The 57,671-nt window shown below is 46.9% G+C and carries 55 protein-coding genes, 1 other RNA gene and 3 pseudogenes (1 of these 59 running past the window's edge); 28 read left to right on the top strand and 31 right to left on the bottom strand.

The genetic code is table 11. The features are described from left to right. A protein-coding gene (gene rfaE1 / locus JEU20_RS11420; RefSeq protein ID WP_198246215.1) for a D-glycero-beta-D-manno-heptose-7-phosphate kinase crosses the window boundary here: on the bottom strand, positions 1-685 show its 5' end (the start). 746 nt of this gene lie to the left of the window's left edge; the window shows 685 of its 1,431 coding nt (coding positions 1-685); it begins with the start codon at positions 683-685; its stop codon lies off the left edge, out of view. Further along, positions 672-1,682 (bottom strand): ADP-glyceromanno-heptose 6-epimerase, encoded by a 1,011-nt coding sequence (gene rfaD, locus JEU20_RS11415; protein WP_198246708.1) that lies wholly within the window; start codon positions 1,680-1,682, stop codon positions 672-674. The genes rfaE1 and rfaD overlap by 14 nt, the downstream gene beginning before the upstream one ends. 177 nt (positions 1,683-1,859) lie before the next feature. On the opposite strand from rfaD, the gene gmhB reads away from it, so the two are divergent. The 8 genes from gmhB (at position 1,860) to JEU20_RS11375 (ending at position 9,528) form a co-directional block, all read left to right on the top strand. Beyond that, positions 1,860-2,459: a D-glycero-beta-D-manno-heptose 1,7-bisphosphate 7-phosphatase gene (gene gmhB / locus JEU20_RS11410; protein WP_198246213.1), complete on the top strand. Its 600-nt coding sequence runs from the start codon at positions 1,860-1,862 to the stop codon at positions 2,457-2,459. Positions 2,460-2,568: 109 nt separating this feature from the next. Further along, positions 2,569-2,826 carry a DUF3306 domain-containing protein gene (locus JEU20_RS11405; RefSeq protein ID WP_198246212.1) on the top strand — a complete coding sequence of 86 codons (258 nt, stop codon included), beginning with the start codon at positions 2,569-2,571 and terminating at the stop codon, positions 2,824-2,826. Position 2,827: 1 nt separating this feature from the next. Continuing rightward, entirely contained in the window at positions 2,828-4,279 is a 1,452-nt protein-coding gene (locus tag JEU20_RS11400; protein ID WP_198246210.1) for a 4Fe-4S dicluster domain-containing protein, read from the top strand. Then, positions 4,276-4,857, top strand: a complete 582-nt coding sequence (locus JEU20_RS11395; RefSeq protein WP_198246208.1) for a TorD/DmsD family molecular chaperone — start codon at positions 4,276-4,278, stop codon at positions 4,855-4,857. The genes JEU20_RS11400 and JEU20_RS11395 overlap by 4 nt, the downstream gene beginning before the upstream one ends. Continuing rightward, the gene (locus tag JEU20_RS11390) at positions 4,847-5,035 is read left to right on the top strand and encodes a formate dehydrogenase (RefSeq protein WP_198246207.1); all 189 of its coding nucleotides are present in this window, start codon (positions 4,847-4,849) and stop codon (positions 5,033-5,035) included. Before JEU20_RS11395 ends, JEU20_RS11390 begins: the two co-directional genes overlap by 11 nt. Before the next feature lie 29 nt (positions 5,036-5,064). Further along, a complete protein-coding gene (locus tag JEU20_RS11385) occupies positions 5,065-7,932 on the top strand; it encodes a formate dehydrogenase subunit alpha (RefSeq protein ID WP_198246205.1) in 2,868 nt (955 codons plus the stop codon). Positions 7,933-7,942: 10 nt separating this feature from the next. Continuing rightward, on the top strand, positions 7,943-8,557 hold the full coding sequence (gene fdh3B, locus JEU20_RS11380) for a formate dehydrogenase FDH3 subunit beta (protein ID WP_198246204.1): 615 nt from the start codon (positions 7,943-7,945) through the stop codon (positions 8,555-8,557). A 2-nt stretch (positions 8,558-8,559) separates the two neighbouring features. Further along, positions 8,560-9,528 (top strand): formate dehydrogenase subunit gamma, encoded by a 969-nt coding sequence (locus JEU20_RS11375; RefSeq protein WP_198246202.1) that lies wholly within the window; start codon positions 8,560-8,562, stop codon positions 9,526-9,528. A gap of 391 nt (positions 9,529-9,919) precedes the next feature. Here JEU20_RS11375 and JEU20_RS11370 read toward each other — a convergent pair whose 3' ends face one another. Continuing rightward, complete coding sequence (locus tag JEU20_RS11370) at positions 9,920-10,477, bottom strand: c-type cytochrome (RefSeq protein ID WP_198246200.1); 558 nt, start codon at positions 10,475-10,477, stop codon at positions 9,920-9,922. A gap of 141 nt (positions 10,478-10,618) precedes the next feature. On the opposite strand from JEU20_RS11370, the gene JEU20_RS11365 reads away from it, so the two are divergent. After that, positions 10,619-11,722 (top strand): HPF/RaiA family ribosome-associated protein, encoded by a 1,104-nt coding sequence (locus JEU20_RS11365; RefSeq protein WP_198246198.1) that lies wholly within the window; start codon positions 10,619-10,621, stop codon positions 11,720-11,722. A 59-nt stretch (positions 11,723-11,781) separates the two neighbouring features. Here JEU20_RS11365 and lpxC read toward each other — a convergent pair whose 3' ends face one another. From lpxC to rsmI, 22 genes and pseudogenes are all read right to left on the bottom strand, one after another. Next, positions 11,782-12,708, bottom strand: a complete 927-nt coding sequence (gene lpxC / locus JEU20_RS11360) for a UDP-3-O-acyl-N-acetylglucosamine deacetylase (RefSeq protein WP_198246196.1) — start codon at positions 12,706-12,708, stop codon at positions 11,782-11,784. A gap of 108 nt (positions 12,709-12,816) precedes the next feature. Then, positions 12,817-13,974 carry a cell division protein FtsZ gene (ftsZ, locus tag JEU20_RS11355; protein ID WP_198246194.1) on the bottom strand — a complete coding sequence of 386 codons (1,158 nt, stop codon included), beginning with the start codon at positions 13,972-13,974 and terminating at the stop codon, positions 12,817-12,819. A 24-nt stretch (positions 13,975-13,998) separates the two neighbouring features. Continuing rightward, positions 13,999-15,225 carry a cell division protein FtsA gene (gene ftsA / locus JEU20_RS11350; protein ID WP_198246191.1) on the bottom strand — a complete coding sequence of 409 codons (1,227 nt, stop codon included), beginning with the start codon at positions 15,223-15,225 and terminating at the stop codon, positions 13,999-14,001. 18 nt (positions 15,226-15,243) lie between these two features. After that, positions 15,244-15,987 (bottom strand): cell division protein FtsQ/DivIB, encoded by a 744-nt coding sequence (locus JEU20_RS11345; protein ID WP_198246189.1) that lies wholly within the window; start codon positions 15,985-15,987, stop codon positions 15,244-15,246. After that, positions 15,984-16,931 carry a D-alanine--D-alanine ligase gene (locus JEU20_RS11340; protein WP_198246707.1) on the bottom strand — a complete coding sequence of 316 codons (948 nt, stop codon included), beginning with the start codon at positions 16,929-16,931 and terminating at the stop codon, positions 15,984-15,986. Before JEU20_RS11340 ends, JEU20_RS11345 begins: the two co-directional genes overlap by 4 nt. Next, entirely contained in the window at positions 16,931-17,815 is an 885-nt protein-coding gene (gene murB, locus JEU20_RS11335; protein ID WP_198246187.1) for a UDP-N-acetylmuramate dehydrogenase, read from the bottom strand. Before murB ends, JEU20_RS11340 begins: the two co-directional genes overlap by 1 nt. Continuing rightward, positions 17,812-19,242 carry a UDP-N-acetylmuramate--L-alanine ligase gene (murC, locus tag JEU20_RS11330; protein WP_198246185.1) on the bottom strand — a complete coding sequence of 477 codons (1,431 nt, stop codon included), beginning with the start codon at positions 19,240-19,242 and terminating at the stop codon, positions 17,812-17,814. The genes murB and murC overlap by 4 nt, the downstream gene beginning before the upstream one ends. Next, positions 19,239-20,300, bottom strand: a complete 1,062-nt coding sequence (gene murG / locus JEU20_RS11325) for an undecaprenyldiphospho-muramoylpentapeptide beta-N-acetylglucosaminyltransferase (RefSeq protein WP_198246183.1) — start codon at positions 20,298-20,300, stop codon at positions 19,239-19,241. The genes murC and murG overlap by 4 nt, the downstream gene beginning before the upstream one ends. Next, entirely contained in the window at positions 20,285-21,463 is a 1,179-nt protein-coding gene (ftsW, locus tag JEU20_RS11320; protein ID WP_198246181.1) for a putative lipid II flippase FtsW, read from the bottom strand. The genes murG and ftsW overlap by 16 nt, the downstream gene beginning before the upstream one ends. Continuing rightward, positions 21,460-22,836 carry a UDP-N-acetylmuramoyl-L-alanine--D-glutamate ligase gene (murD, locus tag JEU20_RS11315; protein ID WP_198246179.1) on the bottom strand — a complete coding sequence of 459 codons (1,377 nt, stop codon included), beginning with the start codon at positions 22,834-22,836 and terminating at the stop codon, positions 21,460-21,462. The genes ftsW and murD overlap by 4 nt, the downstream gene beginning before the upstream one ends. A gap of 2 nt (positions 22,837-22,838) precedes the next feature. After that, complete coding sequence (gene mraY / locus JEU20_RS11310) at positions 22,839-23,921, bottom strand: phospho-N-acetylmuramoyl-pentapeptide-transferase (RefSeq protein WP_198246178.1); 1,083 nt, start codon at positions 23,919-23,921, stop codon at positions 22,839-22,841. A gap of 2 nt (positions 23,922-23,923) precedes the next feature. After that, the gene (locus tag JEU20_RS11305; protein ID WP_198246176.1) at positions 23,924-25,285 is read right to left on the bottom strand and encodes a UDP-N-acetylmuramoyl-tripeptide--D-alanyl-D-alanine ligase; all 1,362 of its coding nucleotides are present in this window, start codon (positions 25,283-25,285) and stop codon (positions 23,924-23,926) included. 2 nt (positions 25,286-25,287) lie between these two features. Next, positions 25,288-26,745 (bottom strand): UDP-N-acetylmuramoyl-L-alanyl-D-glutamate--2,6-diaminopimelate ligase, encoded by a 1,458-nt coding sequence (locus JEU20_RS11300; RefSeq protein WP_198246173.1) that lies wholly within the window; start codon positions 26,743-26,745, stop codon positions 25,288-25,290. Then, positions 26,732-28,447 (bottom strand): peptidoglycan D,D-transpeptidase FtsI family protein, encoded by a 1,716-nt coding sequence (locus tag JEU20_RS11295; protein ID WP_245395235.1) that lies wholly within the window; start codon positions 28,445-28,447, stop codon positions 26,732-26,734. Before JEU20_RS11295 ends, JEU20_RS11300 begins: the two co-directional genes overlap by 14 nt. Continuing rightward, positions 28,447-28,719, bottom strand: coding sequence for a cell division protein FtsL (gene ftsL / locus JEU20_RS11290; protein ID WP_198246171.1), 273 nt, complete (start codon positions 28,717-28,719; stop codon positions 28,447-28,449). Before ftsL ends, JEU20_RS11295 begins: the two co-directional genes overlap by 1 nt. After that, the gene (gene rsmH, locus JEU20_RS11285) at positions 28,716-29,642 is read right to left on the bottom strand and encodes a 16S rRNA (cytosine(1402)-N(4))-methyltransferase RsmH (protein ID WP_198246169.1); all 927 of its coding nucleotides are present in this window, start codon (positions 29,640-29,642) and stop codon (positions 28,716-28,718) included. Before rsmH ends, ftsL begins: the two co-directional genes overlap by 4 nt. Positions 29,643-29,651: 9 nt before the next feature. After that, complete coding sequence (gene mraZ, locus JEU20_RS11280; protein WP_198246167.1) at positions 29,652-30,119, bottom strand: division/cell wall cluster transcriptional repressor MraZ; 468 nt, start codon at positions 30,117-30,119, stop codon at positions 29,652-29,654. Positions 30,120-30,584: 465 nt separating this feature from the next. After that, positions 30,585-31,324: pseudogene (gene istB, locus JEU20_RS11275) on the bottom strand (IS21-like element helper ATPase IstB). Beyond that, positions 31,311-32,856 (bottom strand): annotated as a pseudogene (istA, locus tag JEU20_RS11270) (IS21 family transposase). Before istA ends, istB begins: the two co-directional pseudogenes overlap by 14 nt. 527 nt (positions 32,857-33,383) lie before the next feature. Further along, positions 33,384-33,750, bottom strand: an RNA gene (gene rnpB, locus JEU20_RS11265) — RNase P RNA component class A. 55 nt (positions 33,751-33,805) lie between these two features. After that, positions 33,806-34,111 (bottom strand): hypothetical protein, encoded by a 306-nt coding sequence (locus JEU20_RS15630; protein WP_342590510.1) that lies wholly within the window; start codon positions 34,109-34,111, stop codon positions 33,806-33,808. 11 nt (positions 34,112-34,122) lie between these two features. Then, entirely contained in the window at positions 34,123-34,647 is a 525-nt protein-coding gene (rsmI, locus tag JEU20_RS15625; RefSeq protein ID WP_342590509.1) for a 16S rRNA (cytidine(1402)-2'-O)-methyltransferase, read from the bottom strand. 86 nt (positions 34,648-34,733) lie between these two features. On the opposite strand from rsmI, the pseudogene JEU20_RS11255 reads away from it, so the two are divergent. From JEU20_RS11255 to JEU20_RS11230, 6 genes and pseudogenes are all read left to right on the top strand, one after another. Continuing rightward, a pseudogene (locus JEU20_RS11255) lies at positions 34,734-35,666 on the top strand (IS5 family transposase); the annotation flags it as partial. 149 nt (positions 35,667-35,815) lie between these two features. After that, positions 35,816-37,675: a penicillin-binding protein activator gene (locus JEU20_RS11250; protein WP_198246164.1), complete on the top strand. Its 1,860-nt coding sequence runs from the start codon at positions 35,816-35,818 to the stop codon at positions 37,673-37,675. Then, complete coding sequence (locus tag JEU20_RS11245; protein WP_198246162.1) at positions 37,665-38,033, top strand: YraN family protein; 369 nt, start codon at positions 37,665-37,667, stop codon at positions 38,031-38,033. Before JEU20_RS11250 ends, JEU20_RS11245 begins: the two co-directional genes overlap by 11 nt. Beyond that, positions 38,030-38,617, top strand: a complete 588-nt coding sequence (locus JEU20_RS11240) for an SIS domain-containing protein (RefSeq protein ID WP_198246160.1) — start codon at positions 38,030-38,032, stop codon at positions 38,615-38,617. Before JEU20_RS11245 ends, JEU20_RS11240 begins: the two co-directional genes overlap by 4 nt. 61 nt (positions 38,618-38,678) lie before the next feature. After that, entirely contained in the window at positions 38,679-39,377 is a 699-nt protein-coding gene (locus JEU20_RS11235; protein WP_198246158.1) for a BON domain-containing protein, read from the top strand. 68 nt (positions 39,378-39,445) lie between these two features. Further along, positions 39,446-40,318 (top strand): sulfite exporter TauE/SafE family protein, encoded by an 873-nt coding sequence (locus JEU20_RS11230; protein ID WP_198246157.1) that lies wholly within the window; start codon positions 39,446-39,448, stop codon positions 40,316-40,318. On the opposite strand, the gene JEU20_RS11225 is transcribed toward JEU20_RS11230, so the two are convergent. Next, entirely contained in the window at positions 40,251-40,934 is a 684-nt protein-coding gene (locus JEU20_RS11225) for a YggS family pyridoxal phosphate-dependent enzyme (protein WP_198246705.1), read from the bottom strand. The two genes, JEU20_RS11230 and JEU20_RS11225, sit on opposite strands and share 68 nt — an antisense overlap. A gap of 92 nt (positions 40,935-41,026) precedes the next feature. Here JEU20_RS11225 and JEU20_RS11220 point away from each other — a divergent pair, with 92 nt between their 5' ends. The 11 genes from JEU20_RS11220 to ispH all read left to right on the top strand — a co-directional run bounded on the left by JEU20_RS11220 (position 41,027) and on the right by ispH (position 52,617). Continuing rightward, the gene (locus JEU20_RS11220; protein ID WP_198246155.1) at positions 41,027-42,064 is read left to right on the top strand and encodes a type IV pilus twitching motility protein PilT; all 1,038 of its coding nucleotides are present in this window, start codon (positions 41,027-41,029) and stop codon (positions 42,062-42,064) included. A gap of 9 nt (positions 42,065-42,073) precedes the next feature. Next, the gene (locus tag JEU20_RS11215; RefSeq protein ID WP_198246153.1) at positions 42,074-43,207 is read left to right on the top strand and encodes a PilT/PilU family type 4a pilus ATPase; all 1,134 of its coding nucleotides are present in this window, start codon (positions 42,074-42,076) and stop codon (positions 43,205-43,207) included. 133 nt (positions 43,208-43,340) lie between these two features. After that, the gene (locus JEU20_RS11210; protein ID WP_198246151.1) at positions 43,341-43,928 is read left to right on the top strand and encodes a hypothetical protein; all 588 of its coding nucleotides are present in this window, start codon (positions 43,341-43,343) and stop codon (positions 43,926-43,928) included. A gap of 111 nt (positions 43,929-44,039) precedes the next feature. After that, the gene (locus JEU20_RS11205) at positions 44,040-45,212 is read left to right on the top strand and encodes a phosphoglycerate kinase (protein ID WP_198246149.1); all 1,173 of its coding nucleotides are present in this window, start codon (positions 44,040-44,042) and stop codon (positions 45,210-45,212) included. Positions 45,213-45,330: 118 nt separating this feature from the next. Continuing rightward, positions 45,331-45,573 (top strand): DNA-directed RNA polymerase subunit omega, encoded by a 243-nt coding sequence (gene rpoZ / locus JEU20_RS11200; RefSeq protein WP_198246147.1) that lies wholly within the window; start codon positions 45,331-45,333, stop codon positions 45,571-45,573. Further along, positions 45,573-47,750 (top strand): RelA/SpoT family protein, encoded by a 2,178-nt coding sequence (locus JEU20_RS11195; protein WP_198246145.1) that lies wholly within the window; start codon positions 45,573-45,575, stop codon positions 47,748-47,750. The genes rpoZ and JEU20_RS11195 overlap by 1 nt, the downstream gene beginning before the upstream one ends. A gap of 3 nt (positions 47,751-47,753) precedes the next feature. After that, positions 47,754-48,152, top strand: a complete 399-nt coding sequence (locus JEU20_RS11190; protein WP_198246142.1) for a RidA family protein — start codon at positions 47,754-47,756, stop codon at positions 48,150-48,152. Further along, positions 48,086-50,236 carry an ATP-dependent DNA helicase RecG gene (gene recG, locus JEU20_RS11185; RefSeq protein WP_281066860.1) on the top strand — a complete coding sequence of 717 codons (2,151 nt, stop codon included), beginning with the start codon at positions 48,086-48,088 and terminating at the stop codon, positions 50,234-50,236. The genes JEU20_RS11190 and recG overlap by 67 nt, the downstream gene beginning before the upstream one ends. A gap of 7 nt (positions 50,237-50,243) precedes the next feature. Continuing rightward, entirely contained in the window at positions 50,244-50,846 is a 603-nt protein-coding gene (locus JEU20_RS11180; RefSeq protein WP_245395233.1) for a chorismate--pyruvate lyase family protein, read from the top strand. A gap of 294 nt (positions 50,847-51,140) precedes the next feature. Next, complete coding sequence (gene rraA, locus JEU20_RS11175; RefSeq protein ID WP_198246135.1) at positions 51,141-51,629, top strand: ribonuclease E activity regulator RraA; 489 nt, start codon at positions 51,141-51,143, stop codon at positions 51,627-51,629. 37 nt (positions 51,630-51,666) lie between these two features. After that, positions 51,667-52,617: a 4-hydroxy-3-methylbut-2-enyl diphosphate reductase gene (ispH, locus tag JEU20_RS11170; protein ID WP_198246133.1), complete on the top strand. Its 951-nt coding sequence runs from the start codon at positions 51,667-51,669 to the stop codon at positions 52,615-52,617. 43 nt (positions 52,618-52,660) lie between these two features. Here the strand turns inward: ispH and JEU20_RS11165 are convergent, their stop codons facing one another. Both JEU20_RS11165 and JEU20_RS11160 read right to left on the bottom strand, forming a co-directional pair. Then, on the bottom strand, positions 52,661-54,388 hold the full coding sequence (locus JEU20_RS11165) for a potassium channel family protein (RefSeq protein ID WP_214657308.1): 1,728 nt from the start codon (positions 54,386-54,388) through the stop codon (positions 52,661-52,663). 68 nt (positions 54,389-54,456) lie between these two features. Continuing rightward, positions 54,457-54,840, bottom strand: coding sequence for a DUF6394 family protein (locus tag JEU20_RS11160; RefSeq protein WP_198246129.1), 384 nt, complete (start codon positions 54,838-54,840; stop codon positions 54,457-54,459). 156 nt (positions 54,841-54,996) lie between these two features. On the opposite strand from JEU20_RS11160, the gene JEU20_RS11155 reads away from it, so the two are divergent. After that, on the top strand, positions 54,997-55,356 hold the full coding sequence (locus JEU20_RS11155; RefSeq protein ID WP_198246127.1) for a rhodanese-like domain-containing protein: 360 nt from the start codon (positions 54,997-54,999) through the stop codon (positions 55,354-55,356). Continuing rightward, positions 55,346-55,741: an RNA-binding S4 domain-containing protein gene (locus tag JEU20_RS11150; RefSeq protein ID WP_198246125.1), complete on the top strand. Its 396-nt coding sequence runs from the start codon at positions 55,346-55,348 to the stop codon at positions 55,739-55,741. The genes JEU20_RS11155 and JEU20_RS11150 overlap by 11 nt, the downstream gene beginning before the upstream one ends. On the opposite strand, the gene iscA is transcribed toward JEU20_RS11150, so the two are convergent. The 3 genes from iscA to iscR are packed head-to-tail and all read right to left on the bottom strand — an operon-like array spanning position 55,738 to position 57,658. Further along, the gene (gene iscA, locus JEU20_RS11145; protein WP_198246123.1) at positions 55,738-56,061 is read right to left on the bottom strand and encodes an iron-sulfur cluster assembly protein IscA; all 324 of its coding nucleotides are present in this window, start codon (positions 56,059-56,061) and stop codon (positions 55,738-55,740) included. The genes JEU20_RS11150 and iscA overlap by 4 nt on opposite strands. 1 nt (position 56,062) lies before the next feature. Next, complete coding sequence (locus JEU20_RS11140; RefSeq protein WP_198246121.1) at positions 56,063-57,157, bottom strand: cysteine desulfurase family protein; 1,095 nt, start codon at positions 57,155-57,157, stop codon at positions 56,063-56,065. Between the two features lie 15 nt (positions 57,158-57,172). Continuing rightward, positions 57,173-57,658 (bottom strand): Fe-S cluster assembly transcriptional regulator IscR, encoded by a 486-nt coding sequence (gene iscR, locus JEU20_RS11135; protein ID WP_198246119.1) that lies wholly within the window; start codon positions 57,656-57,658, stop codon positions 57,173-57,175. Positions 57,659-57,671 lie beyond the last annotated feature (13 nt).

The raw sequence follows: 57,671 nt of genomic DNA, 5'->3' as shown, positions 1-57,671 counted from the left end.
GTTGTAGCTGTGTTTTAAGCTGGTAGATGGCTTGTGACAGACTGTTTTGATCACAGATATTAATGCCGGTCGCCAAGGAGGCTTCTTTTTTATTAGGCGTCAATAAATAAGCCTGTTTATATTTGGAATAATCCTGGCCTTTGGGATCAACCAAGACCTTTTTGCCGGCCTGATTGACACAGTGAATGATTTTCCGGGTCAGTCTGTCAGTTAAAACACCTTTGCCATAGTCCGACAATAAAACAATATCAATCGTAGGAAGCTGTTGCGTGAGTGCCTCTAAAATCTTGTTTTCCGAGGCTATATCAATCGGCAGAAGCGTTTCATTATCATAACGAACAATTTGCTGCTGTGCGGCGATAATACGACTTTTCTGTGTCGTTTTACGCCCTGGCTGCGTGATTAAATGCGCGGTATCCACCTGGATATCGGCCAATAGGCGATGCAGCTGGCTAGCGGCCTCATCATCGCCAAGTACGCTAATCAATTTAACTTTAGCACCCAGAGTAACAAGATTGTTCACTACATTACCGGCGCCGCCAAGTTGGCGTTTTTCTTCTGTAATATTGACCACCTGCACCGGCGCTTCAGGCGAGATACGGTCGCAATGCCCCCATAGATAATGATCGATCATCAGATCGCCGATGACCAGAATATTGGGGTTTTGGTCTTTAAACAGGTTCATTGTTTTCTTCAGTAAACAGGCGTTTTATTTCCGGCAGATAGGCTTTAATGCCTTTTTCCAGCGTAAATTCAGGTTGATAATCAAGATAGCGTTGCGTCAGACTAATATCCGCCTGGGTGTGCATCTGATAGCCGGTATAGGGGTTGGGGAAATAATCCGTACCTAAATCGGTGCCGAGCTCCCGTTGTAAGATATCCGCAATATCCTGAAAACTACGGGCGATACCTGTGCCAACATTATATACGCCGGTTTTTTTCGGCTGACAGGCTTTAATATTGGCCTGAATAACATCGTCAATATAAACAAAGTCCCGCATGATTTTATCGGAGTGTTCGAACAGGCGTGGTGCAGTGCCGGATAATATTTGATGACCTAATTGCAACACCATCGAGGCGGTTTTGGCCTTGTAAAACTCACCGGCACCATAGGCATTAAAATAACGCAGGCCAGTCACAGATAGGTCAGGGTTGTCGCGGCTAAAACGATTGGCGAGTTGATCCATAGCATATTTGCTATAGCCATACGGGTTTTCCGGTCGTTCTTTGCCTATCGTCTGAGGCGAAGGCTGAGAGCCGTAAGTTGCCGCTGAACTGGCGTAAACAACGGTTGCACGATCTTTTTTGGCCAGTGCCAGAATATCAGCAAAGGCATTTACATTGGTTTGGATGACAATTTCCTGGTTATAAACCCGGGTGTCGGAAATTGCCGCCTGATGAAAAATGTAATCAAACCGGTAATCATGTAATCGCGCCAAATCTTCAGACCGGTTAATGCTACCGCAGATGACTTCGCCACTAAAGCCTAATAGATTTTTGTAATGGCCAAAGCTGACCAGGTTGCCATGGGGAAAGGTTTCGCCGGAACGAAAACAGTCAAACACGATAACCCTGGCTTTTGGATAATTCCGTTGGAAATAATGTGCTAAACGACTACCAATAAAACCGGCGCCCCCGGTAATCAGGATAGTTTTTGAATTGAAATCAATGGGTGAACTCATAAGCATAATTCAATAGAATGATAGATACATTATATCGCTTAACCGAAAAACTGTACGAAAAGTATAGAGGTTTGGCAATCGGTGGCTCAATTTTGTCGAGGGTAAGACAAAAAATGCCGCTATAGGCAATAAAAGCGCGGCTGGGCGACAATTCAACGCGCGGAGAGTATAAACAGAATGCATGAAACACAAGACAGCAGACAAAAACAAGCGGCCGTTTTTATGGATAGGGATGGCACGATAAATGTTGAGAAAAATTATCTGCATAAAATTGACGACTGGGAATGGATTCCAGGCGCTATAGAGGCGATCAGGCGCATCAATCAAATGGGCTTTAAAGCCGTGGTGGTCAGCAACCAGGCTGGCGTCGCTCGCGGTTATTATGACACCGCGGCGATTGAAACCTTGCACAACGCTGTCGATAAGCTACTGACAGAGGCCAAGGCGCATATCGATGGCTATTATTTTTGCCCGCATCATCCCGATTTTGGCTCAATGCAATCATGTTCGTGCCGGAAACCAGAACCCGGCATGTTACTAGCCGCCAGCCAGGACTTGAATATTGATTTAAGCCGATCCTATTTAATCGGCGATAAACTCTCCGATATTGAAGCAGCACTTGCCTGTGGCGTTACACCCTTGCTAGTACGTACCGGCTACGGTGCCGAAGAAATTGCGCGTTGCCCGCCGCAGGTAACAATTTGTGATGATATTTCAGATGCGGTCAGCTTCATTGAAAAGACCGAAGGACGCCCTGCCTCTTCACGACATGATTGAAAGCCGAATCTGTGATTTCAGATGAAATATAAAAGTTTATCGTTTCGCTGATAGTTGACATTGCACAAATCAGACAAGACAATGCCTTGAGATATAACAGGATAAAGCCATGAGTAAAGAAATCGACGATGAGGGCAGCGAACAGGTGAAGCAGGCTGTGTTCGAGACTATTTTCAAACAATCTCGCTTTGGCGTGCGCGATGGCTTGAATGAATATGATGAAGATTACACCACATTCAACGATTTAGGCGACTTGATTCCAACTGAAATGCAGCTGGCCATGGCGCGGCTGGAAACGCAAACGAACGATCAAGACACAGCCTTATCTGCTACTGAAACAGCCCCACCCCGCACTCGACAAAGCTGAAATGGAACCTGAGTATATTCAGTATCACAGCCAGAATCGCTTATTGATTATCGGCTCCGAGCCAGCGTTTGATCAGTTACCCGTAACGCTGGCTGCCGACTTCAAGTTGTTCTGGCTGACAGCCGCTACCTCTGCAAGCAAAGCCGGAACGGAAATACTCGCTCTTACAGCCGATGAAGACTTAAGCGGTTTTCTGGGTAATTTCAAATTAAAAAACCACCCACATCATCAATTTGACCTGATACTGGACTTTCAGGAATCGCCGGCTATTACCAGCCCTATTCCGCCTTTTGGCTATTACCCCGTAGCCGACGCAAACCGACTCAAGGCCGCACTGGCCGAATTACCCGACATGATAGGCCAGTTCGACAAACCTAAATATTTTGGGCTGGACACAACACATTGTGCGCATCAGAACAACCACATCACAGGCTGCCATCGCTGTATTGATGTCTGCGCCACCCAGGCCATTACCTCAGAACACGGTCAGATTCAGGTCAATCCCTATTTATGTCAGGGCTGTGGCGATTGCAGCAGCGTTTGTCCCAGCGGTGCTATTCGTTATCAATATCCTGATCTTAAAACCCGCCTGGTAGCCATTAAAACAGTCTTAGCCGGTGCCAGTGTCGATAAAGCCCTCGTATTACACCAAGGCGAATGCCCGGAAGATTTACCCGATTATGCTATTCCTTTTCAGCTTGAAGCCTTAGGTGTGGCCGACCTGGCACTGTGTCTGAACGCAATCGCCTTTGGCGCCAATCAGGTTATATTATGGCCCCCTGCCGAATTGACCCTGCAAACCCGACATACGCTGGACGATGTCATCAAACAGGGTAATCAGCTTTTAGCCGCATTGGGCCTGGGAAATAATCGCATCCAAATCACATCCCAGACCGATTTCAAAAGACTACCACCACACGCCATCGAGCCTGCACCGTACCAACCAGAAAACGATAAACGTCGCGCCATTCGCATGGCGACCGAATATATCGGTCAATTTTCTAACACAACTCCGGACACTTGCGCACTCCCTGCCTCAGCATATTTCGGGACGCTGCATATCAATATAAATAGCTGCACCTTATGTCTGTCCTGTGTCAGCATTTGTCCCGCCCAAGCACTACAATCCGGCCAGGATTTGCCGCAACTGAAGTTGATTGAAGCGAACTGTCTACAATGCAGCCTCTGCCAGACAGCTTGCCCGGAACAGGCCATAACACTTGAGCCACGTTATTTATTTGACAGCACACAAGCTAAAAAGCCACGTTTACTGCATGAAGAAAAACCTTTTTTATGCATCAATTGCCAAAAGCCCTTCGCCAGTGCCAGCATGATCAATACCATTGTTCAAAAACTGCAGCATCATCCAATGTTTCAAGGCGAGCGCAAACAACAATTGCTGCTGTGTGAAGACTGCAAAATTGCCGCCCACTTCAATCAACCAAACGCATGAACGACGAAGAGCGCTTATTTTTTTACCAGTTAATAGCGCGATTGTTTCGTGCCGCTCCTGATCAGGCGTTGCTGAAGCTGATTAGTAAACTTGAAGTCAATACAGGTTACGATAACTTCAGCCAGGCACTGTCTACCTTGATTTCTGTCGCTAAAACTGCTGATATTCAACAGCTCGATGATGACTACCATCATTTATTTATCGGTCTAGGACGCGGAGAGCTTGTTCCTTATTTATCCTGGTATCAAACCGGCTTCTTGATGGAAAAGCCTTTAGCCAGCTTACGCCAACAGTTAAAACAACTGGGCATTCGACGTCAGCCAAAAAACTGTGAGCCTGAAGATCATATCAGCGCAATCTGTGAAGTCATGGCATTGTTGATTCAAGACCAAAGCGAGCACCAAAACGTTTTTTTTCAGAATGCAATTGCACCGTGGTTTGCACACTTTTTCAGCGATTTAAAAGCCACTACAACTGGTAATTTTTACCCGATAGTGGCAGAATTAGGGCTAGCCTTTATTGCGCTTGAGGCCCGGTCATTATCCATACCATACGCGGGAGAAACAGATGCAACCTGATAATCATCGTCGCCAGTTTTTTAAAACCCTAATCGGCGCAAGTGCTGCAACTAGCGTGCTTACGTTAACCTCAAGCAAAGCAAAAAATCAATCTCCCCCCACCACCCAAACGATGCCATCACAAGGCTATCATGAAACCCAGCATATCCGTGATTACTATAATAAAATCAACTTTTAACGGCTCTCTGCCGCCTACAAGGTATCGGTATGAAACTTATCAAACGTTCAACTTCTGTTGAAAACAAGTCTGAAAACACCCTCGACCGCAGAACCTTTTTAAAACACAGCTCTCTGGCAGCCGGGGGCGCTGCATTGAGTAGTCAATTACCTTTCACCTTAATGGAAAAGGCCGAAGCGACAGAGCAGTCTGAGCAAGCATCTACAGACATTAAAACCATTCGTTCTGTCTGCACCCATTGTTCGGTCGGTTGCGGCGTAATTGCTGAAGTCGAAAATGGCGTCTGGGTCGGCCAGGAGCCTGCATTTGATCACCCCTTCAACCTTGGTGCCCATTGCGCTAAAGGTGCTGCAGTACGTGAACATGGTCATGGCGACCGCCGCCTGAAATATCCAATGAAACGGATAGATGGGAAATGGAAACGCATTGACTGGCAGCAGGCCATCGATGAAATCGGTGATAAAATTCTGGAAATCCGTCAGCAATCCGGCCCCGACTCTGTCTACTGGCTCGGATCTTCTAAGCATAATAACGAACAAAGCTACCTATTCCGCAAATTCGCAGCCTTTTGGGGGTCTAATAACATCGACCACCAGGCCCGCATCTGCCATTCCACCACTGTTGCCGGCGTTGCCAACACCTGGGGTTATGGCGCGATGACCAATTCTTTTAACGATATTCACAACAGCAAGGCCATCCTGATTATTGGCGGCAATCCGGCTGAGGCACATCCGGTTTCCATGCAACATATTTTCAAAGCCAAGGAACAGGGTGCACCATTGATTGTCATCGATCCACGTTTTACCCGTACCGCTGCCCACGCAACCCAGCATATCAGGCTGCGTCCAGGCACTGATGTGCCGTTGATTTGGGGTATGTTATGGCATATTTTTGAAAATGGCTGGGAAGATAAAAACTTTATTCAACAGCGCGTCTATGGCATGGATACGATTCGCAAGGAAGTTGCCGAATGGACGCCGGACAAAGTCGAACAAGTCACCGGTGTGCCGGAGGCCGAGGTTTTCCAGGCCGCCAAAACCATGGCGACTCACCGGCCCGGCACTTTCATCTGGTGTATGGGGGGTACGCAACACACCATTGGCAATAACAATACCCGGGCTTATTGCATTTTCCAACTAGCGCTGGGAAACATGGGCGTGGCCGGTGGCGGCACCAATATTTTCCGTGGTCATGACAATGTTCAAGGTGCCACCGATTTAGGCCCGAATGCGCATACTCTACCCGCTTATTATGGCCTAACCGAAGCGGCCTGGAAACATTGGGCTCGCGTATGGGATATCGATTATAACTGGCTATCCAAGCGTTTCGATCCGGCCTTGTACGATGATGGCGCGGGGGGTAAAAAACGCACCATGAACATGAGCGGCATTCCAGTTTCTCGCTGGATCGATGGCGTGCTAGAAAAGCCCGAACTTATCGCACAAAAAGATAATATCCGCGCCATGGTGTTTTGGGGACATGCTCCGAACAGCCAAACCCGTTCTCCGGAAATGAAGCAAGCTATGGAAAAACTCGACCTGCTGGTCGTGATAGACCCCTATCCCAGCAACAGTGCGGTGCTGCATGACCGGCCGGACAATACCTATTTATTGCCCGCCTGCACTCAGTTTGAAACTTACGGCTCGCTGACCTCATCCAATCGCTCCCTGCAATGGCGCGACCAGGTAATCGAGCCGCTATTTGAATCCCGCCCCGATCATCAGATTTTGTATCAGTTTGCGGAAAAATTAGGCTTTGCCGAACCCATGTTCAAGCATATCCGGGTTGAAGACTCGACACCATCGATTGAGGACATTACCCGCGAATTCAACCGCGGTGCCTGGACGATAGGCTACACCGGACAAAGTGTCGAACGCATCAAAAAACACCAGCAAAACTGGCATACCTTCAATACCACAACACTGAAAGCCGAAGGCGGCCCCTGCGATGGCGAATATTTTGGCCTGCCTTGGCCCTGTTGGGGAACGCCGGAACAAAAGCATCCAGGTACGCCATTGTTATACGACACCAGCAAACCCGTAGCCGAAGGCGGACTGACATTCCGCGCCCGTTTTGGGATAGAACGTGATGGCGTCAGTCTGCTGGCAGAAGGCTCTTACAGCAAAGGCTCGGAAATCAAACAAGGCTATCCCGAATTCAGCGCCGATTTGTTAAAACAACTTGGCTGGTGGGATGATTTAACGACATCCGAAAAACAGCTGGCCGATGGTAAAAATTGGAAGACTGATCTATCTGGCGGTATTCAGCGAGTTGCCATCAAACATGGCTGCGCGCCCTTTGGCAATGCTAAGGCACGTTGCATCGTCTGGCAATTTCCTGACCCAATACCGATTCATCGTGAACCGCTGTACAGCAATCGCCGCGATATGGTTAAAGCGTTTCCAACCTATAAGGATCGGAAAAGCTTTTACCGTCTGCCTACCCGTTATGCATCAATACAAAAAATTGATTACAGCAAGGATTATCCCTTGACTATGACCAGTGGCCGCCTGGTGGAATACGAAGGTGGCGGCGAGGAAACCCGCTCCAATCCGTGGCTGGCGGAACTGCAACAACACATGTTTGTCGAAATCCATCCAGCCGATGCCAATAATGCCGGCGTCAAACACGGCGAGCAAGTATGGGTGGAAGGGCCGGAAGGCGGTCGTATCCAAGTTATGGCATTTATAACCGAGCGGGTAAGCCGAGGACTGGTATTTATGCCCTTTCATTTTGCCGGCCACTATCAAGGCCAAAGCCTGGCGGATAAATATCCTGAAGGAACGGTGCCTTATGTACTCGGTGAATCCTGCAATACCGTGTTTACTTATGGTTATGATTCAGTAACCGCGATGCAGGAAACTAAAGTTTCTTTATGCCGTTTGCGCAAAGCCTAGGAGCCTATAGATGGCCAGAATGAAGTTTATTTGTGATGATGATCGCTGCATCGAATGCAATGCTTGTATCACCGCCTGTAAAAACGAACACGAAGTGCCTTGGGGCGTCAATCGCCGGCGTGTTGTCACGCTGAATGATGGTCAGGCCGGCGAAACCAGTATTTCAGTTGCCTGTATGCATTGCTCCGACGCACCCTGTGCCCAAGTCTGTCCGGTCGATTGTTTTTATACCACTTCAGATGGCGTAGTTTTACACGATAAAGACCTCTGCATTGGTTGTGGTTATTGTTTTTATGCCTGTCCATTTGGTGCACCTCAGTTTCCGCAGGATGGCGCTTTCGGCAATCGTGGCAAAATGGATAAATGCACCTTTTGTGCCGGCGGGCCTGAAGAAGATTTTTCCGAAGCCGAATTTGAAAAATATGGCCGTAACCGACTAGCTGAAGGAAAATTACCGATTTGTGCTGAAATGTGTTCGACCAAGGCTCTGCTCGCGGGTGATGGCGATGTAATCGCTAAACTGTTTTCGCAACGCGCCATTCAGCGCCAGTTAAACCAGGAAGAACCCAATAATTCAGCCGCCAGTCCAAAATTGTGGGGCTGGAAAACAGCCTATAAAGACTGATCATGTTTCGTTTATTTCCCTTTTTATTGTTACTGAGCGTTCAGGCTCTGGCCGATGAACGCACATTCTGGCGACAGGTGCGTGAAGGCGTTGAAGGCTACTCGGCTGTCGTGGGCGTTGAGACCAATAAACTCATCCAAGCCAGTGGCACACAATGGCTTTATATCCGCAATGAATTAATTGCCGGAACCGGCGCCTGGGTATTGGCACTAACTGTGTTTGCCTTAGCGTGTTTTTATCTTGTCCGCGGTAAAGTCCGTTTAAGTGAACCACGCAGCGGCGAAATGATTGAACGCTGGAACAAAAAAGAACGCTGGCTGCATTTTTATACCGCCACGCTGTTTATTATTTTGGCGATCACCGGCCTGAGCCTGCTGTTCGGTCGCAGCCTTATCATTGACTGGCTGGGGCATGAGGTGTTTGCAAGCTTTGCCGAATTCGCCAAGATCATCCATAACTATACCGGTCCGTTATTCAGTGTTGGCCTAGCGCTGATGGGACTTATCTGGTTTGAAGACAACAAATTCAGTCAAATTGACTGGCTCTGGTTCAAACAACTCGGTGGCTTTATCGGCAACAAACATCCTTCGGCCGGCCGTATGAATGGCGGTGAGAAGGCATGGTTCTGGCTATTGATGACTGCGGGATTTCTAGTCACGGTTACCGGCCTGAACCTGGATTTCCCCAATCTCGAACAATACCGCCTGGTCATGCAGATCAGCCATATCATTCATTCTGTTGCCGCATTACTGTTGATAGTCGGCGCTCTAGCACATATATACATCGGCACCATCGGTACTGAAGGTGCACTCGAAGGCATGATTAGCGGTAAAGTCGATAAGACCTGGGCCAAACAACATCATGACTTGTGGCTAAAAGCACTGGAAAAAAAATCCTCCGCTGACAATGATGGACAACAAAATACAGAGTCTATTTCTCAAAAGAAAGCCGAAATTCCATTAAAGAAATAAAAAGGCGGATAAAATATCCGCCTTAAAAACATCCCTGTTTAGAGGAGTATAACGATTCTGCTTAAATCAACCGTTCAAATAATCACGGTATAGACGTTAGTTAGTAATCACTAAAGTTTAGCAGTGTTGTATAAACACACCTTGTTTAAATTAGGTATCATTTTATACATATTGAACTTAACCAAAGATGAATCAAACCTATAAATTTTAAATATTCATTTACACAATGTAACTGCTCACCCGGTTGTGTTTTAGCCGGAATAGGTCATTGATTTATCAGGACACGTGAATACATCCATGTAGTTCTGCATAACATCCCTGTTATGCAAGCCTGATAAATCAACAACCTACACCTGCTTTTTAGAGGGAGTGAGTAGATACTACACAATAATTATTTCAAGCTGCTAAAAAACGCACTAAGCGCTTTGATATCCTCATTAGATAAACTGTTTACCATAGCATTCATCGGCCTTCCTTTGCGTTCACCCGATTTAAAAGCCTTCAACTGTTTTTCAAGATAAGCGGCCTTTTGTCCTGCTAAGCGCGGAAATTGACCTCGCCCTTCAGCTTTGCCACCATGACAACCTAAACACATTGCAGCTTTTGATTTTCCCAGCTCAACCAATTTGGCATCTGCTGCAGCCGGCTTTGGTGCAGGCTGTGAGGCGAAAAATGCGGCCAGATTTTCAATATCAGCCTCTGACAAATCAGCGGCAATCGTATTCATGGGCGCATATTGGCGCTCGCCCGATTTAAATTTTTTCAGTTGCCACTGTAAATAAGATGCTGTTTGTCCGGCTAAATTTGGCCAAGTTGAATTTTGACTGAAACCATTAGCACCATGACATCCCTGACAAACCACAGATTTTTTCTTTCCCGCAGTGATATCGGCCGCCTGTACGGTCAATGCTACAAACAACATCACGGATGTAAAAATAAATTTTTTCATCACACACCTCCTCATTGATTATGGAAACACCGCGTTTTTATTTTATTAAAGCGGTTGAATTAGTATAAGCTTGACGCCATGAATAAGAAAGGGAACCTGTCTCTGTTAAAAAACAATCACTATTCAACATAAGGAACAAATATGAAACTACAAATAACTTACAAAGGTTTTGATAAAAACGACAAAAAAAACCTGAAGAAGTTTATCGCAGAAAAAGCCGGTGACCTGGAGCATAAACTGGGCGATTTGATTCGAACAGATACCACACTACGTGGCACACTGGAAAAACATCAAAAAATACCGTTATATCGGCTTGGACTGACCCTGCATTTACCTAAAAAAGATATCGCAGGCGAAGAAGAAAACGAAGATGTACGCGAGGTCATCAACAAAGTTTTTTCCGAACTAGAACGACAAGGGCAAAAATACAAAAGTCGCTTGAAAAACCATCATTTATGGAAGCGCAAAGCCCGCCGTAAACAATTGGTCAAGCATCCACTGTCAGATGCTGCCAGCCAGCCTGTGGCTATAGATCAAAAAACACAACAACAGGCATCAGACTGGTTTGATAGCATTCGCGATTATCTCGACGATTTATATGATTTTTCTGTTCGTGAAATCACTTATTTACAGGCCATCGATGATCTAACGCCGGCGGATATTTTACCGGATGAATTAGTTGATGAAACCATTGTCACCGCATTTGAAAAACAAGACGACAAACCTCAGGATTTTGACACAAAATCCTGGTTGTTCAAGTTGGCACTGGATATTCTGGATCAGGCGGTGCAAGAAAGTCAGCAAAACCGTCAGGCGATCAGTCTGGAAACAACTGTTCCAGAAGATGATATCGACACCCAAATCTATGAATTTTATCAGCCTGAAGAAGTCTTGAAGCTGGAAGATTTGATTCCGGTTCCGTCTGAACCCGCTGTCACTGAAGAAAACATCGCACAGCAACGTGAACTGCAATCGTCATTGGTCAAATTACCGAAAAACTGGCGCCGCGCCAGTATTCTGCATAATCAGCTTGGTTTCTCTGTCCCACAAATAGCGGCTATTTTAGCCCTTGAAACGGCAGTAGTTGAATCGCTCTTGAATATGACCGAACAATTTATCAGCGATCATGCGGCACAAAAAAGTCAGGGTGTTGGTTTTTCAGTGAAAACAGTCCTGCACTCGGTTAAAAAAAGCAACTATCGCCCCGAGCTTTTTACTGAATTAGAACATAAATTCAAAGGCTAAACGAAATCAGCCCGGTAAGCGATTCGCATACCGGGCTGATTTTTCACAATCTATCAGGTTTATTTGACAGGGGGGATAGGCGTTTGTGCTGACCGCATAAATGAAATCGGTGCATCTTCATCATTTTCGAATTCAATGATTTCCCACGCATCGGTGTTTTCCAACAGGGTGAGCAACAGCTTATTGTTTAACGCATGGCCCGATTTAAAACCCTTAAATTCACCAATCAGACTATGCCCTAACAAATACAGATCGCCAATCGCATCGAGTATTTTATGTTTTACAAACTCATCTGCATAGCGCAAGCCATCTTCATTCAAGACTTTATCGTCATCAACCACAATGGCATTATCAAGACTTCCACCTAGGGCCAAATTATTTTCACGCAAGAACTCAATATCCCGCATAAAGCCAAAGGTCCTAGCCCGACTGACTTCTTTTACAAACGTGGTTGAGGAAAAATCCATCACCGCCGTTTTTAAATGATCTGGAAACGCCGGGTGCTCGAAATCAATGGTAAAGGTCACTTTAAACCCGTCAAAGGGTTCAAAGGCAGCCCATTTATCACCCTCTTCCACCCGTATAGCTTGCTTAATACGAATATATTTTTTTGCCGCCTCTTGCTCGGCGAGTCCTGCCGATTGCAATAAAAACACAAAGGGGCCAGCGCTTCCATCCATAATAGGAACTTCAGCAGCGCTCACATCGACTATCGCATTATCGACACCTAAACCCGCCATCGCGGACAAAAGATGCTCAACCGTGGCAATTTTTACGCCTTCCTTAACCAATGTTGTCGACAACATGGTTTCGCCCACATTTTCAGGACGCGCTTCAATCACGACGGGCGGATCTAAATCCACCCGACGAAATCGAATACCAGTATCAGGTTCTGCTGGATGTAAAGTCAGATAAACTTTATCACCTGAATGTAACCCAACACCGGTTGCCCGAATCGTGTTCTTTAATGTACGCTGTTTAATCATTTACCTGTGCGGCTCAAATTGAAACAGTCAATTTTATCATATCCATTATCATTTCTGCTGAGCAATCAGAAAACAATCACCCCCACTCCCAAAATCAGCTGCGATAACTTAATCGGCCTGACGTCTGAGAAATGCCGGAACATCGAGATAATCCAGATCGATATCATTTTTGGGCTGTGCACCAAAACGAGTTTCGCGGCTTTCCGTTTTTTTCTGCCGATTAACTGTGGGTTTGTCCAACACATCATAATTGACTTCCCCATTGGTCACTTTTTGGACTAATTTAGCCGGCGAATTGACCGCTTGAGAAGGCTCTCCCATGCCCGTCGCCACTACGGTAACTTTAATCGCATCCCCTAACTCAGGGTTTATTGCGGTTCCGATTTTCATGTCGGCTTCTTCTGATGCAAAGGCATGCATAATATTTCCAATTTCGTCAAATTCGGTCAAATCTATATTGGCCGCACAGATATTGACCAGAATACCTTTTGCACCCTGCAGACTGATATCTTCCAGTAATGGACAAGCAATGGCTTTTTCCGCCGCTTCGCGTGCACGGTTATCACCACTGGCAACACCCGTCCCCATAATGGCCGCCCCCATGTTACCCATCACTGTTTTAACATCGGCAAAATCAACATTAATCAATCCAGGGCTGGTGATCAATTCCGTAATGCCCTGTACGGCATCCAATAAAACATCATTAGCCGTATTGAAGGCATTGCTCAGCGACAAATTGTTGCCTAAAACCGGCAACAGTTTCTGATTTGGAATAACAATCAAAGAATCGACAAATCTTTCCAGTTCCCGAATACCTGTTTCTGCAACGACTTTTTTCTTTTTGCCTTCAAAATCGAAAGGCTTGGTGACCACAGCGACAGTCAATATTCCCATTTCCTTGGCCACTTCGGCAATCACCGAAATTGCCCCCGTACCGGTACCGCCACCCATGCCAGCGGTTAAAAATAGCATATCGGCACCTTCAATTTCTTCGCGGATACGGTCACGATTTTCTTCGGCTGCTTGCTTACCCACTTCAGGCCGTGTCCCGGCCCCTAAGCCTTTGGTTAATTCAACACCGAGCTGGACTTTGGTATCGACGTTCAACTTTCTTAACGCCTGTGCATCGGTATTGGCACAAATAAACTCCACGCCTTCAATACCGGATTCAACCATATAGTCCACTGCGTTGCCACCGCCGCCGCCAACACCGATAACTTTGATGACAGCATTTTCACTACACATGTCTACTAATTCGTATTTCACTTTATTTACCTCGTTCAAACCTGACTAAAAATTACCCTGAAACCAGTTTTTCATTCTTGCCCAAATACTTAGGCTATCATCCCGTAAACTTTCCGCTTTTCCTTGATGCTCCCGCCCATATAACAATAATCCAACGCCGGTCGAAAAAACCGGGTTTTTAACGACATCGGTCAACCCCGACATATGTTGTGGAAACCCTATGCGAACCGGCATATGAAAAATTTCTTCCGCCAATTCGGTCAAGCCTTTTACTTTGGAGCTGCCACCTGTCAATACAATGCCGGCGGCAATCATATCTTCATAACCACTGCGTCTAAGCTCTGCCTGCACCAACAGCATCAGCTCCTCATAGCGCGGTTCGATGATTTCAGCTAGGTTCTGAGCTGAAATTTTACGCGGTTCACGATCACCAATGCTCGGCACATCCACCATTTCCTGAGGATCGGCCAGTTGCGTCAATGCGCAGGCATGTTTGATTTTAATTTCCTCTGCATTTTTGGTAGGTGTTCGTAAGGCCACAGCAATATCGTTGCTCACCTGATCGCCTGCAATCGGAATCACCGCCGTGTGCTTTATCGCACCATCTGAAAATACGGCGATATCGGTGGTTCCGCCACCAATATCAATCAAACAAACACCAAGGTCTTTCTCATCATCTGATAACACCGAAGTACAGGATGCCAATTGCTCCAGCACAATATCTTCAACTTCCAAACCACAACGCCGAATACATTTAATAATATTCTGTGCCGCGCTGACACTGCCCGTGACCATATGCACTTTAGCCTCTAGGCGAATACCCGACATGCCAACCGGTTCTTTGATGCCTTCTTGCTGATCGATGACAAATTCCTGTGGCAAAATGTGCAAAATCTTTTGATCAGCCGGAATCGCCACGGCACGGGCCGAATCAATCACCCGGTCGATGTCCGACTGCATCACCTCTTTGTCTTTTATCGCGACAATCCCATGCGAATTCAGGCTGCGAATATGACTACCCGCAATACCTGCAAATACTTTTTTAATCTGACAGCCTGCCATCAACTCCGCTTCTTCAACCGCACGCTGTATCGAATTGACGGTCGATTCCAGATTAACCACCACGCCTTTCTTAAGCCCTTTTGAAGGTGCCAGGCCAATACCAATAATCTCCATCTCATCGCTGCTATTAAACTCGCCCACGATGGCAGCTACTTTGGATGTACCAATATCCAGTCCCACCAATAAATCTCGTTCTGTTTTTTTAGCCATTGTTTTTTGCCTGAGCGTTTATACGCGTTTTTTCTTTTCGATGATCTGTTTCCATTTATCCGACTTCCAGGTCACGGCATAGCCATTGGGATAACGTAAATCAACTATCACCATCAATTCAATCAATGCTTGTTCCAAAATATCGACGGTTTTTAAAAACCGCTGTAATTGCTTAATTTGTAACAAACGTCCCAGTTTTATTTCCAAGCCACTCACCAATCTGATTTTCCAGGCTCGGCGCTGATCGACATAAAACTGTTGTAACAATAATCCTTTATCAGCCAGCATTTTTCTCAGTATTTTCATCTGTTCCAATAACTCGCCATGTTGTCCTGCTGGCCCCCTGATTTCCGGCAAATCATCAAATATGGCGATATTTCCCGGTTCAAACAACTCGCCGCGATTATTGATCAAGGCCCGGTCTTGCCAGCGTGCCACCGGCTGCTGTTCTTCAATCTCTATTTCTATTGCATCTGGCCAGACTCTGTGTACCGCTACACGATCCGTCCAGGCCAATTGCTTCAAAGCTCTTTTTATCTGTGCCAGGTCAATATGATAAAAACCGGTTTCTACCCATGGCATCAAAGCCGTCTTAACTTCGCTCCGGGTCAGATACTGAAACCTGCCTTCGACCCTGACATGCCGAATTGGCATCCATTCAGCATCATGTTGTTTAAACTGCTCCCAGCCCCATACAACTAAAGCAGCCACGAATACCATCATACCGACATAAACAATCATCATGCGTTGCGAAGTGTTCATTGAGCCGAATAATTTCGCCCGAAACTGGTTTCCAGAATCCGCCACACTAATTCATCAAAATCAATTCCTGTTGCCTTTGCCGCCATTGGCACCAGGCTATGACTGGTCATACCGGGAACCGTATTGACTTCAATCAATTGTGCCTTGTCGTCACTATCGATAAAAACATCAACCCGCCCCCAACCTGTGACCCCAATAACCTCACAGGCCTGCACCGCCAGTTTTTGCAAGTACGCTTCCTGCACTGCATCCAAGCCGCTTGGACAATGGTATTGCGTATTATCGGCTTGATATTTTGCCGCATAATCATAAAAAGCATGCGGTGTTTGCAAGCGAATCACCGGCAACGCCTCGCCTTGCAAAAAACCAACGGTATATTCTTTGCCACTTACCCATTTTTCCGCATAAACTTCACAGCCATATTGCCGTGCCAACGCCCAGGCTTCGGCTAGTTCTGCCTTGTCATTGGCTTTGCTCATACCAAAACTAGAACCCTCCAGCGCCGGTTTAACAATAACCGGAAAGCCTAAAGCTTCTGCACAAGCGGAAAGGTCATCGGTTGTCTTCAATACAAACCACGGCGGTGTCGACAACCCCATGCCCTGCCAACACATCTTGGTTCGAAGCTTGTCCATGGCCAATGCCGAAGCCAACACGCCAGAACCGGTATAAGGAATACCTTTTGCATCCAAGATAGCTTGCAAAACACCGTCCTCGCCGCCCCGGCCATGGATGATATTGAACGCCCGGTCAAACTGTTTTCCAGCCAAGGCGTCGATGGCATTGCTTTGCACATCGACCGCTTCGACCTGCACCTGTTGTTTTTCAAGCGAAGCTAATACTGCTGCACCACTGATCAGGGAAATTTCACGCTCAGCGGCCTGTCCACCTATCATCAAAGCAACCCGACCAAAATCTTCAGCCTTTTGAATCCTGCGTGGCATCATTTCGGCTCCCCTACGCGGCACACCTCCGTTTCCAGCTCAATGCCATACTTTTCCTTAACCTGGTGCTGAATATAATCAATCAACGCTTCAATATCTTTTGCCGTCGCCTGACCACGGTTTTCGATGAAATTGGCATGTTTTTCTGAAACACAGGCATCACCGATGCAGTACCCTTTTAGGCCACAAGCTTCGATCAAGCGGGCGGCGAAATCGCCCGTCGGATTTTTAAATACCGATCCGCAGGTCGGCTTGTTGGTCGGCTGAGTCAAATTTCTTTTTTCCAGCAATGCCTTGATTTTTTGCTGTCCATTCACATCGGCCTGTTTTTGCAGCACCAGTTCCGCCGACAAAAACCACTCATCATCACGGCCTTTAACCGAACGATAGGCGACATCGAATTCGTCCCGGCAACGCATAATGACATCACCCCGGCTGTTGATCACTTCCACCCGATCCACAATCGCCCAGGTTTCCCCTCCGAAAGCGCCTGCATTCATTCGCAATGCGCCGCCCATAGTGCCGGGAATTCCTGCCAGGAACTCAGCTCCGCTCAGACCTAAATCAGTGCTGTAACGCGCCACATGCGCACATGGCACGCCGGCTTCGACATACAGGCGATCAGAATCAAGCAAGCACATTTTCTTCAGGCGGCCGCGGGTATTGATCACTGTGCCTTTCACACCACCATCACGAATCAGCAAGTTACTGCCCAGCCCCAGCCAAAACAGCGGTTCAGCTTCCGGCAATGATTTGACATAGGCAATCAAATCCTCTTTATCCTGCGGCAAATACATTTTTTCGGCCGGCCCACCCACGCGCCAGCTGGTATATTTAGCCAACGGTTCATTGTGTAGCAATTTGCCTTGTCCTGTCGCATTCATAATGCCAATGCCTCCTGCAATTGTCCGGGCAATTGTTGAGCGATCTGCCCGACATTACCGGCCCCCATAGTCAACAACACATCGCCAGGCTGTACGATACCGGCCAGAATCGTCGCTAGTTCCTGCTGTTGTCCAACAAATATCGGATTCACCTGTCCTCGCACCCGAATCGCCTGCGCCAGCGCTTTACCATCGGCGCCGGTTATAAAGGCTTCACCTGCCGAATAAACATCCAGTAACACCAGGACATCGACAGTCGATAAGACATCGACAAAATCTTCGAACAGATCGCGTGTCCGGGTATAACGATGGGGCTGAAAAACGACCACTGAGCGCCGCTCAGGCCAGGCCTGCTTCAAGGCTTCGAGCGTCGCAGCCAGTTCTCGTGGGTGATGGCCATAGTCATCGACCAACGTTAATTTGCCATCAGTGAATTCAATTTCGCCATTCAGCTGAAAACGCCTGCCAATGCCTTTAAATTCTTTCAAGCTCTGGATAATCGCCCGATCCTCGACATTTAAAGCCGTAGATACAGCAATCGCCGCTAATGCATTCAGCATGTTATGCCAGCCCGGCATGTTCAAGGTGACGGTCAAAGGCGCTTTGTCTTTGCGCAGTACGGTAAATTCAGTCTGCAAACCCTGCTGCTTAATATCGATGGCGCGGACATCGGCATGACTGTCGGTACCATAAGTGATGACCGGTTTTGAAACCGCATTCAATACGCTTTTAACACCTTCGTCATCCAAACACATCACCGCCAGTCCATAAAATGGCAAATGATGTAAAAATTCCAAAAAAGTGCCCTGTAATTGTTCATAACTGCCGCCATATGTTTCCATATGATCTTGATCAATATTGGTCACGACCGATAACATCGGCTGCAGATGCAAAAAAGAGGCATCACTTTCATCGGCCTCGGCCACCAAAAAGCGTCCTAGGCCTAATTTAGCATTGGTGCCGGCGCTATTTAGTCGGCCACCAATAACAAAGGTCGGATCCAATCCGGCTTCGGCCAATATACTAGCAATCAAACTGGTCGTTGTGGTTTTGCCATGTGTTCCGGCGACTGCAATGCCAAAACGGAATCGCATCAATTCAGCCAACATCTCAGCACGAGGAATGACTGGAATACGTTGTGCCTTCGCAGCTTGTACTTCAGGGTTCTCCGGGTTGACAGCAGTTGATGTCACTACCACATCGGCATTATCAACATTGGATTTAGCATGCCCGATAAACAATTTAACGCCTAATTCTTGCAGGCGATCAGTGACTGCCGATTCGCGAATATCAGACCCTGAAACCTGATAGCCTAAATTGGATAACACCTCGGCGATACCACTCATGCCTGTGCCACCGACACCGACAAAATGGATTCTCTCGATATTCCCCAAGAACTGCGCGGGGTGTAAATCGGCCCGATTCATCGTCCTGCCTCCTCGATACACTGTGCCACAACGGCATCGGTCGCATCGAAACGGGCTTTTTTCCGCGCCGCCTGACTCATAGTCAGTAAATCCGCTCTAATCTGTTTAATCGCCTGTCGCATTCGTTCTATCGTCATCTCGGATTGCGGCATCAATACGCCGGCATTGTTATCACATAAATATCGCGCATTCGCAGTTTGATGGTCGTCAATGGCATGTGGCAACGGCACAAAAATAGCCGGCAAGCCTGCTGCTGCGACCTCGCTGACCGTCATTGCCCCCGAACGACAAATCACCATATCGGCCCATTCATAGGCAGCCGCCATATCGTCTATAAACGCCATCACCTCGGCGGGTGTATTCTGTTTTGCATAGTGTTGTTGAACCTGAGTCAACATGGCTGCACCGGTCTGGTGTTTGACGCTTATATTTTCAAATCCCGCTAATGCTTCCGGAACTTTCTGATTCAATACTTCAGCCCCCTGGCTGCCGCCAAATACCAGAATTCTGAAACGATCCTGTTCATGCAATCGTCTTGGTGCTTTACCCTGTAATCGCAACATGTCTTGCCGTAATGGATTGCCTGTAAACAAAGCACCGACTGATGCCTCAAAACTCCCTGGAAAAGCCTCCATCACCTTGCAGGCAAATCGCTTTAATAAACGATTAGTCGTACCCGGAACCCGATTTTGTTCATGGATTAACAGAGGAATGCCTAACATTCGACTCATCAAACCACCCGGGGCTGCGACAAACCCTCCCATTCCCAACACCACATCGGGGTGGCGTTGTTTCAATACGGCGCGTGCTTCGGCACAGGCCTTCAGCAATTTAAAAACTGCCCTGATTTTTGTGCCAGTGCCTTTTCCCCGCACACCTTGCACCGACAGCCAATCCATCTCGATACCTTGCTCAGGCACAATACGGCTTTCCAAGCCTTTATGCGTACCCATCCAGCTCACCGCCCAGCCTTGTTGCTGTAAGGCCTTCGCAACAGCCAGAGCAGGAAACACATGTCCGCCGGTGCCACCGGCCATGATCACTATGCGCTTTTCCATCGTACAACGCCTTTTGCCTGAGTGACTTGTTTTTCCTGAACTTCGTGGCTTACCCGTAAAACAATTGCAATAGCCGCACACATCACCAGCATACTACCTCCCCCATAGCTCATCAGTGGCAAGGTAATGCCTTTTGTTGGCAACAATCCCATATTGACACCCATGTTGACGAATGCCTGGAAACCGAACCAGATACCCATACCATACGCAACATTGGCATTGAATCGCTGCCCGGCTTGTTCCGCCTGTCTGCCAACAGCGAAAATGCGCCAAACCAACAGGCTGAATAAAGAAATCACCAACAATACCCCTAGAAGTCCACACTCTTCAGCCAAAACCGAGAACAAGAAATCGGTATGCGCTTCCGGCAAATAAAACAATTTTTGAATACCATTGCCCAAACCTAAACCAAACAAACCACCCTGCCCAAATGCAATCAAGGCCTGCACCAATTGAAAACCGGTATTTCTAGCATCAGCCCAGGGATCAAGAAAAGCGGTGATTCTAGCCCAACGATAGGGCGATACCCAGATCAATAGCGCAACCAATACCAGTGCCGCCAAAATCAGCCAGGCAAATTGTTTCAACCGAGCACCGGCTAAAAACAGTATGCCCATGGCAATGACAACAATCACCACGGCGGAGCCTAAATCTGGTTCCATTAACAATAAGGCTCCCACCAAAATAAACGGCGCTAACGATTTAATCGCACCATAATCGGATTTCTGCAGTTGCTGCTGATAACGCAACACATAACCTGCCATATACAATACCGAAACGAGCTTGACCACTTCTGAAACCTGAATTCTAATCCCTGCCAACGAAATCCAACGAATACTGCCATTCACCTTAACGCCGATACCTGGAATTAAAACTACGATCAACAATACCAAAGCGATAATAAATAAAACTCGGCTGTATCGCTGCCAAACCGACATTGGAATCATACAAATCAAACCGCCACCAATCAGGCCCAATACAATATGAATCATTTGCCGCAACGGATAATGAAACACATCACCTGCCGTTTTAACGCCCAGGTGTAACGATGATGATGCGACAATCAAATAGCCCATCAACAACAATGCTGCACATACTCCAAGCAGTGTTTTGTCGGGATAAAAAGGCCGAATATCCAATGCTTCAAAAAACGATATTTTCATATCGACTGCACCTGTTGTTTTACGGCACGCGCAAATTTATCACCACGCTGGCTGTAATTTTTATATTGATCCAGACTGGCGCAAGCCGGTGACAACAGTACGACATCACCTTTTTTTGCGACGTTATGCGCCATCTTTACCGCCTCATTCATGTGTTCTGCCGTATAGCGTGGAATATCGTCGCTCACTGCATCGGCAATCAATGCACCGTCTTTTCCCATCACAATGACGGCCTTGCAATGTTCGGTTACGGCAGGCGTCAGTGCGCTCAAATCCGCTCCCTTGGCATCGCCGCCAGCAATTAACACCACGTTCCTGTCAAATCCTTTCAATGCCGCGACACAGGCGCCGACATTGGTCGCCTTAGAATCATTGATCCATTGCACGCCATTCACCTCAGCCACTTTCTGCATTCTATGTGGCAAGCCTTGAAAACGCCTTAATGCCTGCCGCATCGGCTCTCGCTCAAAACCTACTGCATCAGCCAATGCGATGGCAGCCAGCACGTTGGCACTATTATGCAAACCTTGCAATGCCAGCTCTGCCGCTGCAATAACCGCTTCATCGCCAGCCATCAACATATTTTGCTTCTGATCCCAGTAATAATCAGCCTTTTGCTGAACTGAAAACGTTCGTACCGTCCTGCCCGCTTCCCGCATAGCCATAACACGAGGGTCATCGAGATTTAACACCATGCAGCCATGGCCATTGAAAATACGTTGTTTCTCAGCCGCATAGCGCTCAAGACTTCGATGCCTATCCAGATGATCGTCTGAAATATTCAAAACAGTCGCTGCAACAGGCTCTAACACCGATGTGCGCTCCAGTTGAAAACTGGATAATTCCAACACATACATCGACGCGGGGTGTTGTAGTAACTCCAGAGCGGGAACACCTAAGTTTCCACCTACTCCTACATCAATGCCAGCCTGTCTAGCCATTTCACCTAACAGAGTCGTAACCGTGCTTTTTCCATTTGAGCCGGTAATTGCCACAACCGGCTTGTCTGTCGCGCAGGCAAACAAATCGATATCACTCAATACCCTACAGCCCGCTTGCATAGCTTTTTGAATCGATAACTCATCCAGCGATACGCCAGGGCTAACCACCAAATGTGTCGCCACATCGAAAGCGGCCTGGTCGAAGCCGCCTGTAAAAACCGCCACATCAGGCATTTCTTCAATCATGCGGTCACTACCAGGCGGCTTGTTACGACTATCGACAATCGCAAACTGCAAACCAATATTTTTCAAAAAGCGCGCGACAGACAACCCGGTTGAACCCAGTCCAACCACCAACACCTTAGCGGCTTCAGGATTCAGGCCCAGCTTCTGCTGTAACACCGTCAATACGCTTTCCTGTTCGTTTAGCATCATTATCTCAGCTTCAATGTCGCAAGACCTACCAACACCAGAATCACGGTGATAATCCAGAAACGCACGATGATCCGAGGTTCCGGCCAGCCTTTCTTTTCATAATGATGATGAATCGGTGCCATCAGAAACACGCGTTTACCACGCAATTTATAAGAGCCAACCTGAATAATGACGGATATCGTCTCGGCCACAAACACCCCGCCCATAATCAGCAATACAATTTCCTGACGAACCAAAACGGCAACGATGCCTAAAGCCGCACCTAAAGCCAATGCGCCGACATCCCCCATAAACACCATAGCCGGATACGCGTTAAACCATAAAAAACCCAGTCCAGCACCCACAATTGCAGCACAAAATACAACAACCTCACCCGACTCCGGCAAAAAAGGAATCGCCAGATATTCGGCAAATTTATAATGGCCGGATAAATACGCAAAAATTGCCAATGCCGCGGCAATCATCGCAGTCGGCATGATGGCCAGTCCATCCAGGCCATCGGTCAGATTGACTGCATTGCTGGTGCCGACAATCACAAAATAGGTTAACACCACATAAGTCCACCCCATGCTGATATGGACATCTTTAAAAAAAGGCACAATAAACTCAGTTTCGGCAGGCACCTGTGCCGTCAGATACAAATAGATTCCGGCAGACAAGGCAATGACCGATTGCCAAAAAAACTTAGTCCTAGCAGATAAGCCATCGCTATTGCCGAGTTTTATTTTCTTGTAATCGTCAATGAAGCCGATAACCCCATGCCCCAGCGTGACGAACAGAACAACCCAGACATAACGGTTTTCAAGATCCGCCCATAACAAAGTGCTGATCGCAATCGCAACCAGAATCAAGGTGCCACCCATCGTCGGTGTGCCGGATTTGGCATAATGACTTTCTGGCCCGTCTTCGCGGATACTCTGGCCAATTTTGTTGTTAGTCAGCTTGTCGATCATGACAGGACCTATGATAAATGAAATCACTAAAGCCGTTAATGCACCCAAAATGGCACGTAATGTCAGGTATTGAAAAACCCTGAACGCCCCATCAAACTGCATCAAATAGTCAGTTAAATAAAGTAACATACTCAATTCCCGTCATTATTTGTCAAAACAGCCACCACCTTCTCCATCTGTTGCGCGCGCGACCCTTTCACTAAAATATTGGCCTCTGCTGTCAATGTTTGCTGCACTGTTTCGATCAATGTTTGTTGCGATTGAAAAAACGCCCCACCGCTACCGAACGCCTCGACCGCATATTCAGCATCGGCACCCGTCGCGAATAACTTTTCAATACCCATCGTTTTCATTAACGCTCCTAACTTCCGATGAATATCGGGGCTATCTTCACCCATTTCACCCAGTGCGCCTAACACAACCCACGGCTCGCCATCTTTTTGAACCAGCACCTTCAACGCTGCTTCAATGGAAGCGGGATTGGCGTTATAACTGTCATCAAGCAACAGTCCGCCGGCTCGATGCATCAGTGGCGTCAATCGTCCACCTACTGGTTGCACATCGGCCAAGCCATGCTGAATCTGCTCTGCATCCAGTCCTAATGCCATAACAGCCGCACTTGCTGCCAATGCATTGCGAACATTATGTTCACCAGCCAGCGCCAGCGTCACAGGCATTTCGAAATATTCGGTTTTCATCGTAAAGTCTGTCACAAACCGGCCTCGGTCTACGCGTTGCCGAATATTCAACGCCCTGACATCAGCCGTTTCATGTAATCCGAACGACAGTACCTTACGAGCCCCGGCGCGCTGCCGCCAATATTCAAAAAAAGCATCATCCCGGTTTAAAACCGCAACACCGTCATCGGCCAAACTGTCGATCAGCTCGCCTTTTGCTATTGCAACCCCTTGAAGACTGCCAAAACCTTCAAGATGCGCCGGCCCGACATTGTTCAACACCGCCACATCCGGCTGGGTCAATTGGCTGGTGAAGGCAATTTCACCCGCATGATTCGCACCCATTTCCACCACGGCGTAATCGTGCTGCGGCGTTATCCGCAACAGGGTTAAAGGAACGCCTAAGTCATTATTCAAATTCCCGTCGGTATATAAAACATTACCGGCTTGTTTAAGCAGGCTGGCCGTCATTTCTTTCACACTGGTTTTGCCATTGCTGCCGGTAATACCGACAACCTTCAGTGAAAGCTGCCTGCGCCATGCCTTGGCTAAATCAGCTAAGGCTTCTCGCGTATCTTTGACAACGATTTGGGGTACGTCCACAGCCATCGGCCACATCACCATCACGGCCGCAGCACCCGCCTGAATGGCCGTATCAATAAAATCATGCCCATCGAAACGCTCGCCCTTGATGGCAATATATAAATCACCTTTGTTCAGGCTGCGCGTATTGATACTGACGGCATTGAGCTCAATATCCTTACCCATCCATTCAGCGGCTGTCGCGGCTGCGATGTCTGAAACATTCATTTGCATAATCAATACCTTTCCAGCGCTGCTCGCACGACAGACTGGTCACTAAACCCAGTTTTGACTCCCTGTATATCCTGATACTGCTCATGCCCTTTACCAGCAATCACCACACAATCGCCTGCCTGTGCCTTTGCAATGGCACGGCTTATCGCCATGTGACGATCGCTGATAACCTGTGTTTTCTCAGCCACACAACCTTGTAAAATATCAGCGATAATCGCCTCACTGGCTTCAAAGCGCGGGTTATCATCGGTCACAATCACATAATCGGCCCACTGGCTGGCGACTTCTCCCATCAAAGACCGTTTGCCTTGATCCCGGTTGCCGCCACAGCCAAACACCACGGTTAATTTTTTCGCCTGTTGTTTTAAATTCGCCAATAACTGCGCCAAGGCATCCGGTGTATGTGCGTAATCAATCACGACTATCGGTTTATCTTTGCCACCCAGGGTTTCCATGCGCCCTGCAACCGGCGTCAATGTCTTCAATTGCTTTGCCACCGCGTTCAAAGACCAGCCTAAAGCCAGCAAAACCGTCGCGACTGCAGCCATATTTTCGATATTGAATTGTCCCGTTATACGGCTATCAACCACTTGCCTCTGCCCCCGCCAGACCAGTTCAAAATGACTCCCGTCCAAATTGCATTCAATATTTTTTATTTGTATATTTTCCTGTACCGCACCATCATCCAAACACCGCCCGAATCCCCAGATATTGTTCTGCTGTTGCAGCTGCTGAAGAATCTGCCCAGCATAATCATCATCCCGATTGACAACCCTGAATTTCAGTTCTGGTCTTTGTAGCAACGCCATTTTTGCGGCCAGATAATGTGTCATCGAGCCGTGATAATCGAGATGATCCCGGCTTAGATTGGTAAATAACGCCCCGCTAAATTCCACTCCCACAACCCGTCCTTGCGCCAGCCCATGTGAAGAGACTTCCATCGCGACATAACGCAACCCTTGCTCGACAAAGCGGGCCAGTATTCGCTGAACCGTTACCGCATCAGGCGTCGTATTCAGCGTATCATTCAACTGCTCAGGGCGCCCCCAACCCAATGTGCCGATCACGCCACAATCAGGTAACAACTGCGCCAAGAACTGGCTGCAACTGGTCTTGCCATTCGTGCCAGTCACACCAATTATGGTTAAGCTGCGGCTTGGATAACCGTAAAATCGTGCGGCAATTTCCCCCACATGCCGACTCAAATCCTCAACAGGGTAGCTAGGTAGGCCAGACACCGTTGTCGCCACCTCATCCCCGATCCCTGCCGGGTCATAAATAACAGCACACGCACCACGCTTTTTAGCTTCAGAACAAAACGCCAATCCATGACTGTTTTCACCATTCAAGGCAATAAACAAGTCTCCCGGCTGAAGCTGTCGGCTGTCCAGAGTCAAGCCCCTTATTTCGATATCACTTTCCGGTACCACACGACCGTTTAATAACTTACTCAGTTTCATTTTTCATCAACAAAACCGGCATGGATTCTTCCCGATCAGGGCTTACCCCATACACCCGTAACACCCCTGCCATCACCTTGGAAAAAACAGGCGCGGCAACCAAGCCGCCATAATAATCACCGGCGCTCGGGTCATCGACCATCACCGCAATCACATAGCGCGGATTGCTAGCCGGCGCCATACCGACAAAAACTGCAAAATAGTTGTGTTTTGAATAGCCTTTTCTGCCTTCTGACTTTTTCACCGTTCCGGTTTTTCCGGCCACCCGATAGCCCGGTACGCGTGCCCGGGTTGCCGTTCCGCCTTTTTCTACCACTGCTTCGAGCATGCGCCTGACGCGGCGCGTATTTTCAATACTGAAAACCCGTTCCGCCTGATCATCCTTTTTTCTAGGCAAAAGACTTACCGAATGCAATACGCCATCATCGGCCAATGCGGTATAGGCGCGCGCCAATTGCAAGACGGAAACGCTCAATCCATAACCAAATGACAAGGTAGCCTGTTCAAATTTACCCCAACCCTGAAAATCAGGTAATCGCCCCCGCGCTTCACCGGGAAAACCCACACCCGCCGAAACGCCAAACCCTAATCGCTGATAAGTGTTCCATAAAAACTCGGCGGGCATTCTCAAGGCAATTTTACTGATTGCAACATTGCTGGATTTTTTCAACACGCCCGTCAGATCCAATGTTTTATAATTATGCGTATCCCGCACCAACCTTCTTTTTACGCGGTAAAACCCATGTGTTTCAATTTTCTCATCAACGCCGACATACCCCCCATCAAGTGCCGCCAACATAACAAATGGCTTAACGGTTGACCCCGGCTCAAAGACATCAATAATGGCCCGATTCCGATAATATTTTGCATTCAATCGCTGTCGATTATTCGGATTAAATGCAGGCTGATTGACGGCCGCCAACACTTCGCCGGTTTTCGCATCAAGCACTACCAACGCCGCCGCAGCCGCCTGATTTTCAATCACCGCCTTTTTCAATTCCCGATACGCTAAATATTGAATTCTGTTATCGATACTGAGCGTCAAGTCCTGGCCCGCAATCGGTTCTCGAATGATTTCAAGGTCGTTGATAATATGTCCTTTACCATCCTTAATAACCTTCTTTTTCCCCGGCTGCCCTTTCAAAATAGCGTCATAAGCGCGCTCGATTCCTTCTAAGCCGACATCATCAACATTGGTAAACCCAACCAAATGACCTGCGACTTCGCCGGCCGGATAAAAACGCTTCAGCGCCTTTTCAAAGCCAATACCTGCTTCGTTCATCAGCCTGATTTTTTCTGCCAGATCAGGATTAACCTGGCGCTTCAAATAAATAAACGACTTGTTCGCACTGTGCCTCTGAATCGCTTGAATTTTTTTTGTGCTGACCCCTAATAAATCTGCAATTTCCTTGACTTTACCCCAATCTTCCACTTTATTCGGTTTCAGAATGACTGCTTGTATAGGCGTACTGATCGCCAAGGCTTCACCTTGCCGATCCTTGATCTGTCCACGATAAGCCGGCACCGAAACAATGTCACTGTATTGCTGCCGAGCCCGTTTTTGCAAAAAGTGCTTATCAACCACCTGCAAATAAACCGCTTTGATCACGAGCGACAACATGGCAAACAACAACAAAGCCAAAATCACAGTGCGGCGCCCTTCAAATCCAGATTCCTGTGTTTTATCGTGACCAAAATCCATTATTTTGTTTTGATATAGATAATCGACTCCCGAGGTGGCAAAATCATACCTAGCTCTTTTGCCGCGATGCGTTCGACCCGGTTTTCTGACGTCAACATGGTCAATTCCAGTTGTAAGCGTCCCCATTCAACTGCGTATTCATCCAGCTTTCTTTCTTCTTTCTGTATATTGTTAAAGAGCATGCGTAATTGATATTTGCTGTAAATCACGGCCAATCCCGAAACCAACAACAGCACGATCAAAAACGCCAAAACAAAGCGACTCTGTATCATATTTTCTCAGCAACTCGCATCACTGCGCTGCGTGAGCGGGGATTTTTTTCAATTTCCTCACGACTGGCGCGAATGGCTTTACCTATCTTTTTCAATGCACCCTTCTGAATGTCTTTTTCCATCACCGGCAAGCGTCCAGGGTTGTATTTTCGCCCCGATTCTTGCCGGATAAAGCGTTTGACAATTCTATCTTCCAGCGAATGAAATGCGATCACGACTAACCGCCCCCCCGGCGCCAACACATCGACCGATTGCGTCAACACCTGCCGGATTTCTTCCAGTTCCTGATTGATTTCAATCCGAATCGCCTGAAAACTTCGTGTTGCAGGATGCTTGCCTTTTTCCTTCATCGGCACGGCTTCCTCGATCAATCGCGCTAACTGCAATGTGCTTGTGATGGGCGCCTCACCGCGGGCTTTCATAATCGCTTTAGCTATCTTCCGCGCAAAACGTTCTTCGCCATAGTCAAATAACACTCGAACCAGTTCCCGCTCATCAACCTGCTGCAACCATTCTGCTGCACTCATTCCTGAGCATCTGTCCATGCGCATATCCAACGGCCCGTCGCGCAAAAAACTAAATCCCCGTTCCGCCTCATCGAGTTGTGGCGACGAAACCCCAAAATCCATCAAAATCCCGTTAACGCCTTGCCCCGGTAATTCATCGGCTACTATTTCACTAAGCTTGGAAAAGCTGGCATGGCGCAAGCAAAACCGCTTATCCTGGCTTAATTCCTTAGCAAGCTGTGAATGAATCGCCGACAAATCCCTGTCCAACGCCAGCAATCGTCCATCAGGCCCTAGTTTTTGCAAAATACCGCGACTGTGTCCGCCTCGACCAAAGGTACAATCGATATAGACGCCATCGGGACGAATATTTAATGCCGACAGTGCTTCCTCATATAAAACTGGAAAATGTTCCATCACCTTCCTTTAAAAGGATAAATTTTCAAGCACGTCCAAGTCTTCATCGTCGTCATCCTGCTGCCATTCCTGTTGTTTTGCCTGCCAGGCCTCAAGACTCCAAACTTCAAACTTGTTTAATTGTCCCAATAAAAAAATATTCTTGTTGAAACCCGCATGCGTGCGTAATGTTTCAGCAATCAGCAAACGCCCTTGCTTATCCATTTCACATTCATGAGCATTGCCTATCAGCATCCTTCGCAAACGGCTAGCCGTTTTGCTTACAGTCGGCAACTTGCTGATTGTTTGTTCGAGTCGCTCCCACTCCGGCAATGGATACAGCCATAGGCAACCGATCTCACTCTTGCCTTTTTCATCCAACGCATAGGTGATGATCATCTGCCGCTCACAACAGTCTTGCAACTCCGCCCGATACGCGGTTGGAATCGTAATACGCCCTTTAGCGTCAAGATTGATTGCATGACCACCTCGAAACAAAACTTTCCCCGTCTAGCCCAAAAATTCCATTTTTTTCCACTTTTACTCATTTTTTAACCACTATAGTTTTAGCGCTGGCTTTAGTCAAGACGCATAAAAAGACAAATTCCTTCTTTTGCGACAAAGACTTAGAACACAGCAGAGGTATCAGTAAAAATATGCATTTTTACAACATCAAAAATCATTGCTTGTTCAATTCGTTAATTGATTATCTTGATGTGCTTTGTAGCTAAACAACAACACAAAACGGTTACTTTATTTTTGAAAATCATGCTAAAAAATGCAGTCAAAACCGCACAAATTGCAGCAGATATCTCAAAGCAAATTTTTAATTAAGACTGTTAATTGCATCAATATATAAGTATATTTAAAAAAAATTAACTACTCAGTGTTAATGGTGTCAACGGCCAAAATAATTGAGCCAGTTTCGGCCATTAATATTGAGCCACTTTTCCAGAGAAATAGTTATTTGTTAAGTTTAGATTTCAGTCGATAACTTTCGCCTCCCAGCATAAAAATGTGTGAATGATGGATGAGCCTATCTACAATCGGCACGGCCACATTGTTGTCGAAAAAGAACTCACCCCAATTCGTAAATTCTTTGTTGGTTGTCAGGATGATTGAGCGGTATTCATAGAGCGCATTGATCAATTGAAACAAGTTGTGCATACCTTGTTTATTCATCGGTAGATAACCGAGCTCATCAATGATCAACACATCAAATTTGAGTAGCTGATTGATTTTCTTTTTCAACTCGCCTTTGAGTCAGCTAATTCCAATATTTCCATAAGAGCCAAAGCCGTGTTGAAGCTGACTTTATAGCCTGCATCAATCGCTTTAAGCCCCAGACCAATAGCCAGATGCGTTTTACCCACACCTGGCGGCCCGATAAAGACGACGTTATCTCGATTATCAATAAAGTTAAAGTCACACAGGCTATTCATTTCACGCTTGCTGATCGTGGTCTGAAAGCGATAGTCAAACTCTTCCAGGCTTTTATGCAAGGGAAAACCTGATCGCCGTCTGTTTTGTTCAATACGTTTACTGTTGCGTTGATTTTCTTCATACTCAACCAGACTTTGTGCAAACTGTAGATAAGAACTTTCATTTGCCTCAGCTTGGCTTAATAACGGCTCAAGATGTTCTGCAATGGCTGACATGCGTAGGCTTCGGAATTTCTGGGTGACCTGATCAATGGATGACATGGCTCTCTCCTTGACCGCCAGGGTGGCCATTTAGCGCAGCATAATGCGCTAATGCACTATACCCTGATTAACTTGATCCTGTGTGACTTGCTGACTCTGTGAGTCGTTATTTTTCTCTGGGTTTTGTTGGAAAGCCAGCAGACGTTCTCTTAACCCTGTTGCTGTTAAGCGCGGTGTATTGATCAATCGTGATAAATGTTCTGCTTCAATAGCACCATATTGTTTGCAATACGCGCTGACTATTTGTTTAGCGCCCAAAAGCTGGTCTTTATATATTTTGGGTGAGGTCGTTTTAAGTAAGGCGCATAAAGCCTGAGTCTGCTCTGTGTCACCTAAAATGTGTAAAAGCTCAGCTTCTAAGTCTTTTATCCTCTGGGCTTTATCACGGTAATGATCGGTGTTCTTGATGACTTGACCTTTCTCGATGCTGATCAGGTGTTCAGCAATTTTGTTACCTGTTTCTAAATCACTGATGATTAACTGACCTGTTTCGGTTTTGACACCGACACGGGCACTTTGATAGGCCATCGGCACGGAGTATTTATTGGATTGCCAAGCGATAAGTCCTGTTTTATCGGCTTTACGTGTAGCGACAGTACTTGCTGAATAAGACGCTATACAGGAAGGTGTCAAATAAGGCTGCATATGAGCCTGTTCTGACTGATCATAATATTCTCTGGGTTTTTTACCTGTGCTGCCATGAACACGTTGATTAGCGGTATTATCCAACCAGTCAGAAAAATACTGTTCTAATTCATGCCAGCTGGCAAAGCTTTCACCATAGAGCCCATTGTTTTTGGCATACTTTACACCTGCTTCAACCTTGCCCTTGCTTTCTGGGTCATAGCCTTCACAGGCATGAATACGAAATCCAGCGGCGGTTGCATACTGAGAAAAAAGCTGATTAAGGTTTAATTCCCTGAAGGTTTCACTGATAACCACCAGTTTAGTTTGATCATAAACACATTCCTCAGGCATGCCGCCAAAATAACGGAAGGCGACATCATGCTGTTTGATCAACATCTCGGTATTAATCGGCTTATTTGATAAAGATACATGCATTAAACGAGAATAAGACAATACGAAGACCATTAAATAAACGGTGGTTTCAACACCATTAATCATCACGCCACGCAGTTCACCGCCATCAACCTGACATTGTTCGCCAGGCACCATATCTATGACAGGCTCATAGTAACGGGCTTGCTTAAAACTGATTTCTTGCTTCAGTGCTTGAATATAGCGTCTGACAGAACGATCTGACACGCTCAGTGTTTCAACCTTGGCCTTCAGTTTACGTAACACTTTAACCGCTGATAAATCGGGATAGGTTTGCAGCAGTTGAATAATGTAGTCCCGATATTCATCTAGTTTCTTAGTTCTATCGGTATCGGACAATATCTCAGTAATTTCTGTTTCTGGCATGTTGAGATATTTACTGACGGTATTGCGAGAAACACCCAATTGTTTGGCAATCTTACGCTTCGATAAACCATGCCTTGATTGTGTAATGCTTTGATCTGATGAATCACGATCCACTCCTTCATAACGTTCCCTAGATAAATAGAGGGACTGTTACAGCTTTAATATAAAAAAGAAAGTCTGGAAAAGTGGCTCAATATTAATGGCCAGTTTTGGCTCAGTTTAAATGGCCATTAACAAATGGCCATTAACAAGCAGGAACTAGGGGATAACTCTGTGCGCTCTGTGTCGATAAGAAATAGAGGCCAGAGATGGCTTTTTCTTTCTCGGTAATGGTGAACGGCGAATTATGGAAATGAAATTAAAGAGCCACTGCGTAACATCAGTTAACAAGTGTAAATGCCATTTTCCAACGCAGAAATGGCGGATTTCAGGGGATACCCTGAGTAGTTACAAAAATAATATTGAGATTAACTGTAAATCTTTTTTTGTGGAGGGAGGATAAAAGACCGATCAAGCGGTTTTAAAAGAACCTTTGAGGACTAAAAGGAGCTGTGTTCAAGGCAACACAAAAACGTGATACACATCTCAATCCTAACAAAAAAGATATGCCGACCAATTGTTAAAAACACTTTGAATGGTGAGCTGGCCTGTAAGCCGGGTTCTGTCGTGAACAGCCATTCATCTAGGCATCAGGTCGCCCTGATGCTCAAGCAATCTACCCAGGAACCGCGCGGGCCGCGCGTCTGTTCCTCTATTTGATCTTGCTCCGGGTGGGGTTTACCCTGCCACTGCTGTTGCCAGCAGCGCGGTGCGCTCTTACCGCACCATTTCACCCTTACCTCTCACCTACAATCTTTGACTCTAGGTGAGGGGCGGTATATTTTCTGTGGCACTTTCCGTGGACTCACGTCCCCAGGCGTTACCTGGCACCCTGCCCTGCGGAGCCCGGACTTTCCTCTGTGTTATTTTTGCAACAACACAGCGACTGTTCGGCCAGCTCAATTCTTATTATACCCTGATATCCTAAAAATTACTTACCTTCTGTCATTTTCAAAGCTAACTGATAAAGATTTTTTTACGATGACCGGTGATTTTCGCGGCCAGGCTTGCAGCTGTTTTGACAGAACACTCACTCAACAAAATAGCTAATAAAGCTTCGTCGTCTTGTTGTGACTGTTCGCTCTCTTCATCAACTGCTTCAGCGCCCGCCACTATTACAACAAATTCACCCTTACGCATATTGGGATCATTATTGACCTGCTCGCAAATATTTGACAGTGGACCTCTGACAATCGTTTCATGTAATTTGGTCAATTCTCGCGCAATGACGCATTCACGCTCAGGTGGTAAAACTTCAAGCATATCACTTAGGCTTACTTGAATTCTGTGGCTGGACTCATAAAAAGCCCAGGTCCACTCCACCTGCTGTCGCGCGGCAAAAAACGCTTTCGCGCAGATGTTGTACGTGGCGGAAAACCTTCAAAACTAAACCGTGTTATCGGCAGTCCAGACACTGACAATGCGGCAATCAATGCACAACTACCTGGGATAGGTGAGACTTTTACACCCTGCTCTCGCGCCAACTTGACCAAGGGCATGCCGGGGTCGCTCAACAACGGTGTCCCCGCATCCGATATCAAGGCTACGGTTGCGCCATTTTTGATTTTTTCGATCAGCTGAGGCGCTTGCTTTTCTTCATTATGCTGATGCAGTGAAACAACTTGCGTTGAAATACCATAATGTTGCAGCAACAAGCGTGCATGCCGTGTATCTTCTGCGGCAATCAAATCCGCCTGCTGTAATATTTCCACCGCACGAAAACTAAAATCAGCTAAATTGCCAATAGGAGTTGCAACGACATATAACTGACCTGCCTCGGATGCATTGTCTGTTTGCATAGTCTGCCTTTAAAATTTTGCTAAAAAAGGCTTTGTTGCATAAATCATAAGGATCCCCATAGTATAGGGTATGGACAAGAAAAAACAAACAACGCTACAAACTAAAGAATTGGTCGAATTACAATCAAGCCTTGATCAATCGAGGTTCATTGACGCTATGGTTCGAAGAATCCATGATCAAGCAATGGCATCAGCCTGAAAAGACAGGCTATAGAGGAAGCCCGATGACGTATTCTGATACTGCTATTCAATGCGCATTGACCCTGAGAGAACTCTTTAAGCTGCCGTTGAGAGCGACACAGGGATGTTTGTTGTCGTTAGTCCAGTTATTAAAGCTGTCTATCCAGATTCCTCATTACAGTACATTAAGTCGCCGCCAGCAAACTCTGGAGGTTCGGCTGCCTCGTTCAAGCAGTCGAACGCCAAGACACTTAGTCGTCGATTCGACCGGCTTAAAAGTCTACGGTGAAGGCGAGTGGAAAGTTCGCAAACATGGTGCCAGCAAGCGCAGAACCTGGCGTAAACTCCATATCATGGTTGATGCACAAACGCAGGAAGTCGTGGCAGTTGAGATGACGGCTAATTTTGTTGGTGATTCCGAAGTCTTGCCGGATTTATTAGAGCAGCTGGATGAACACGACCAAGTTGCCAGTGTGGCGGCGGATGGCGCTTATGATACGATCCAGTGTCATCAGGCGATTCGTAACAAAGGCGCCGATGCATTGATACCGCCGCGGGAAGGGGCGGTGGAATGGCCGAGTGATGAAGATGGGAGAACTCATCCAAGAACAGCGATTGTTCAACGTTGCGCTGAAATCGGGAGAAAGGCATGGAAACAAGAAAGTGGTTATCATCAACGCAGCCTGGCTGAAACGGCTATGTTTCGCATCAAAACGCTCTTTAGTGGCCAATTAAAAAACCGGACCTTTGCGGCTCAGATGGTTGAGGCGTATCTCCGCGTCGGCGCAATGAATAAAATGACAGGCCTGGGTATGCCTGAAAGTTATTCTGTTTCATGAATAAAGACTGGAATTTAAGAAAAGAGTACGCTGTGGATTATTTATGCAACAAAGCCCTAAAAAAAGGGAATTTTTTACGATTTACAGTACACTTAGGAGCAATGCCCACAGCATGCTGATTGATTCACTTTAACAAAAGTACGCTTTCTATGACCAGTCAACGCCCTTTCTCTTTACTTTTTATCGCCATTATCTTACTACCAGCTTGCAAATCGGTACCCGCTAACCAGCCTTTCCTTGAACAATCTCGGCAAGCCAAAAGCATGATGGATAACAGCCAATATGAGCAAGCTGCACGGGTATATCAAAACCTGTCGCAAAACGCGCCGCAGCAGCCTGAATACCGTCTGAGAGCCGCTGAAGCCTTACTAAAAGCAGGTGAGTCAGAGCATGCTCAATCCTTGCTTTCATCGATTCCTCGCCAACAACTTGATCCTCTGCAAACAGCCTTATTCGCATTGCTAGGCGCCCAAATTGACCTTGATCAGGGAAATGCCGAGAGTGCATTGACAAAACTCAATCAAATTTCGGCCGAACAACTCGATCTCTCGCATCAGCGCGATTATTTTAGCGCGCTTGCTTTTGCAAGGGCCTTGTCGGGTGATGTTCTCGGCAGCGTTCAGTCGCGTATTCAACTGGGCCAGCGATTACTAGATCCTGAAGCCATCCGAAAAAACAATATCGCCATCATCGAATCCTTAAACCGGCTACCCCGGCAAACTTTGATTCTGCAACAACCTGCTGCCCCCGATACCTTAGCCGGCTGGATGGCACTGGCCGATTTACTTAAACAACGCACAATTGATCCTGATTTGTTTCAACTTCAGCTCGCCCAATGGCAAGCACAATTCCCGAATCATCCGGCGAACGGAGATTTTCTGGATCAGCTGTTGCAACATGCCCCCACTCAATTCAATACCCAGCCCACAACAATCGCCGTATTCCTGCCGCTATCAGGGCGTTTTGCCAAAGCCGCCGCGATCATAAAGTCCGGCATTCAGGCGGCTCACAGTGTTGATTCAAACTCAGCACCCACGAATATTGTTTTTTATGACAGCAATGTCGACAACCCTGTCGCGCTGTATCATCGCGCGATTAACGCCGGTGCCGAACTGATTATTGGCCCATTACAAAAAGCAACGATTACAGCATTATCCACAGCCGACAAGCTGCCTGTTTCCGTCCTGGCGCTCAACCAGGCAGATCATATCTTTAAGGAAAACCTTATCCAGTTTGGCTTAAGCCCTCGTGATGACAGCCGGGAGATTGTAACTTTGGCTTGGCTGAACGATCATCGCAAAGCCTTGTTTTTGCTCCCTGACACCCATAAGGGCCACAGATTGATGGGTTATCTGGGAGAATTCTGGCAACAACAAGGCGGCCGTATTCTTGAAAGCCGTTTTTACGCCCCGAGCAGCTTTGATTTCTCAGCCGCCATCAAAACCTTGATGAACCTGGATGAAAGCGAACGACGTTACCACCGCTTGGTCCGCCGTCTCAATCGCAATATTCAATTTGAGCCCCGCGCACGCACCGATGCCGACAATATTTTTCTGATGGCTACACCGGATACGGCACGTTCGTTAAATCCGCAACTTAAATTTTACGGTGCGCGTCATGTGCCTGTTTATGCCACCTCTGATATCTATAGCGGCATACCGATGCCACGTCAGGACAACGACCTGAATGGCATCCGGTTTTGTGATATTCCCTGGTTTTTTCCAGATATTTATGCTGACGAACCTTCTTTTAACAGTCTGCTTGTCGATCTGCAAAATACCCCTTACACCTACCGCCGCTTACTGGCGTTAGGCATTGATGCCTACAATATGATTCCATTCTTGAATGAAATGCGTGACCGTGAGTATGCGGGTGCCAGCGGCCGCCTCTTGCTCACCCAGGACAATCACATTATCCGCCATCTGGTTTGTGCCGATTTTGAAAATGGCATCCCGGCCAATCCACAGTATCTAACCGATATCGAAACCGACGATTTCTATGACGACTAAACGCCAAACGCAACAACAAAAAACAGGTGCGGACGCGGAACAGAAGGCACTTGAGTTTTTAAGTAAGCAAAAACTCAAACTGCTCACCCGTAATTATCGCTGCCGCAGCGGTGAACTGGATCTGATCATGCAGCATAATGACACCTTGGTGGTCGTCGAAGTTCGCTATCGCCACTCCGATCGCTTTGGCAGCGCGCTGGAAAGTATTACGCCACACAAGCAATCCCGTATAATAGCGGCAACCCAGCATTATGTGCTGCAACACAACATTAACCCGATTATCCGTTTTGATGTCATCGCCATCAGCGGCGATAGCCACATTGACTGGATACAAAACGCTTTTCAATCCCGCTTATGAGCTTTAAGGAACGCATCACCGAGAACTTTTCACAAGCCATACAACTGCAACAGGAATGTATGGTCGATTTGCCCGAGTTGATTGAATTCGCCTCACAATTAATGGTAGCGGCGCTGGTCAACGACAAAAAAATCATCAGCTGCGGTAATGGCGGCTCATCCGGCAATGCGCTGCACTTTTCCGCCCTGATGCTGAACCGGTTTCAACGCGAACGCCCATCTTTGCCCGCCATCACGCTGAATGCCGATGCTTTGACCTTGACCTCTATCGCCAATGATTATCATTTTGACGATGTTTTTGCCAAACAGCTCAGGGCATTAGGGCAGGAAGGTGATGTTTTATTGTGTTATACCACCAGCGGGAATTCGGCAAATATTTTGAAAACCGTTACCGTCGCGCAGGAAAAAAATATCCCGGTTATCGCGCTGACAGGACAAAGCGGTGGCTCCCTAGCGAATATTTTGAACGAAACTGATCTTGAAATTCGTGTGCCAGCAACACTCGCACCCCGCATTCAGGAAACACACTTACTGATCACACACTGTTTATGTGACCTGGTCGACCATCAGCTCTTTGGAGGCTAATGCAGCCCCCTTTGAATTCGGTACTCGATTCATGCAAAGGCATTTTCGACAAACCATTTAAATGACTGGTCATAATCCGAGGTATTATCATGTATATCAACAGGTTAAATACAACATGCAATTAGTGATTTTAATTAAAGGGCACAGCACTAATATGAAAAAACTCCTCGTTTTACTACCACTACTGTTCGGTACGAACGCCTGCACAACTGTCGCAACGGGTGCAGCCGAAGCATCTGGCCTGTCCTTGTTACACGATAGGCGAACCAGTGAAGCCTTGCTGCGGGATGAAAAAATAGAAATTGATGCTGGCATCGAACTGAATGCCGATGATGAGATTCGGGACAAAACCCATATTAATGTCACCGCCTATAACGGCATTGTTTTGGTGACAGGTGAAGCGCCGACAGCGGCTTTACGTGACAAAATCATTGCCATAATCAGAACCATCCCCGGTGTCAAAATAGTCCACAACGAAATCGCTCTAGCCGAGCCAAGTCCGTTAAGCAGTCGCGCCCATGACACCCTGCTGACGACCAAGGTTAAATCAGCTATCAGTGAAATCCGCACAATTCCAGGCTTTGACGCCACCCGTATCAAAGTGGTGACCGAAAACGGCGTCGTCTATCTGATGGGACTGGTACACCGTAACGAAGGCTATGTTGCCGGAGAAATGGCGCGGCGCGTCAACGGCGTTAAACAAGTGGTCAAAATTTTTGAATATATTGATGAAAGTATTCCAGATAAAAATACCATCTGACATGCACACATTCCTTTCCAAACAACCGGCAACCCATAAAGCCCGGTTTTAACCCATTATCATAACGCATGGAACTGATTCACATTGCAGCCGGCGCCTTGGTCGGACTTATCATCGGTCTAACTGGCGTCGGTGGCGGCTCGCTGATGACACCAATACTGGTGCTCGGATTTGGCATTACGCCTGCCATAGCCGTCGGAACTGATTTAATGTACGCCGCCATCACCAAAAGCAGCGGTGTCTTCTTTCACCACAAAAACAAAACCGTCGACTGGAAAGTTGTTTTACTGCTCGGCAGCGGCAGCGTTCCTTGCACTCTGCTGACCATTTGTCTGCTCGAACAGCTCAAACAGCAGCACATCAATTACGATCATCTGATTATCGGCACGCTCGGCGTCATGCTGGTACTGACCGCAGCGATCATTGCCTTAAAAAACCGCCTACTCAATTTTATCCATAACAAGCACAATGACAATGCCGTCATTCGCATGATTCGCGATTATCGCCCGCATATCACCGTATTGTCCGGTTGCTTGTTGGGCATCGTCGTCACCTTATCGTCGGTCGGTGCTGGTGCTATCGGCTCAGCTATTTTATTTATTCTCTATCCCTACAAACGCCCTATTAACATTGTTGGCACCGACTTGGCACACGCTGTCCCTTTAACGGCCATTGCCGGATTTGGCCATCTCCATTTCGGAACGATTGATTTCAGCCTGCTAACGGGTCTGTTATTAGGCGGTTTACCGGCCATTTATCTCGGTAGCATGATCGGCAAAAAATTACCAGACACCATTTTACGGCCGGTTATCATATTTATTCTTTTAGCCATGGGAATAAAGCTGCTGTTATCGCAATTCGATGTCGGTCATCTTATGGATACTGCCTTGGCCCAAATAGCCCCGTCCCTACCCGTACAATCGTCGCTCCCTCAGCAATAGCCGCCTCCAAATCAGCGGACATCCCCATTGAAAAGGTATCCAGCGGAGTACCGGATAAGGCATTAACAGCCTGATGCAGTTGGGCAAACGGCTGTCGTTGCTTTTGAAAATCCTGTTCCGGCTCAGGGATGGCCATCACACCGCGTAATCGAAGACGCGGCAATGACCTGACAGCATCAATTAATTCTGGCAAATCCCCCAGACTGATACCGGATTTGCTCGCCTCGCCACTGATATTGACTTGTAAGCAGATATTCAACGGCGGCAATGTATCGGGTCTTTGATCACTGAGCCTACGCGCAATCTTCAGCCGATCGACGCTATGCACCCAACTAAAATGCCTGGCAATTACTTTGGTTTTATTCGACTGAATCGGGCCGATAAAATGCCAACTGATATCAAAAGCTGCCAACGCCGATTGTTTTAGCACAGCCTCCTGCACATAGCTCTCGGCAAAATGCCGCTGACCTAAGCGATACAAAGCCACAATATCACTTGTCGGTTTGGTTTTACTGACAGCCAACAACAAAACATCCCCTTTATCTCGCCCGGCTGCCTGCTCGGCTTCTCGAATACGTTGCTTAACCTGTCGCCATTTGTTTGCTATCGTTTCCATCCCACTATTAAACAACAGCCCTTCCAAAATTCAAAGACCTGAACTATGGTTAAGGCTATCAATCCTAATTTAATTTCTTACAGGATAGCAAAATGGATATTTCGGAATTATTAACCTTCTCCGTAAAAAGTAACGCCTCAGACTTACATTTATCCGCCGGCTTACCCCCGATGATTCGGGTTGACGGCGATATTCGCCGTATCAATATTCCAGCCTTAGATCATAAAGAGGTCCACGCCTTGATTTATGACATCATGAATGACAAACAGCGACGTGATTATGAGGAATTTTTGGAAACCGATTTCTCTTTTGCCTTGCCCGGTGTTGCCCGCTTCAGGGTCAATGCCTTCAATCAGGAGCGCGGTGCTGGCGCGGTATTTAGAACCATCCCCTCTGAAATACTTTCATTAGAACAGCTCAAAGCGCCCCGTTTTTTTGAAGAAGTGTGTAAAAAACCCCGCGGATTGATTCTGGTCACAGGACCGACAGGCTCGGGTAAATCGACCACGCTGGCCGCCATGATCAACCATATCAACAACACCGAATATGCTCATATTTTAACCGTTGAAGACCCGATCGAATTCGTTCACGAAAGTAAAAAGTGTTTGATTAACCAACGCGAAGTCCACCGCGATACACTCGGTTTTAACGAAGCCTTGCGCTCTGCATTGCGGGAAGACCCTGATATTATCCTGGTCGGTGAAATGCGGGATTTGGAAACCATTCGTCTGGCGCTGACAGCGGCCGAAACTGGCCACCTGGTATTCGGCACCTTACATACGACATCGGCAGCTAAAACCATCGACCGGATTATCGATGTTTTCCCTGCTGCAGAAAAAGACATGATTCGTTCTATGTTATCTGAGTCGCTGCAAGCGGTCATCTCACAAACCCTGCTTAAAAAAATCGGCGGCGGCCGGATTGCGGCACATGAAATCATGGTTGGTACCCCCGCGATTCGTAACTTGATTCGTGAAGCAAAAGTAGCACAGATGTATTCTGCCATTCAGACCGGTCGCAAAGAAGGCATGCAAACCCTGGATCAAAACCTGAAAGAATTAGTCGACCAAGGTCTGATTACCGCGAAAACAGCAATGGCCAAAGCAGTTAATAAAAGCCAATTCCGCTAGGAGATAACAATGGATTTTAATGCTCTGTTAAAAATTGTGATGGAAAAAAAGGCCTCCGATCTGTTTATCACCGCCGGCAGACCGCCTTCGATAAAAGTCGATGGTCGTATCATGGATTTATCCAAGACTCCGTTGACTGCCGAACAAACCCAAAAAATTGTTCTCGGTGTAATGAATCAACAACAACGCGATGAGTTTGAACACACTCGAGAATGCCAATTTGCCATCAGCAGTACCGGATTAGGCCGCTTCCGGGTCAGCGCATTTACCCAACGCGATGCGGCAGGAATGGTGTTAAGGCGCATTGAAACTTATATTCCAAGCGTAGAAGAATTACATATCCCATCCATTTTAAAAGACCTTATCATGACCAAAAGAGGTCTGATTATTTTTGTCGGTGCCACCGGTACCGGTAAATCAACCTCCCTCGCCGCCTTGATTGACCATCGCAATGAAAACAGCAGCGGTCATATTATCACCATTGAAGACCCGATTGAATTTTTGCATCCACATAAAGGCTGCATTATCACCCAGCGCGAAGTGGGAATTGATACCGAATCGTATGAAGTTGCCTTAAAAAACACCTTGCGCCAGGCACCCGACGTTATTCTGATTGGTGAGGTTAGAACCCGGGAAACCATGCAACATGCCATCACCTTCGCCGAAACCGGTCACCTTTGTCTTTGCACCTTGCACGCCAATAACGCAAACCAGGCACTAGACCGAATTTTACATTTTTTTCCCGATGAAATGCACCGCCAATTATTTATGGATTTATCCTTGAATTTACGTGGCATTGTAGCCCAACAACTGATCCGACGGGCCGACGACAAAGGGCGTTATCCTGCTGTCGAAATCTTGCTGAATACGCCGTTAGCCTCTGATTTTATTCGTAAAGGTGAAGTTCATAAATTAAAAGAACTGATGAAACAATCGCGTGAACAAGGTATGCAAACCTTTGACCAAGCGCTCTATGATCTCTACACCAGTGGTAAAATAAGCTATGAAGATGCCTTAAACTCTGCCGACTCCAGAAATGAAGTACGCCTGATGATCAAGCTCGGTGCTGAAAACGCTGGCACACTAGATACCGGCATCACGCTGGAAGAAACCGAGGAAGAACGCAATGGCGGGCTTTATTAAAAGCCAAACTTTATAGGAATGCGCCACAATGTGCGCTTTCAAAACGCCCGTTGAAGAATCGTATACTCAGTCCGCAGTGGCCAATAAAACTGAAAGCATTGATAAAACCTGACTAACAAGCGGACAATTAATCATGAATAACACGGTAAATGACTTACTCGAAGAAATAAAAGCCCTGGAAAAAAAACTTGTTGACGAAATTCAGAAGAAACAACAGGATGCCAACTATCAGATTAACGCCGAAGATATCACCTTTAAACCAGCAACTCGGCAACGCCATAAAAAACAACTGCAATCCCTTTTTGATTATTTTTCCCATGCCTCTATTGGCAATATTCTCAGCGCGCCTATCATATGGGCCGTTTTATTCCCTACCATTATGCTCGATATCAGTGTCAGTCTTTATCAGGCCATCTGCTTCCCAATTTACAAAATCCCGAAAGTAAAACGCCACGATTATATTGTTTTTGACCGGCATTATTTAAGCTATCTCAATATCATCGAAAAACTCAACTGCGCCTATTGCAGCTACTTTAATGGCCTGATCGCCTATGTCCAGGAAATCGCCGCACGCACAGAACAATATTGGTGCCCGATAAAACACGCCCGCCGCATTAGTACCTTGCACAGCCGTTATCAACATTTCCTCGATTATGGCGACGCCGAAGCATACCGAGCATTTAAAGAACAAACTCGCCGGCGATTCAATGATGTTGAGTAAACTGGATTTTCATGCGCTATTGCCGCGAACACTCTATAATATCCCGCATCGTGCCCAAATGTGGCGCCTCTTTTAACCTGAGTCCAATTACTGAAAATTTGAGGAAAATCTATGGCAATAAAACGAATGGCCGATCTTGATCTCTCCGGCAAACGTGTTCTTATTCGGCAAGACCTGAATGTTCCGATTAAAGATGGCAAAGTCGCCAGCGACCTGAGAATCAAAGCCAGTATCCCAACCATCAAACTGGCACTCGAAAAAGGTGCCGCCGTCATGGTGATGTCGCATTTAGGCCGACCAACTGAGGGGGAGTTTTCCGAAGAATTCAGTTTGGCACCTGTCGCCGACAGAATGTCTGAATTGCTGGAAAAACCTGTTCGCTTGGAACGGGACTGGCTGGACGGCGTTGAGGTTGCGCCTGGCGAAGTCGTGCTATGTGAAAATGTCCGTTTTAATAAGGGTGAAAAGAAAAATGACCCTGAACTTGGCAAAAAAATGGCGGCCTTGTGCGACATCTTCGTCATGGATGCATTCGGCACCGCGCACAGAGCACAAGCCTCCACACACAGCGTTGCACAATTTGCCCCGGTCGCCTGTGCAGGCCCCTTGCTCAGCGCAGAACTCGATGCCTTAGGCAAAGCGCTGGAACATCCAACCAAACCATTGATCGCTATCGTCGGTGGATCTAAAGTATCCACAAAACTCACCGTACTCGAAAGCCTGTCGCAAAAAGTCGACCAGCTCATCGTTGGTGGTGGTATCGCCAATACCTTCATTGTGGCTGCGGGCTACCCGGTTGGTAAATCACTCTACGAAGAAGACCTAGTCGATGAGGCTAAACGCTTGATGGCACAGGCAAAAGCCAATGGTTCAGACATCCCTGTTCCGGTTGATGTGGTCTGCGCCAAAGAGTTTTCTGAAACTGCTGAAGCAACCATCAAAAACGTCGCCGATGTCGCCGAAGACGATATGATTCTGGATATTGGCCCTGAAACCGCCAAACAATATGCTGACATCATTCATAAGGCGGGAACGATTGTCTGGAACGGCCCCGTCGGTGTATTTGAAATCGACCAATTTGGTGAAGGCACCAAAACCGTTGCAATGGCTATTGCCGAAAGCTCAGCCTTTTCAATTGCCGGCGGTGGCGATACATTAGCAGCTATCGATAAATATGGCATCAACGATCGTGTTTCTTACACATCAACTGGTGGTGGTGCTTTTCTGGAATTTCTGGAAGGTAAAAAGTTACCTGCCGTTGAAATCCTAGAACAACGCGCCTGATTTCAAACTTATTCCGCCAGCATTGCCTGGCGGAATAATCACCTATATAATGAAAGGTTCCTTCGTAAACTCGAATATGTTATCACCCGGGTTTGAAATCACTATTGGATTGTAAAAAATGGCTAGAATTACTGTTGAAGATTGTTTGGAAACCATTGAAAATCGTTTCAAGCTGGTGTTATTAGCAAGCAAGCGTGCCAGACAACTGGAAAAAGGCGCGGACCCTCTTGTTGAACCAGAAAAAGACAAAAACACCGTGCTGGCATTACGTGAAATTGCCGCCGGCAAGGTAACTGAAGACAACATCGATCTCCTTCACAATGTGGGTGACGTCCCGGATAATCGAGTTGAAACGCTTTAATGCCCGACACCGACTTAACGCTTAGCCCCCCTGATCCGCAAACGCCTGAAGATAAACTATTCGGGCGTCTCTGTCAGATTCTGGATCAATATCTGGAGCCTGATCAAATCAACGATATTGTACGCGCCTATCATGTCGGTGCAGAGGCGCATAAACACCAGGTTCGAAAAAGTGGCGAAGCCTATATTTGCCACCCGGTCTCAGTCGCCATCACGCTGGCCGAAATGCGCATGGATGCCCGCGGCATCATGGCGGCCATTCTGCATGATGTCATCGAAGACACCGACGTCACTTACCAGCAATTGGCGGACATGTTCAGTACGGAAGTCGCCGATTTAGTCGAGGGCGTCACCAAGCTAACCAAACTTGACAATAAATCCCGGGCCGAAAAACAAGCGGAAAATGTACGTAAAATGTTTTTAGCCATGGCTAAAGACTTCCGTGTCATTATGGTTAAACTGGCTGATCGTTTACACAATATGCAAACCCTTGGCGCCATGCCAGCTAATAAAAAACGCCGCATCGCCAAAGAGACACTGGAAATTTACGCGCCTATCGCCAACCGGTTGGGTATGAATAAAATACGTCACCAACTGGAACACCTAGGCTTCAAGGCGCTTTACCCCTGTCGCTACAAGGTTTTGCAGCATGCCGTCAAAAAAATTCGCGGCCATCGCAAAGAAATTATCGACACCATTCAAAGCGCAATCGCTCAGCGTCTGCAACAAAGCGGGATAACAGCGACAGTAGAAGGTCGAGAAAAAAATATCGCTAGCATCTATCAAAAAATGGTGCAGAAAAAAATTCCTTTTTCCGATGTTTTTGATGTCTATGCCTTCCGCATCCACTGCGACAGCGTTGAAGACTGCTATCTGACGCTGGGCTGCGTGCATAATTTATTCAAACCGATACCTGGTCGCTTCAAGGATTATATTGCACTACCTAAAGCCAATGGTTATCAATCACTGCACACCGTTTTAATTGGCCCTTATGGCGTACCGATTGAAATCCAGATTAGAACCCATGAAATGCACCGCATGTCAGAATCGGGCATTGCCGCGCATTGGTTATATAAATCAGATAACCATGAAAGCGCTCAGGCTAGAGCCAACGAATGGCTGAGGGATTTACTGGAAATCCAAAAAAGTGCCGGCGATTCGCTAGAATTTATCGAAAATCTAAAAATAGATCTATTCCCACAAGAAGTCTTTGTGTTTACCCCGGAAGGTGACATTATAAAGTTACCACGCGGCGCAACCATCATTGACTTTGCCTATGCCGTACATACCGATATTGGCAACACTTGCGTATCCGCACGCATCGATAAAAAGCTGGTGCCGTTACAAACACAATTGGAAAACGGCATGACGGTTCAAGTCATCACCGCCGCCTGGGCCAGACCCAACCCACTATGGCTGAACCATGTTGTCACCGCCAAAGCTCGCAGCGGCATCCGTAACTATTTGAAAAACTTCAAACAACAAGAAGCCATCGATCTCGGGCGGCGGCTGCTGGACAAAGAATTACAAGCTATTACTCATCAAACACTAGATGACATCGACAAAGACAAAATACAACAGCTTCTTCAAACCTTGAAGCTGGATTCACTGGACGCACTTCTGGAAGATATTGGCCTGGGCAACAAAATGCCGCTATTGATTGCCAAACGTCTTAATCAGTCTGATATTTCTGCCGCCGTCAAACTCGATACCACAGAACAGCAAACCAGTGCCTCGCCCTTAATCATCAAGGGCACAGAAGATATGGTCGTTACCCTGGCAAAATGCTGCCATCCCATTCCCGGCGACCCGATCATCGGATTTTTCAACCCGGGCAAAGGCATTGTGGTACACCATTCAGATTGCCGCAACAGCCATGATGTCCGAAAAAAACAGACAAACTGGCTGGATGTAGAATGGTGTAAAGAAACACAAGGTGAGTTTCCGGTTGAAATCCGCCTCGAGTTGTTAAACCAACGCGGCACATTAGCAACGATTGCCGCTACCATTTCCAGCATGGATTCAAATATTGAAAATGTCACCGTTGTCGGGCAAGATGAGCGTGTTTCGGTTGATCTTATCACCCTGACGGTCAAAAACCGGGTACATTTAGCCAATATCATCCGAAAACTAAAAAAATTGAATATTGTTTTAAAACTTACTCGAATCAAAGCCTAAATCATGAGCAAACACGTTATTTTTACCGATAAAGCCCCACAAGCCATTGGCACCTATTCTCAAGCGATCAAAGTCGATACAACCGTCTATTTATCCGGCCAGATTCCATTGGACCCTGAAACAATGGAAATTATCGATGGTGACATTCGAGACCATATCCGGCGTGTTCTGGAAAACCTGAGTGCAGTCTGTGAAGCAGGCGGCGGCAGTTTAAACGACATCGTCAAACTAAATGTCTATCTGACCGACCTGGCTAATTTCCCTATTGTCAACGAAATCATGGGGGAGTATTTTGACCAGCCCTATCCTGCACGCGCTGCAGTCGGCGTTGCCGCATTACCCAAAGGCGTTGGCGTGGAAATGGATGCCATCATGGAAATCAACGAGCCTTACAGCATTTAAAACGACACCTAAAGGCAAGCATGGACAACTCCCGGCAACCGGTTTCAATACTCAAAGGTATTGGCCCACAATCGGTTGCCAAGCTAAAAAAACTGGGCATTCATTGCCTGCAAGATTTACTGTTTCACCTCCCTTATCGCTACCTGGATAAAACCCGTTGTCATGATATTGCCCATCTTACCGCCGGCGAATCGGTCTTGATTAGCGGTATTATCGAATCAACAACGGTTTTACCCCATGGTAAACACAATCTGATCGTACTATTACGTGATGATAGCGGCAGCATTCCGTTACGTTTTTTTCATTACACAGCCGGCCAACTCAAACAACTTAAACCCGGTGTACGTCTGCGCTGTTTTGGCGAAATTCGCCATGGCTATCAGAGTCTAGAAATGTCACACCCTGAATACACGATTGTCGATTCGCAAGACACAATAACCGAACAGCACTTAACGCCGGTTTACCCAACTACCGAGGGGTTGCACCAGGCCACACTGCGTAAAGCCATCGACCAGACGTTGACATTACTCGGCGGCCAACTTGATGACCATTTACCCGACCATCTATGCCAGCAATATAATTTCCCACCGCTTTTACAAGCCCTGGAAATTCTGCATCATCCATTACCCTATCAAAATTCAGATTCGGATGCTCATCGCGCCGCCCTCGCCCGCCTAGCCTTTGAAGAGTTATTGGCGCATCATTTAAAAATGCTGCAAGGCAAACAGCACAGTAAACAATGGCAAGCCCCAGCGTTTGAACATGATGACGCACTTAAACAACGCTTTCTCGGCCAGCTTCCGTTTCAGCTCACCTCGGCGCAGCAACGTGTCATCGCTGAAATTGAACACGATTGCCGCCAACACAAACCGATGCTCCGACTGGTACAAGGTGATGTCGGATCGGGTAAAACCGTCGTCGCCGCAATCGCTGCCTTAATGGCCTATGCCTCAGGTTATCAAGTCGCACTGATGGCACCGACCGAACTTTTGGCTGAACAGCATCTGAACAATTTTCGGCAATGGCTCTTGCCATTAGGTATTGAACCCTTTTTTCTCAGTGGCCAACTCAAAGGCAAACAGCGTACACAGACCCTGAGTGCAATTAACAGCGGCGAAGCCCGGCTCGTCATCGGCACGCACGCCCTGTTTCAAGAACAAGTCGATTTTGACCGCCTGGGACTGATTATCATCGATGAGCAACACCGCTTTGGCGTCCATCAACGCCTGGCACTGCGCGAAAAAGCCACGCCAACCGGCATGAAGCCTCATCAGTTGGTGATGACCGCAACCCCGATTCCCCGCACACTGGCCATGTTACAGTATTCCGACCTCGATATTTCCATCATCGATGAATTGCCGCCCGGCCGAAAACCTGTCATTACTTGCGTGATTCCAGCTAGCCGAAGAGATGAAGTCATCGACAGAATTCGGCAATGGGCCGGGAAACGACACCAAAGCTACTGGGTTTGTACCCTGATTGAAGAATCGGACAGCTTACAATGTGAAGCGGCTGAAAAAACGGCCGACTATCTGGCTGAAGCCTTGCCAAATTTGCGTATAGCGCTGGTACATGGACGCATGAAAGCGGCTGAAAAAGAACGCATTATGCAAGATTTCAAGGCACACCAGTATGATTTGCTGGTCGCTACCACCGTCATTGAAGTGGGTGTGGACGTACCCAACGCCAGCCTGATGATTATCGAAAATGCTGAACGCTTAGGTCTCTCACAGCTCCATCAGCTACGCGGCAGGGTCGGACGTGGCCAACAAGACAGCTATTGTTTGCTGCTCTATCAAGCCCCTTTGTCCGAAACCGGTAAACAGCGTCTGGCTATTTTACGCGAAAGCCAGGATGGCTTTGTCATTGCCGAGAAAGACCTGGCTTTACGCGGCCCAGGCGAAGTCATGGGTACACGACAAACCGGCCAAATCAATTTTAAAATAGTCGAGTTGAGCCGCGATCAACATCTTTTGGATAAGGTGCAAGATGCCGCGCAATACATCCTCTCGCAACATCCAGAATCCATCCCTGACATTATCGACCGATGGCTCAGCCATCATAACCCATACGCCGAGGTGTGACGACAACGTGCCGTGCAATAACAGTTTTCTATTCTTAAAAGAGCCCACTTGGAAAAATAACCGCCCCGATCTGCGCCACCCAATTCCTACAGCCGCCAAGTCATGGATTTATGAAACCAGCTCATTGACCCAGCGGCTGCGTGACAGTTACCCCGGCCAAATCCAGGTCAAAATCCTGTTTCATCAATGGAAACCTGCTTATCCTAGCGAATGCGCACTCTTAAAACTCGATCACCACCGCTATCAGCTGATTCGGGAAGTCCTGCTGCATGCTGGCGATACACCTTTGATTCTAGCTCGAACGATTTTACCGGAAAAGACCATTAAAATTGCCAAACGCAATTTATCGCACCTAGGCACCCGGCCCTTAGGCGAAGTCATCTTTGCCTATCCCAATCTTGAGCGCCGGCAACTGCAAATCAGCCATATTGCAAAAAAATACTGGTCGCCCCACTTGAGTGAGCAAACCAAATTGCCTGATAATATCTGGGGCAGACGCACTGTCTATGTGATTCAAAACCAGCCTCTGCTGGTCAGCGAATTCTTCCTGCCTGCCGCATTATCGTTAACGAATAATTCGCACCACGGCGATTTTTCAGTTAAAACATAACGATTGAAAGCGATAACGGTGACAATTAAAAACTGATGTTACGCAGTGACTTTATGGATTCCTTTGTTTCCACTGCGTTACCCCGGAATGACGATTCCCAAGAAATTTCGGTAAGCGGTGATGATCGGGTTTGAATGGGTCTAATGAATAGACACTTCAGACTACTGAGAACACAGAGAATGAAACCGTACAGTAAGGATGAAAGGAAGATTATGTAAATGCGATTGAAGAGCCGCTGCGTAACATCAGTTAAAAAAGTACCCAAAAGGTACTGTACTCGTAATGGAGAAAAAAATGACTCACTATGCCACAGCCGACCTTTGTGACCGCTACTCCGAGCAGGAGCACTTTCAGATTGGCGAACCCTTGTTTAAACGCTTCGGCCAACAAACCGCTTTTCATGGCCAAATAAGCACACTGCGCGTATTCGAAGACAACACCTTAATCAGGCAAGCACTGCAAGAAACCGTTGAAAACAGAATTCTGGTCGTTGATGGTGGCGGCTCGCATCGTTGCGCATTACTCGGCGGAGATCTGGCACGCATGGCTGTAGACAATGGCTGGAATGGTATTATTGTGTACGGCTGTATTCGGGATTCCGATCAAATCAACCAGTTACCGATCGGTATTCGCGCCTTGAACACACACCCACTAAAAAGCCGTAAACACGGCCATGGCGAACGCGATATCATGATTACTTTTGCCGGCATCAATTTTAGAAAAGATCATTTTCTGTATGCCGATAATGATGGAATTATCGTCTCCGACCATGAATTAGGGTAAAATCCTTGTTAACTTAACCTAGTAAAAGACTCAAGATATGCAAATTGTACTCGCAAATCCTCGCGGCTTCTGCGCCGGTGTTGACCGCGCCATTGAAATTGTCGATAAAACAATCGAAGCGTTTGGCGCTCCCATCTATGTCCGCCATGAAGTCGTGCATAACCGCACCGTCGTCGATGAACTCAAAGAAAAAGGCGCTATTTTCATCGAAGACCTGAACGATGTTCCGATCGGCTCCTATTTGATTTTCAGTGCGCACGGCGTGTCCAAAAAAGTCCAGCAACAAGCTAAAGAGCGTAACCTGATTGTTTTTGATGCAACCTGCCCCCTAGTGACTAAAGTCCATATCCAGGTCGCTAAACATGCCCAACAAGACCGGGAAGTCATCCTGATCGGTCATGCCGGTCACCCCGAAGTCGAAGGAACAATGGGGCAATATCAGAAATGTACCGAAAATGGCGATATTTATCTTGTCGAAACACCTGAAGACGTTAAAAATCTAAAGGTCAATAACCCGGAAAATCTGGCCTATGTCACCCAAACGACGCTCTCGATGACCGATACCCAGGTCATGGTCGATGCACTTAAAGAAACCTTCCCGGCGATTCAAGAACAGAAAAAAGACGACATCTGCTATGCCACGCAAAACCGCCAGGATGCGGTACATGACCTAGCTGAAAAATCGGACCTGATTCTAGTGGTCGGCTCGCCGAACAGTTCAAATTCCAATCGTTTGCGCGAGATCGCCGAACAACTTGGAAAACCCGCTTATCTGATAGACACCTACCAAGACATGGATAAATCCTGGCTAGATGGCGTTGATGTCGTCGGTGTGACAGCAGGTGCTTCTGCGCCTGAAGTTCTCGTTCAGGAAGTCATCAACCAACTCAAACAATGGGGCGGCGAAAGCGTTATAGAAAATGAAGGTATCGAAGAAAAAGTCGTTTTCTCATTACCCAAAAACCTGAAAAAACATATTACCGCTTAAAGTCTCAGGCAATTCTAAGGCCGCCGTGTAGGCGGCTTTACCATCAAGCTTCGGCTTTAAATTTACCTGGCACCAGCCCTTTTTTGCCTCTTTTGGCCAACCACCATCGAATCAAGCTGCTTCTAGGTAAATACTTGCCTTCTAGCACATAAAACAGATTGTACTCATTATTCAATGTTGCATTAAACAAACGATGGGCTAAACGCGTCGAGCAAAACAGAATTTGGTCACCCTCTTTCACCTTAAAATCATCTTTCGGCAAAATATATTCTTGATCCCCTTGCTTTATCACAAACACAACCATATCCAACCGCTTCTCGCGGTCTCTAGGGTCGCGCTGTAGATCGCCTAAACGCACTGTCTTTCCCGATCGTAATCGTTTTAACAACGCACTGCTCTGTTCTTCATCAACTTCAATTGTAATCAAATGTGGATTACGTTTGCCGATACGTTCACGCAACAAGCGGATAACCTGTTTCATTTCTGCTTCTCGGCCAGGTTTATCCGCTAACAGATAACCGAAGAACTTCTTTAGCAGCGGCGCAATCAACAGGAATAGAATTTTTCGCGCAGTGACTAAAGAGGGCTGCATAATCATATCGACATTCGAAGCATTGAATGCCACTGCATTATGATGTCGATTTTGTCGAACAATGGTAAATAAATTCTTGTTGAAATAGCGAGCATTCAACAAAATACCCAAATTATGGCCATCATCGTCGGTCGCTGCAATGATACCGACTGAATTCTCTATCCCGGCTTGCGATAAAGTCTTAGCTGTGGTTCGACCAACGATATAATGTTCGATATATTCGTTTTTTGTCGTGTTCTTGGGGTCCGGGTCGATAATCGATGTTCTCATATTATATTTGGTCAACACCCGGTTAACCTCATGCCCCATTCGCCCGTAACCACAAATTATCCAGGTTCCTTGTGGTGGCTTGACATATTTATCCAGCCGCGCCCCACGATCCCGTACCAGCCAATTATTCAAGGCATAAAAGCCAGGATTATGCATGGCCGCCGCTAACACCTTGGCATAGGTTTTGAATGGATCGACGATATGTACTTCACCGCCTAAGGTCACTAATGTTTCCTCAAATACATCGACTTTCGACATCGTGATAATGCCCACGTTCTTATTTAACGCGCGCGCCAACGCCGATATTTTCAAATTGCTTTCTTCGTTATTGGTAATGGCCACAACAGCCTTGCAATGGCGACTTCGAATACCCGCTTCTAGCAAATGTTTTGGCACGCCGGCATCGGCACAAAGCCCCGGCATAGACACCGTATAGTTACGAAGCTGTAAAGCTTTAATCCGCTCTTCGTCAATATCGATAATCACGGCGGATTTACCATAATCACTCAAGCCGCGCGTTAACACACTGCCGGTATCGCCAAAACCACAGATGATGAAAAAAGGCCCGGGAATCTTGCGCACCTGCCTTGAAAAACGCCACTCGGCTAATGCCCGAATAAAAAATGGATTTTGCATCAAGTGAATGATGCTCCCGATCGCATATAACCAGGTGATGACACTGACATACAGACAAGCAATTGCCCAAAATCGTTGCGCATCACTAAACGGTATTGGAATTTCACCGAAACCCGTTGTCGTTGCCGTGTAAGTCATGAAATAAAACGCATGAAAAATACTCATATACTGCGTTTTTCCATCAATAACCGGCCCTGGAATAAAAACCATTCCAAGAATAGATATGGCATAAACAACAATCAGTGCAATAATTGGCGTGCGCATTTCGCGCATGACAATAAAAGAAACTCTGCTTATATCAACGACATCTGCCATAGGAATTAAGACCGCCTGAACGCTATTTATAGCCGTGACATTAATGTTTCGGCAACCAAAATCACAGCTGATATGATATTGGCAATCAAGGCACCGCCCGTAAAAGAAACGATACTGGCCATCACTTCTGGCGTTAACCCGGTTTCGGTCACATGCACCACAACCGTCCAATAAGTTGCCGCCGCCACCAGCTGTAAATCAGCCACCAGGCTCGTTGCCAACAATACCGCACCAATTTGTGAGCGATCACCAAACTTTAAAACCGTTGCGATAAAATTAACAATAATAACGGCAAATAGCTCGAACACACTATGATGTGCAGGATTATCAAGCTCACCAAGAAAGAAACCGAAATTCAATGTGAGTGCTAAAACGACAAAAAAACCAAAAACAACTTTTTCAAAATTCATTGCATTACCTTAGATGAAACTAGCGCGATTAGCGGATACTCATCTTATTTTAGCTAAAACGTTGTATTCCTGATAGCAATAACACTAAAATAGCAGTGGCTAATGTATATCATTTTTTGCTAATATACTATTTTTTAATCTACTGGAGAGAAAACAATGGCTTTAACCGCAATGGATCTCGTAGCCTCGGCCAAACAAAATATTCAAGAAGTCTCAATTGACGAGGCTAAACAGCAACTTGATCAATACCTTATTTTGGATGTCAGAGAGCCTGAAGAATACAGTCAAGGCCATCTTCCTCATGCCATCAATATCCCGCGCGGCGTGTTGGAATTCAAGATTGGTGCACACCCTGCTTTCCAAAATGCAACAGACAGAGCGATCCTGGTCTATTGCAAAACCGGCGGACGCTCGGCGCTAGCCACAGAAACCTTAAAAAAACTAGGGTTCGAAAAAGCCGTCAGCATGGCAGGAGGCTTTGACAGCTGGAAAGACGCGGGTTACGATGTCGAATGAATTGACTCAGCTTAGGATCGATAAATGGCTATGGGCTGCGCGTTTTTTTAAAACGCGCAGACTCGCATCAGAGGCTGTCTCGGGCGGTAAGGTTCATATCAACGGCCAGCGCTGTAAACCCTCTAAAGAGGTTAGAATTGGCGATGCCTTACATATCAGCAAAGATCAATACAGCTGGGATATTACTGTTAAAGGCATTAACAAACAGCGAAGGCCAGCCAGCGAAGCGGTATTACTGTACGAAGAAAAGACTGAAAGCATTGAGAAACGGCGTGAACAAATCCGTTTAAACAAGGAGCGGCAGGCATTATTACCGCATAAAGAGCGAGAAAGACGCCCGACTAAAAAACAACGCCGTCAAATTCACCGCTTTAAACAAAGCTAAACAGAAAAGCTTTCTCCACAACCACAGGTCCCTTTGACATTAGGATTGTTAAACTTGAAGGCCTCATTCAGACCTTCGCGGGCATAATCAAGCTCCACTCCATCTAAATATTCCAAGTCAGATTTTTTGACGATGACTTTTACGCCATTTTGCTCAAAAATGGTATCGTCATCGGTCAATTGCTCGGCATAATCTAAAACATAGGCATAACCTGAACACCCTGACGGCTTAACGCCCAGTCTTAAACCAATGCCCGAGCCCCTTTTAGCCAATTGTTTTTCAATTTGTTTCGCCGCACGTTCGGTCAATGTAATCGCCATATCAAGTCCTTATAATGTTCTTTAAGTTTTCAATAAATGTATCGATTTCCTGCATCGTATTCGCTTTGCCAAAACTCACACGAATCGCGCCCTTTGCGGTTTGTTCATCAACCCCCATAGCCAGCAACACCGCGCTAGGCTCGCCACCACCTGATGAACAGGCAGAAGCACTGGAAACAGCGATATTTTTCTGATCCAATTGCATTTGCAACATTTCACCATCCACCCCTGCAATCGAAAATTGAACGGTATTTGGCAGCCTATCCACTTTTTCCGAAAAAATAACACACCCCGGAAGCTTTTTTAACTCCGTTTCTAAATGCAAACGCAATTGCAATAAAAGTTGCCAGCGTGGCTCAAGTTCAGACCTTGCCAGCTCACACGCTTTACCAAAACCGACGATGGCGGCAACATTTTCGGTCCCCGCTCTAATCCCCGATTCCTGACTACCACCACGCAACAATGGTTTCAGTGTAAAATCACGCGCGGCAATCAACGCACCACAACCTTTCGGGCCATAGAGTTTATGACTGGACAGGCTCATCAACTGTGCATTTAATGCGTCAAATTCCAGCGCTATTTTACCGGCGGCTTGTACCGCATCGGTATGACAGACGATACCTTGTTCACGCAATCTGGCAAAAACCGGCGCAATATCCTGGACAACACCGGTTTCATTATTCGCACGCATGATTGAAATGAAATCATTAGCCTCTAACCCCAAATCGTCAATGGCCGCATCAAGCACTTGGCCTTGAGTATTGACAGGCACTGTCGTAATGGGCTGGTTTTGAGGCACAACAGCTAAAACGGAAGGGTGCTCAATCGCTGAAGCCACACAACGATGTCCTGGCGCAAGTTGCGCTAAAGCCAAATTATTCGATTCGGTTCCACCGCTGGTGAAAACAACTTGAGACGAATGAACACCTACAAGCTCGGCCACTTGTTCACGCGCCGTCTCAATGGCCGTTCGTGATAAGCGCCCAAGCCGATAAAGACTCGAGGGATTACCATAAAACCGCTTTAAAAACGGCAGCATCGCATCGAACACCGCCTCGTCAAGCGGCGTCGTGGCATTATGATCGAAATAGATCATAGGCTTACAATCATTTTATACTGAAACCTGGTCTTGCCGAGTCTGGAATTTAATCACCGCCGCCGCATCCTGATCTTGCCGCATTGCCACTTTATTCACAAAGTCTTTTTCCATCAAAGAAGCTAAAGAAATCCCTTGTAAATACTGTCGGATTTGTTCGCTCAAGCCCATCCACAAATCATGGGTTAAACAGGGCAAATTATTTTGACAATCCCCCGCTCCACCACATTTAGTCGAATCGACCTGCTCATCCACCGCCGTGATGATGTCGGCAATACTGATTTCATCGGCCGGGCGACTCAAACGATAACCTCCGCCAGGACCACGCACACCCTTCACCATGCCGGCCTTACGCAAACGTGCAAATAATTGTTCTAAATACGAGAGCGAAATGGTTTGACGCGTTGCAATATCCGTTAATGTCACCGGTTTGTTTTGACTATGAAATGCCAAATCCAGCATTGCAGTAACCGCATAACGGCCTTTTGTTGTCAGCCTCACTGAGACACCTATA

Source organism: methane-oxidizing endosymbiont of Gigantopelta aegis, from assembly GCF_016097405.1.
GTDB lineage: Bacteria > Pseudomonadota > Gammaproteobacteria > Methylococcales > Methylomonadaceae > Methylomarinum.
This window is presented reverse-complemented; position numbering and strand designations above follow the sequence as displayed.

What these genes read in the sequence shown, in the direction of transcription:
- rfaD (WP_198246708.1), bottom strand. Translation starts at nt 1,682, where the DNA reads ATGAGTTCACCCATTGATTTCAATTCAAAAACTATCCTGATTACCGGG.
- gmhB (WP_198246213.1), top strand. Translation starts at nt 1,860, where the DNA reads ATGCATGAAACACAAGACAGCAGACAAAAACAAGCGGCCGTTTTTATG.
- JEU20_RS11405 (WP_198246212.1), top strand. Translation starts at nt 2,569, where the DNA reads ATGAGTAAAGAAATCGACGATGAGGGCAGCGAACAGGTGAAGCAGGCT.
- JEU20_RS11400 (WP_198246210.1), top strand. Translation starts at nt 2,828, where the DNA reads ATGGAACCTGAGTATATTCAGTATCACAGCCAGAATCGCTTATTGATT.
- JEU20_RS11395 (WP_198246208.1), top strand. Translation starts at nt 4,276, where the DNA reads ATGAACGACGAAGAGCGCTTATTTTTTTACCAGTTAATAGCGCGATTG.
- JEU20_RS11390 (WP_198246207.1), top strand. Translation starts at nt 4,847, where the DNA reads ATGCAACCTGATAATCATCGTCGCCAGTTTTTTAAAACCCTAATCGGC.
- JEU20_RS11385 (WP_198246205.1), top strand. Translation starts at nt 5,065, where the DNA reads ATGAAACTTATCAAACGTTCAACTTCTGTTGAAAACAAGTCTGAAAAC.
- fdh3B (WP_198246204.1), top strand. Translation starts at nt 7,943, where the DNA reads ATGGCCAGAATGAAGTTTATTTGTGATGATGATCGCTGCATCGAATGC.
- JEU20_RS11375 (WP_198246202.1), top strand. Translation starts at nt 8,560, where the DNA reads ATGTTTCGTTTATTTCCCTTTTTATTGTTACTGAGCGTTCAGGCTCTG.
- JEU20_RS11370 (WP_198246200.1), bottom strand. Translation starts at nt 10,477, where the DNA reads ATGAAAAAATTTATTTTTACATCCGTGATGTTGTTTGTAGCATTGACC.
- JEU20_RS11365 (WP_198246198.1), top strand. Translation starts at nt 10,619, where the DNA reads ATGAAACTACAAATAACTTACAAAGGTTTTGATAAAAACGACAAAAAA.
- lpxC (WP_198246196.1), bottom strand. Translation starts at nt 12,708, where the DNA reads ATGATTAAACAGCGTACATTAAAGAACACGATTCGGGCAACCGGTGTT.
- ftsA (WP_198246191.1), bottom strand. Translation starts at nt 15,225, where the DNA reads ATGGCTAAAAAAACAGAACGAGATTTATTGGTGGGACTGGATATTGGT.
- JEU20_RS11345 (WP_198246189.1), bottom strand. Translation starts at nt 15,987, where the DNA reads ATGAACACTTCGCAACGCATGATGATTGTTTATGTCGGTATGATGGTA.
- JEU20_RS11340 (WP_198246707.1), bottom strand. Translation starts at nt 16,931, where the DNA reads ATGCCACGCAGGATTCAAAAGGCTGAAGATTTTGGTCGGGTTGCTTTG.
- murB (WP_198246187.1), bottom strand. Translation starts at nt 17,815, where the DNA reads ATGAATGCGACAGGACAAGGCAAATTGCTACACAATGAACCGTTGGCT.
- murC (WP_198246185.1), bottom strand. Translation starts at nt 19,242, where the DNA reads ATGAATCGGGCCGATTTACACCCCGCGCAGTTCTTGGGGAATATCGAG.
- murG (WP_198246183.1), bottom strand. Translation starts at nt 20,300, where the DNA reads ATGGAAAAGCGCATAGTGATCATGGCCGGTGGCACCGGCGGACATGTG.
- ftsW (WP_198246181.1), bottom strand. Translation starts at nt 21,463, where the DNA reads ATGAAAATATCGTTTTTTGAAGCATTGGATATTCGGCCTTTTTATCCC.
- murD (WP_198246179.1), bottom strand. Translation starts at nt 22,836, where the DNA reads ATGCTAAACGAACAGGAAAGCGTATTGACGGTGTTACAGCAGAAGCTG.
- mraY (WP_198246178.1), bottom strand. Translation starts at nt 23,921, where the DNA reads ATGTTACTTTATTTAACTGACTATTTGATGCAGTTTGATGGGGCGTTC.
- JEU20_RS11305 (WP_198246176.1), bottom strand. Translation starts at nt 25,285, where the DNA reads ATGCAAATGAATGTTTCAGACATCGCAGCCGCGACAGCCGCTGAATGG.
- JEU20_RS11300 (WP_198246173.1), bottom strand. Translation starts at nt 26,745, where the DNA reads ATGAAACTGAGTAAGTTATTAAACGGTCGTGTGGTACCGGAAAGTGAT.
- JEU20_RS11295 (WP_245395235.1), bottom strand. Translation starts at nt 28,447, where the DNA reads ATGGATTTTGGTCACGATAAAACACAGGAATCTGGATTTGAAGGGCGC.
- ftsL (WP_198246171.1), bottom strand. Translation starts at nt 28,719, where the DNA reads ATGATACAGAGTCGCTTTGTTTTGGCGTTTTTGATCGTGCTGTTGTTG.
- rsmH (WP_198246169.1), bottom strand. Translation starts at nt 29,642, where the DNA reads ATGGAACATTTTCCAGTTTTATATGAGGAAGCACTGTCGGCATTAAAT.
- JEU20_RS15630 (WP_342590510.1), bottom strand. Translation starts at nt 34,111, where the DNA reads ATGCTTGAAGTTTTACCACCTGAGCGTGAATGCGTCATTGCGCGAGAA.
- rsmI (WP_342590509.1), bottom strand. Translation starts at nt 34,647, where the DNA reads ATGCAAACAGACAATGCATCCGAGGCAGGTCAGTTATATGTCGTTGCA.
- JEU20_RS11250 (WP_198246164.1), top strand. Translation starts at nt 35,816, where the DNA reads ATGACCAGTCAACGCCCTTTCTCTTTACTTTTTATCGCCATTATCTTA.
- JEU20_RS11245 (WP_198246162.1), top strand. Translation starts at nt 37,665, where the DNA reads ATGACGACTAAACGCCAAACGCAACAACAAAAAACAGGTGCGGACGCG.
- JEU20_RS11240 (WP_198246160.1), top strand. Translation starts at nt 38,030, where the DNA reads ATGAGCTTTAAGGAACGCATCACCGAGAACTTTTCACAAGCCATACAA.
- JEU20_RS11235 (WP_198246158.1), top strand. Translation starts at nt 38,679, where the DNA reads ATGACTGGTCATAATCCGAGGTATTATCATGTATATCAACAGGTTAAA.
- JEU20_RS11230 (WP_198246157.1), top strand. Translation starts at nt 39,446, where the DNA reads ATGGAACTGATTCACATTGCAGCCGGCGCCTTGGTCGGACTTATCATC.
- JEU20_RS11225 (WP_198246705.1), bottom strand. Translation starts at nt 40,934, where the DNA reads ATGGAAACGATAGCAAACAAATGGCGACAGGTTAAGCAACGTATTCGA.
- JEU20_RS11220 (WP_198246155.1), top strand. Translation starts at nt 41,027, where the DNA reads ATGGATATTTCGGAATTATTAACCTTCTCCGTAAAAAGTAACGCCTCA.
- JEU20_RS11215 (WP_198246153.1), top strand. Translation starts at nt 42,074, where the DNA reads ATGGATTTTAATGCTCTGTTAAAAATTGTGATGGAAAAAAAGGCCTCC.
- JEU20_RS11210 (WP_198246151.1), top strand. Translation starts at nt 43,341, where the DNA reads ATGAATAACACGGTAAATGACTTACTCGAAGAAATAAAAGCCCTGGAA.
- JEU20_RS11205 (WP_198246149.1), top strand. Translation starts at nt 44,040, where the DNA reads ATGGCAATAAAACGAATGGCCGATCTTGATCTCTCCGGCAAACGTGTT.
- rpoZ (WP_198246147.1), top strand. Translation starts at nt 45,331, where the DNA reads ATGGCTAGAATTACTGTTGAAGATTGTTTGGAAACCATTGAAAATCGT.
- JEU20_RS11195 (WP_198246145.1), top strand. Translation starts at nt 45,573, where the DNA reads ATGCCCGACACCGACTTAACGCTTAGCCCCCCTGATCCGCAAACGCCT.
- JEU20_RS11190 (WP_198246142.1), top strand. Translation starts at nt 47,754, where the DNA reads ATGAGCAAACACGTTATTTTTACCGATAAAGCCCCACAAGCCATTGGC.
- rraA (WP_198246135.1), top strand. Translation starts at nt 51,141, where the DNA reads ATGACTCACTATGCCACAGCCGACCTTTGTGACCGCTACTCCGAGCAG.
- ispH (WP_198246133.1), top strand. Translation starts at nt 51,667, where the DNA reads ATGCAAATTGTACTCGCAAATCCTCGCGGCTTCTGCGCCGGTGTTGAC.
- JEU20_RS11165 (WP_214657308.1), bottom strand. Translation starts at nt 54,388, where the DNA reads ATGCGCGAAATGCGCACGCCAATTATTGCACTGATTGTTGTTTATGCC.
- JEU20_RS11160 (WP_198246129.1), bottom strand. Translation starts at nt 54,840, where the DNA reads ATGAATTTTGAAAAAGTTGTTTTTGGTTTTTTTGTCGTTTTAGCACTC.
- JEU20_RS11155 (WP_198246127.1), top strand. Translation starts at nt 54,997, where the DNA reads ATGGCTTTAACCGCAATGGATCTCGTAGCCTCGGCCAAACAAAATATT.
- JEU20_RS11150 (WP_198246125.1), top strand. Translation starts at nt 55,346, where the DNA reads ATGTCGAATGAATTGACTCAGCTTAGGATCGATAAATGGCTATGGGCT.
- iscA (WP_198246123.1), bottom strand. Translation starts at nt 56,061, where the DNA reads ATGGCGATTACATTGACCGAACGTGCGGCGAAACAAATTGAAAAACAA.
- JEU20_RS11140 (WP_198246121.1), bottom strand. Translation starts at nt 57,157, where the DNA reads ATGATCTATTTCGATCATAATGCCACGACGCCGCTTGACGAGGCGGTG.